General features: G+C 71.8%; 56 protein-coding genes and 1 pseudogene (1 of these 57 cut by a window edge). 38 read left to right on the forward strand and 19 right to left on the reverse strand.

The genetic code is table 11. From position 1 onward, the window contains the following. Together BGO15_RS01215 and allB are read right to left on the reverse strand one after the other, a co-directional pair. The coding region (locus tag BGO15_RS01215; RefSeq protein WP_286746720.1) for an acetamidase/formamidase family protein at nt 1-893 on the reverse strand (893 nt) is incomplete at its 3' end. After that, nucleotides 890-2,251, reverse strand: coding sequence for an allantoinase AllB (gene allB / locus BGO15_RS01220; protein WP_056206231.1), 1,362 nt, complete (start codon nt 2,249-2,251; stop codon nt 890-892). The genes allB and BGO15_RS01215, both read right to left, overlap by 4 nt. A gap of 149 nt (nt 2,252-2,400) precedes the next feature. Here allB and uraD point away from each other — a divergent pair, with 149 nt between their 5' ends. The 4 genes from uraD to BGO15_RS01240 all read left to right on the forward strand — a co-directional run bounded on the left by uraD (nt 2,401) and on the right by BGO15_RS01240 (nt 5,947). Continuing rightward, nucleotides 2,401-2,910 carry a 2-oxo-4-hydroxy-4-carboxy-5-ureidoimidazoline decarboxylase gene (gene uraD / locus BGO15_RS01225; RefSeq protein ID WP_056206230.1) on the forward strand — a complete coding sequence of 170 codons (510 nt, stop codon included), beginning with the start codon at nt 2,401-2,403 and terminating at the stop codon, nt 2,908-2,910. Beyond that, nucleotides 2,907-3,230: a hydroxyisourate hydrolase gene (gene uraH / locus BGO15_RS01230; RefSeq protein WP_056206228.1), complete on the forward strand. Its 324-nt coding sequence runs from the start codon at nt 2,907-2,909 to the stop codon at nt 3,228-3,230. Before uraD ends, uraH begins: the two co-directional genes overlap by 4 nt. Before the next feature lie 117 nt (nt 3,231-3,347). Beyond that, nucleotides 3,348-4,544, forward strand: coding sequence for an FAD-dependent urate hydroxylase HpxO (gene hpxO, locus BGO15_RS01235; RefSeq protein ID WP_056206308.1), 1,197 nt, complete (start codon nt 3,348-3,350; stop codon nt 4,542-4,544). Next, entirely contained in the window at nt 4,541-5,947 is a 1,407-nt protein-coding gene (locus tag BGO15_RS01240) for an amidohydrolase family protein (RefSeq protein ID WP_056519681.1), read from the forward strand. The genes hpxO and BGO15_RS01240 overlap by 4 nt, the downstream gene beginning before the upstream one ends. 2 nt (nt 5,948-5,949) lie before the next feature. Here the strand turns inward: BGO15_RS01240 and BGO15_RS01245 are convergent, their stop codons facing one another. The 3 genes from BGO15_RS01245 to BGO15_RS01255 all read right to left on the reverse strand — a co-directional run bounded on the left by BGO15_RS01245 (nt 5,950) and on the right by BGO15_RS01255 (nt 8,477). Next, a complete protein-coding gene (locus BGO15_RS01245; RefSeq protein WP_045248021.1) occupies nt 5,950-6,483 on the reverse strand; it encodes an adenine phosphoribosyltransferase in 534 nt (177 codons plus the stop codon). Between the two features lie 175 nt (nt 6,484-6,658). After that, nucleotides 6,659-7,552 carry a carbohydrate kinase family protein gene (locus tag BGO15_RS01250; RefSeq protein WP_056206226.1) on the reverse strand — a complete coding sequence of 298 codons (894 nt, stop codon included), beginning with the start codon at nt 7,550-7,552 and terminating at the stop codon, nt 6,659-6,661. Nucleotides 7,553-7,559: 7 nt separating this feature from the next. Continuing rightward, a complete protein-coding gene (locus BGO15_RS01255) occupies nt 7,560-8,477 on the reverse strand; it encodes a pseudouridine-5'-phosphate glycosidase (RefSeq protein ID WP_045247984.1) in 918 nt (305 codons plus the stop codon). Between the two features lie 71 nt (nt 8,478-8,548). On the opposite strand from BGO15_RS01255, the gene BGO15_RS01260 reads away from it, so the two are divergent. The 14 genes from BGO15_RS01260 (at nt 8,549) to BGO15_RS01325 (ending at nt 25,457) form a co-directional block, all read left to right on the forward strand. Then, the gene (locus BGO15_RS01260) at nt 8,549-10,219 is read left to right on the forward strand and encodes a glycoside hydrolase family 13 protein (RefSeq protein ID WP_056519677.1); all 1,671 of its coding nucleotides are present in this window, start codon (nt 8,549-8,551) and stop codon (nt 10,217-10,219) included. A 153-nt stretch (nt 10,220-10,372) separates the two neighbouring features. Beyond that, nucleotides 10,373-11,602, forward strand: a complete 1,230-nt coding sequence (locus tag BGO15_RS01265; RefSeq protein ID WP_056206224.1) for a saccharopine dehydrogenase family protein — start codon at nt 10,373-10,375, stop codon at nt 11,600-11,602. 34 nt (nt 11,603-11,636) lie between these two features. Then, a complete protein-coding gene (locus BGO15_RS01270) occupies nt 11,637-12,854 on the forward strand; it encodes an amidohydrolase (protein WP_056206222.1) in 1,218 nt (405 codons plus the stop codon). Nucleotides 12,855-12,983: 129 nt separating this feature from the next. After that, the gene (locus BGO15_RS01275) at nt 12,984-13,427 is read left to right on the forward strand and encodes a DUF1801 domain-containing protein (RefSeq protein WP_056206221.1); all 444 of its coding nucleotides are present in this window, start codon (nt 12,984-12,986) and stop codon (nt 13,425-13,427) included. Nucleotides 13,428-13,545: 118 nt separating this feature from the next. After that, complete coding sequence (locus tag BGO15_RS01280; RefSeq protein ID WP_056519675.1) at nt 13,546-15,657, forward strand: APC family permease; 2,112 nt, start codon at nt 13,546-13,548, stop codon at nt 15,655-15,657. Nucleotides 15,658-15,701: 44 nt separating this feature from the next. After that, the gene (locus BGO15_RS01285; protein WP_056519672.1) at nt 15,702-16,976 is read left to right on the forward strand and encodes a SufS family cysteine desulfurase; all 1,275 of its coding nucleotides are present in this window, start codon (nt 15,702-15,704) and stop codon (nt 16,974-16,976) included. Then, nucleotides 16,973-17,419 carry a Fe-S cluster assembly sulfur transfer protein SufU gene (gene sufU / locus BGO15_RS01290; protein ID WP_056206219.1) on the forward strand — a complete coding sequence of 149 codons (447 nt, stop codon included), beginning with the start codon at nt 16,973-16,975 and terminating at the stop codon, nt 17,417-17,419. The genes BGO15_RS01285 and sufU overlap by 4 nt, the downstream gene beginning before the upstream one ends. Nucleotides 17,420-17,524: 105 nt before the next feature. Further along, entirely contained in the window at nt 17,525-17,689 is a 165-nt protein-coding gene (locus BGO15_RS01295; protein WP_048808978.1) for a hypothetical protein, read from the forward strand. Further along, nucleotides 17,686-17,775 (forward strand): potassium-transporting ATPase subunit F, encoded by a 90-nt coding sequence (locus BGO15_RS01300; RefSeq protein WP_045247975.1) that lies wholly within the window; start codon nt 17,686-17,688, stop codon nt 17,773-17,775. Before BGO15_RS01295 ends, BGO15_RS01300 begins: the two co-directional genes overlap by 4 nt. Beyond that, entirely contained in the window at nt 17,775-19,457 is a 1,683-nt protein-coding gene (kdpA, locus tag BGO15_RS01305) for a potassium-transporting ATPase subunit KdpA (protein ID WP_056519668.1), read from the forward strand. The genes BGO15_RS01300 and kdpA overlap by 1 nt, the downstream gene beginning before the upstream one ends. Nucleotides 19,458-19,459: 2 nt before the next feature. Further along, nucleotides 19,460-21,586 carry a potassium-transporting ATPase subunit KdpB gene (gene kdpB, locus BGO15_RS01310; protein ID WP_056519664.1) on the forward strand — a complete coding sequence of 709 codons (2,127 nt, stop codon included), beginning with the start codon at nt 19,460-19,462 and terminating at the stop codon, nt 21,584-21,586. Nucleotides 21,587-21,605: 19 nt separating this feature from the next. Next, nucleotides 21,606-22,220, forward strand: a complete 615-nt coding sequence (kdpC, locus tag BGO15_RS01315) for a K(+)-transporting ATPase subunit C (RefSeq protein ID WP_056206218.1) — start codon at nt 21,606-21,608, stop codon at nt 22,218-22,220. Nucleotides 22,221-22,245: 25 nt separating this feature from the next. Next, nucleotides 22,246-24,783, forward strand: a complete 2,538-nt coding sequence (locus BGO15_RS01320) for an ATP-binding protein (RefSeq protein ID WP_045247971.1) — start codon at nt 22,246-22,248, stop codon at nt 24,781-24,783. Next, the gene (locus tag BGO15_RS01325) at nt 24,780-25,457 is read left to right on the forward strand and encodes a response regulator (RefSeq protein ID WP_056206216.1); all 678 of its coding nucleotides are present in this window, start codon (nt 24,780-24,782) and stop codon (nt 25,455-25,457) included. Before BGO15_RS01320 ends, BGO15_RS01325 begins: the two co-directional genes overlap by 4 nt. A 24-nt stretch (nt 25,458-25,481) precedes the next feature. Here the strand turns inward: BGO15_RS01325 and BGO15_RS01330 are convergent, their stop codons facing one another. The 5 genes and pseudogenes from BGO15_RS01330 to BGO15_RS14775 all read right to left on the reverse strand — a co-directional run. After that, the gene (locus BGO15_RS01330) at nt 25,482-26,459 is read right to left on the reverse strand and encodes an SRPBCC family protein (RefSeq protein WP_056206214.1); all 978 of its coding nucleotides are present in this window, start codon (nt 26,457-26,459) and stop codon (nt 25,482-25,484) included. Nucleotides 26,460-26,512: 53 nt separating this feature from the next. Continuing rightward, nucleotides 26,513-26,860, reverse strand: a complete 348-nt coding sequence (locus BGO15_RS01335; RefSeq protein ID WP_056206212.1) for an ArsR/SmtB family transcription factor — start codon at nt 26,858-26,860, stop codon at nt 26,513-26,515. Between the two features lie 44 nt (nt 26,861-26,904). Further along, entirely contained in the window at nt 26,905-27,489 is a 585-nt protein-coding gene (locus tag BGO15_RS01340) for a hypothetical protein (RefSeq protein WP_056206211.1), read from the reverse strand. Nucleotides 27,490-27,627: 138 nt separating this feature from the next. Continuing rightward, entirely contained in the window at nt 27,628-28,080 is a 453-nt protein-coding gene (locus BGO15_RS01345; protein ID WP_286746750.1) for a hypothetical protein, read from the reverse strand. 130 nt (nt 28,081-28,210) lie between these two features. Then, a pseudogene (locus tag BGO15_RS14775) lies at nt 28,211-28,711 on the reverse strand (RNA polymerase sigma factor); the annotation flags it as partial. Between the two features lie 179 nt (nt 28,712-28,890). Here BGO15_RS14775 and BGO15_RS01355 point away from each other — a divergent pair. Beyond that, entirely contained in the window at nt 28,891-29,427 is a 537-nt protein-coding gene (locus BGO15_RS01355) for a hypothetical protein (protein ID WP_162237863.1), read from the forward strand. A gap of 86 nt (nt 29,428-29,513) precedes the next feature. On the opposite strand, the gene BGO15_RS01360 is transcribed toward BGO15_RS01355, so the two are convergent. After that, complete coding sequence (locus BGO15_RS01360) at nt 29,514-29,975, reverse strand: hypothetical protein (protein ID WP_056206202.1); 462 nt, start codon at nt 29,973-29,975, stop codon at nt 29,514-29,516. A gap of 163 nt (nt 29,976-30,138) precedes the next feature. On the opposite strand from BGO15_RS01360, the gene purL reads away from it, so the two are divergent. From purL to BGO15_RS01395, 7 genes are all read left to right on the forward strand, one after another. Then, the gene (gene purL / locus BGO15_RS01365; protein WP_045247963.1) at nt 30,139-32,484 is read left to right on the forward strand and encodes a phosphoribosylformylglycinamidine synthase subunit PurL; all 2,346 of its coding nucleotides are present in this window, start codon (nt 30,139-30,141) and stop codon (nt 32,482-32,484) included. Beyond that, complete coding sequence (locus BGO15_RS01370; protein WP_048808975.1) at nt 32,481-32,612, forward strand: hypothetical protein; 132 nt, start codon at nt 32,481-32,483, stop codon at nt 32,610-32,612. Before purL ends, BGO15_RS01370 begins: the two co-directional genes overlap by 4 nt. A gap of 37 nt (nt 32,613-32,649) precedes the next feature. After that, complete coding sequence (locus tag BGO15_RS01375; RefSeq protein WP_056519659.1) at nt 32,650-33,408, forward strand: hypothetical protein; 759 nt, start codon at nt 32,650-32,652, stop codon at nt 33,406-33,408. 64 nt (nt 33,409-33,472) lie between these two features. Continuing rightward, nucleotides 33,473-34,231 carry a GNAT family N-acetyltransferase gene (locus BGO15_RS01380; RefSeq protein ID WP_082482958.1) on the forward strand — a complete coding sequence of 253 codons (759 nt, stop codon included), beginning with the start codon at nt 33,473-33,475 and terminating at the stop codon, nt 34,229-34,231. 138 nt (nt 34,232-34,369) lie between these two features. Beyond that, nucleotides 34,370-34,759, forward strand: coding sequence for an SHOCT domain-containing protein (locus tag BGO15_RS01385; protein ID WP_045247961.1), 390 nt, complete (start codon nt 34,370-34,372; stop codon nt 34,757-34,759). 3 nt (nt 34,760-34,762) lie between these two features. Then, nucleotides 34,763-35,791 carry a hypothetical protein gene (locus BGO15_RS01390; protein ID WP_056206198.1) on the forward strand — a complete coding sequence of 343 codons (1,029 nt, stop codon included), beginning with the start codon at nt 34,763-34,765 and terminating at the stop codon, nt 35,789-35,791. A 50-nt stretch (nt 35,792-35,841) separates the two neighbouring features. Continuing rightward, nucleotides 35,842-36,060 (forward strand): hypothetical protein, encoded by a 219-nt coding sequence (locus BGO15_RS01395; protein WP_045247960.1) that lies wholly within the window; start codon nt 35,842-35,844, stop codon nt 36,058-36,060. Nucleotides 36,061-36,079: 19 nt separating this feature from the next. On the opposite strand, the gene BGO15_RS01400 is transcribed toward BGO15_RS01395, so the two are convergent. Further along, complete coding sequence (locus BGO15_RS01400; RefSeq protein WP_056519656.1) at nt 36,080-37,450, reverse strand: coiled-coil domain-containing protein; 1,371 nt, start codon at nt 37,448-37,450, stop codon at nt 36,080-36,082. Between the two features lie 159 nt (nt 37,451-37,609). Next, nucleotides 37,610-37,909 (reverse strand): chorismate mutase, encoded by a 300-nt coding sequence (locus BGO15_RS01405; protein WP_045247959.1) that lies wholly within the window; start codon nt 37,907-37,909, stop codon nt 37,610-37,612. Nucleotides 37,910-37,991: 82 nt separating this feature from the next. Between BGO15_RS01405 and BGO15_RS01410 the strand changes: the two genes are divergently transcribed. After that, nucleotides 37,992-39,146, forward strand: coding sequence for an AI-2E family transporter (locus tag BGO15_RS01410; protein WP_056519653.1), 1,155 nt, complete (start codon nt 37,992-37,994; stop codon nt 39,144-39,146). A 42-nt stretch (nt 39,147-39,188) separates the two neighbouring features. Here the strand turns inward: BGO15_RS01410 and BGO15_RS01415 are convergent, their stop codons facing one another. Next, nucleotides 39,189-39,698 carry a MarR family winged helix-turn-helix transcriptional regulator gene (locus tag BGO15_RS01415; protein WP_045247957.1) on the reverse strand — a complete coding sequence of 170 codons (510 nt, stop codon included), beginning with the start codon at nt 39,696-39,698 and terminating at the stop codon, nt 39,189-39,191. A 106-nt stretch (nt 39,699-39,804) separates the two neighbouring features. Between BGO15_RS01415 and BGO15_RS01420 the strand changes: the two genes are divergently transcribed. Both BGO15_RS01420 and BGO15_RS01425 read left to right on the forward strand, forming a co-directional pair. After that, entirely contained in the window at nt 39,805-40,383 is a 579-nt protein-coding gene (locus BGO15_RS01420; protein ID WP_056206192.1) for an NADPH-dependent F420 reductase, read from the forward strand. 64 nt (nt 40,384-40,447) lie between these two features. Beyond that, on the forward strand, nt 40,448-41,086 hold the full coding sequence (locus BGO15_RS01425; RefSeq protein WP_056519652.1) for an alpha/beta hydrolase: 639 nt from the start codon (nt 40,448-40,450) through the stop codon (nt 41,084-41,086). 48 nt (nt 41,087-41,134) lie between these two features. Here BGO15_RS01425 and BGO15_RS01430 read toward each other — a convergent pair whose 3' ends face one another. After that, a complete protein-coding gene (locus tag BGO15_RS01430) occupies nt 41,135-42,349 on the reverse strand; it encodes a lactonase family protein (protein WP_056519648.1) in 1,215 nt (404 codons plus the stop codon). A gap of 8 nt (nt 42,350-42,357) precedes the next feature. Beyond that, nucleotides 42,358-43,644, reverse strand: coding sequence for an adenylosuccinate synthase (locus tag BGO15_RS01435; protein WP_045247953.1), 1,287 nt, complete (start codon nt 43,642-43,644; stop codon nt 42,358-42,360). A 108-nt stretch (nt 43,645-43,752) separates the two neighbouring features. Between BGO15_RS01435 and BGO15_RS01440 the strand changes: the two genes are divergently transcribed. The 5 genes from BGO15_RS01440 to BGO15_RS01460 are packed head-to-tail and all read left to right on the forward strand — an operon-like array spanning nt 43,753 to nt 49,286. Further along, on the forward strand, nt 43,753-44,457 hold the full coding sequence (locus BGO15_RS01440; RefSeq protein WP_056519645.1) for a Pr6Pr family membrane protein: 705 nt from the start codon (nt 43,753-43,755) through the stop codon (nt 44,455-44,457). 50 nt (nt 44,458-44,507) lie between these two features. Continuing rightward, nucleotides 44,508-45,950 (forward strand): argininosuccinate synthase, encoded by a 1,443-nt coding sequence (argG, locus tag BGO15_RS01445; protein WP_056206179.1) that lies wholly within the window; start codon nt 44,508-44,510, stop codon nt 45,948-45,950. 59 nt (nt 45,951-46,009) lie between these two features. After that, the gene (locus BGO15_RS01450; RefSeq protein WP_056519642.1) at nt 46,010-46,648 is read left to right on the forward strand and encodes a TetR/AcrR family transcriptional regulator; all 639 of its coding nucleotides are present in this window, start codon (nt 46,010-46,012) and stop codon (nt 46,646-46,648) included. Continuing rightward, the gene (locus tag BGO15_RS01455) at nt 46,648-47,430 is read left to right on the forward strand and encodes a hypothetical protein (RefSeq protein ID WP_200934408.1); all 783 of its coding nucleotides are present in this window, start codon (nt 46,648-46,650) and stop codon (nt 47,428-47,430) included. The genes BGO15_RS01450 and BGO15_RS01455 overlap by 1 nt, the downstream gene beginning before the upstream one ends. Continuing rightward, nucleotides 47,427-49,286 carry a YhgE/Pip family protein gene (locus tag BGO15_RS01460; protein WP_056206176.1) on the forward strand — a complete coding sequence of 620 codons (1,860 nt, stop codon included), beginning with the start codon at nt 47,427-47,429 and terminating at the stop codon, nt 49,284-49,286. The genes BGO15_RS01455 and BGO15_RS01460 overlap by 4 nt, the downstream gene beginning before the upstream one ends. Nucleotides 49,287-49,437: 151 nt before the next feature. Here BGO15_RS01460 and BGO15_RS01465 read toward each other — a convergent pair whose 3' ends face one another. Continuing rightward, the gene (locus tag BGO15_RS01465) at nt 49,438-50,328 is read right to left on the reverse strand and encodes an NAD-dependent epimerase/dehydratase family protein (protein ID WP_045247948.1); all 891 of its coding nucleotides are present in this window, start codon (nt 50,326-50,328) and stop codon (nt 49,438-49,440) included. A gap of 80 nt (nt 50,329-50,408) precedes the next feature. On the opposite strand from BGO15_RS01465, the gene BGO15_RS01470 reads away from it, so the two are divergent. Beyond that, on the forward strand, nt 50,409-50,963 hold the full coding sequence (locus BGO15_RS01470; RefSeq protein WP_056206173.1) for a TetR/AcrR family transcriptional regulator: 555 nt from the start codon (nt 50,409-50,411) through the stop codon (nt 50,961-50,963). Between the two features lie 69 nt (nt 50,964-51,032). Here BGO15_RS01470 and BGO15_RS01475 read toward each other — a convergent pair whose 3' ends face one another. Beyond that, nucleotides 51,033-51,878, reverse strand: a complete 846-nt coding sequence (locus BGO15_RS01475) for an NAD(P)H-binding protein (RefSeq protein ID WP_056206172.1) — start codon at nt 51,876-51,878, stop codon at nt 51,033-51,035. A 94-nt stretch (nt 51,879-51,972) separates the two neighbouring features. Between BGO15_RS01475 and BGO15_RS01480 the strand changes: the two genes are divergently transcribed. From BGO15_RS01480 to BGO15_RS01490, 3 genes are all read left to right on the forward strand, one after another. Beyond that, nucleotides 51,973-52,353, forward strand: coding sequence for a winged helix-turn-helix transcriptional regulator (locus BGO15_RS01480; protein WP_045247945.1), 381 nt, complete (start codon nt 51,973-51,975; stop codon nt 52,351-52,353). A 300-nt stretch (nt 52,354-52,653) separates the two neighbouring features. Continuing rightward, on the forward strand, nt 52,654-53,472 hold the full coding sequence (locus BGO15_RS01485; protein ID WP_045247944.1) for an aggregation-promoting factor C-terminal-like domain-containing protein: 819 nt from the start codon (nt 52,654-52,656) through the stop codon (nt 53,470-53,472). A 166-nt stretch (nt 53,473-53,638) separates the two neighbouring features. Beyond that, nucleotides 53,639-55,180 (forward strand): MFS transporter, encoded by a 1,542-nt coding sequence (locus BGO15_RS01490; protein WP_235557457.1) that lies wholly within the window; start codon nt 53,639-53,641, stop codon nt 55,178-55,180. Here BGO15_RS01490 and mnhG read toward each other — a convergent pair. Further along, nucleotides 55,177-55,477, reverse strand: the 3' portion of a protein-coding gene (mnhG, locus tag BGO15_RS01495; RefSeq protein ID WP_045247943.1) for a monovalent cation/H(+) antiporter subunit G. It continues 110 nt past the right edge of the window; only the last 301 of its 411 coding nucleotides appear in the window; the start codon falls outside the window, past its right edge — the gene reads right to left on this strand; it ends in the stop codon at nt 55,177-55,179. The two genes, BGO15_RS01490 and mnhG, sit on opposite strands and share 4 nt — an antisense overlap.

The raw sequence follows: 55,477 nt of genomic DNA on the forward strand, positions 1-55,477 counted from the left end.
CGGTCGAGGCCTGTCGGCACGAGGTAGTCGGCGGTCTCGACGAGCGGGCCGAGCACGTCGCCGAAGGCGGCGAGCGCCTCGGCGCGCGGCACGACGTCGAAGCGCAGCGTCGCCCGCAGCGACGCCTCGAGCGCGGTGAGCGCGACCTCGCCGTCGCCCTGAGCGAAGTGCGGGTCTCCGACGTAGGCGAGGGCGCCGTCGACCTGCACGGGCAGGTAGAGCACCGAGCCCTCGGTGAGCAGCTTGATGTCGATGTTGCCGCCGAAGTTCGAGGGCGGCACCGAGTGGGGGCGCTCGTCGCTGTCGGGCGCGACGCCCATGGTGCCGAGGAACGGCGCGAGCGGGAACTCCACCACGCGCGGACCGCCGTCGGTGAGCGGGAGGGTGCCGACGAGGCATCCGTCGCGGTCCTCCACCGGGGTGAAGACGCTCATCGTGCCCTCGCCGCGCGGCAGCTCGCCGGGAAGCGCGCCCTTGCCGTGCCGGTTCGAGATGACCCCGTACGGCACCCGCGGCTGCAGGGCGACGACGGTGATCTTCAGCAGGTCGCCGCGGCGGGCGCCGTCGATGCGCACGGGCCCGGTGACGACGTGGGGTCCGTCGACGGCGGGGTCGCGCGAGAGCGCCGCGGCGATCGCGACGGCGTCGTCGAGCACGGATGCCGCGACCACCCCGTGACCGGTGAAGTAGCCGAGCGGGTCCTTGCCCTGGTCCTCGAGGATGCCCTCGTGGCTGACCGTGTCGATCGTCACCGTGGTGCCCGCGGGAACGGTGAGCACGGGCGCGTCGGCGCGCGAGGGCAGGCGCCCCCACGTGACCGTCTCGGGGCTCGCCGGCAGGTAGACGTCGGCCGGGATGGGTCCGGTGTGGGGCTGGAGGATCTCGAACGTCATCGTTCCGCTCCCGTGGGTCGCAGGGTGTGCAGGATCTCGGCGCCGGCTCGCACGCCGACCCCCTCGCCGAGGCGGAAGACCTCGTGCCCGGCGAGATAGGTGCGCTCGACGCGGCCCGTCAGGGTCTGGCCGTGCCACGGCGAGAGCTTGTTGCGGTACTCAAGCTCGGCCGCGTCGACCGTCCAGGCGCGATCGGGCGCGAAGACGGCGAGGTGCGCGGGGGCGCCGACGGCGATCTCGCCGAGGCCGGGCTGGCCGGCGATGCGCGCGGGGCCCTCGGTCATGAGCGGGAGCACGCGCTCGAGGGGGATGCCGCGTCCCGCCGCCGCGGTCCAGATCGCCGCGAGCCCGGTCTGCAGCCCCGCGATCCCGCCCCAGGCGAGGCCGAAGTCGCCGCCGCCCTGCTCCTTGAGCTCGCGGGTCGAGGGCGAGTGGTCGCTGACGATCGCGTCGATCGTGCCGTCGAGCACGCCCACCCACAGGAGGTCCTGGTTGGCGCGGTCGCGGATCGGCGGGCAGCACTTGAAGGCGCCCGCACCGTCTGGCACATCCTCGGCGGCGAGGGTCAGGTAGTGGGGGCAGGTCTCGACGGTGAGGCGCACACCGTCCGCCTTCGCGGCGCGCACCGCGTCGAGGGCGCCGCCGTCGGAGACGTGCACGATGTGGGCGCGGCCACCCGTGCGGCGGGAGGCCTCGATGACCTGCTCGATGGCCGCCTGCTCGCTCATCGGCGGGCGGGTCGCGAGGAAGTCGGCGTAGTGCACGCCGAGCGCGCCGTCGCCGTGCAGGTGGGCGGGGTCTTCCGCGTGCACGATGAGCACGCCGTCGAACGTCGCGATCTCGGCGAGCGCCGCCTCGAGCTGGTCGGCGTCGAGGTGGCCGAACTCGTCGATGCCCGACGGCGACAGGAAGCACTTGAAGCCGACGACACCGGCGGCGGCGAGGTCGGCGAGGGAGCCGAGGTTCTCGGGCACGGCGCCGCCCCAGTAGCCGACGTCGACGGCGAGCTTGCCGGCGGCGGCGGCCCGCTTGGCGGCGAGCGCCTCGGGGGTGGTCGTGACCGGCACGCTGTTCAGCGGCATGTCGAAGAGGGTCGTGACGCCGCCGGCTGCGGCGGCGGCGGTGCCGGTGGCGAAGCCCTCCCACTCGGTGCGGCCCGGCTCGTCGAGGTGCACGTGCGAGTCGACGAGGCCCGGCAGCAGCACGGTGTCGTCGGGCAGGACGACGTCGGCGTCGGGGTCGAACGGCCTGATGGCGGCGATCACGCCGTCGACGATCGAGACGGATGCCTCGTCGAACCCTCCGGCGACGAGCACACGGCGGGCCGCGATCGTGAAGGCGGGGGTCGTGCGCGACATGGCCCCACCCTAGGGCCGGTGCGTTTCACAGATGTAACCAGGATGAACATTCTGTGACGCGTGCGGGCGACCTCTCTCGCCGATCCGGCGGCCGCCTCGGCCACCGGATCGGCGCGAGGCGACACCTGCCGCCCGGATAGGGTGACGCCATGCGCATCGCCGAGTTCGACGCCCTGCCCGCGCGCGACGCGGAGGCCGTCGTCTCGGTGTGGGCGGCGATCCCCGCCTGGGTGACGGATGTCGTCGCCCACCGCCCGTACGGCACGGTCGGGGCCCTCGCCGACCATGCCGCGCGGACGGCGGGTGCGTGGTCCCGCGCCGACCTCGACGCCGCCCTCGCCCACCACCCCCGCATCGGCGAGAAGCCGCACGGCGCGGGCGCGGAGGCCGCGGCATCCCGAACCGAGCAGGCCGCGATGGCGACCGCCGACGACGACGTCACCGCGGCGATCGCGCAGGGCAACCGCGACTACGAGCAGCGCTTCGGGCGCGTGTTCCTCATCCGCGCGGCGGGCCGCACACCCGCGGAGATCCTCGCCGCCCTCACCCGCCGCCTCGCCCACGACCCCGAGACCGAGGAGCGCGAGGCCGCCGCCCAGCTCGCCGAGATCGCCCTGCTGCGCCTGCGCACCGCCGTCACCGAAGGAGACCCCGCATGAGCCACCTCACCACCCACGTGCTCGACGCCGCCACGGGCGCTCCGGCGTCGGGTATCGGCGTCGTGCTCGCCCACGCCTCCGGCGCGGTCATCGCCCAGGGCGCCACCGACGGCGACGGCCGGCTCGCGCTCGGACCCGATGCGCTCACGGCCGGCGATTACACGCTGACGTTCCTCACCGGCCCGTACTTCGCGGCGGTCGGCGTCGAGACGTTCTACCCGCACGTCGCCGTCACGTTCCGCGTGCAGCCGGGCCGCGCGCACTACCACGTGCCCCTGCTGCTGAGCCCGTTCGCCTACTCCACCTACCGCGGCAGCTGACCCGCGCTGCCGGTCGATCGCCGCCCGCCCGCGTCGACGTGACGGGTGCGGGATGCCGCGGGCCGCGGCATCCGGCACGAAACGCGCCCGTGATGTGCGCACCCTAGGGTGCCGACCATGCGCGTGATCATCATCGGGGCCGGCATCGGCGGAACCAGTGCCGCCCTCGCCCTGCAGAAGCTCGGCCACGACGTGGTCGTCTACGACCAGATGCGGGAGAACAAGCCCGTCGGGGCGGCCCTGTCGCTGTGGTCCAACGGCGTGAAGGTGCTCAACTGGCTCGGCCTCGGCGACGAGGTCGCCGCCCTCGGCGGCCGCATGGACGACATGGCCTACTACGAGGGGTTCGGCGGCGCCGAGATGTGCCGCTTCTCACTCGAGACGGTGACGACCCAGACCGGGCAGCGCCCCTACCCGGTGGCGCGCGCCGACCTGCAGGCGCTGCTGATGGAGCGCGTCGGCACCGACCGCGTGCACCTCGGCCGCAAGCTCGTCGCGGTGTCGGAGGCCGACGGGATCGTCACCGCCACGTTCGCCGACGGCACGACCGACACCGCCGACCTGCTGATCGGGGCCGACGGCGCCCGTTCTCTCGTGCGCGACTACGTGACCCGCGCCGACGAGGGCGGCACGCGCATCGAGCGCACCTACTCGGGCTACACGAACTTCAACGGCCTGGTGCCCGTCGACGAGCGCATCGGGTCGGCGACCCAGTGGACGACCTACGTCGCCGACGGCAAGCGCTGCGCGGTCATGCCGGTGGCGGGCGACCGGTTCTACTTCTTCGTCGACATCCCGCAGCCCTCGGGTCTGCCCTACGACAAGCAGGCCGACGGCAAGCGTCCGCTCGAGGAGGCGTTCGCCGGCTGGGCTCCGGGCGCCGAGGCGCTCATCGCGGCGATCGACCCCGAGACATCCCTCAACCGGGTGGAGATCTGGGACATCGACCCCTTCCACACGTGGGTGCGCGGCAGCGTGGCGATCCTCGGCGACGCGGCCCACAACACGTCGCCCGACATCGGGCAGGGCGCGTGCTCGGCGCTCGAGGACTCCTTCGCGCTCGGCATCGTGTTCGCGACCAACACCCTCGGCGTCCCCGACGCGCTGCGGCGCTACGAGAAGATCCGCGCCGAGCGTGCCGGCGACCTCGTGCTGCGCGCCCGCAAGCGCGCCTGGGAGACCCACGCGTTCGACCCGGCCGCGACCGACGCCTGGTACGAGAGCCTGCGGGGCGCCGACGGCGTCGGCATCATCCGCGGCATCGTCGGCAACGTCGAGGACAGCCCGGTCAACCTCGGCGGCGGGCTGCTGTGACCGCTGCGGTCTACCGCGGCCACCTCGTGCACATCGCGGGCGCGCCCGCGGCGGGCGACGTCGATGCCGCGCTCGTCTCCGAGCCCGACGGGGTGCTGGTCGTGGACGCGACCGGACGCGTCGCGTTCTCGGGCGCCTGGCGCGACCTTCCCGCCGAGTGGGCCGAGGCCCCGGTCACCGAGACCGGCGGCGTGCTGCTGCCGGGCTTCGTCGACACCCACCTGCACTTCCCGCAGACCTTCACCACCGACGCGTTCGGGGGCGGCGAGCTGCTCGAATGGCTCGAGCACTGCGTGTTCCCCGCCGAGTCCCGTCTCGCCGACGCGGCCTTCGCCGACGCGATCGCACGGGCGTTCGTCGCCCGCCGGGTTGCTGTCGGCACGACGGCGGCGATGGTGTTCGGCTCGGCGTTCCCGGTCGCGCAGGAGGCCCTGTTCTCCCGCACGCTGCAGGCGGGCCTGCGGGTGGTGAGCGGCCGCGGCATCCAGACCGTCGGCCCCGCCTCGGCCACCGCCCTTCTCACCAGCGAGGCCGACGCGCTCGCGCTGACCCGCGACGAGATCGACGCCTGGCACGGGCAGGATGCCGCCGGCCCCGCGGCCGACGCGACGCGCGCGCTCGCGCAGGTCGCGGTCGTGCCGCGCTTCAGCCTGTCGGTGACGCCGACGACGCTGAGAGGGCTCGGCGAACTGTACGGCGAGGCGCGCGAGCGGGGCGTCTACTTCCACTCGCACCTCAACGAGAACAACCGTCCGGGCGACGGCGAGATCGCCGCGGTGCGCGAGGTCTACGGCACGCGAACCTACCTCGACACCTACGACGGGCACTTCATGCCCGGATCGGCATACGGTGGCGAGAGCCTGCTGGGACGGCGCAGCATCCTGGCCCACGCGGTGCACTGCGAGGACGCCGAGCTCGCCCGGCTCGCCGAGACCGGCTCATCGATCGCGCACTGCCCGACATCGCAGCTGTTCCTCGGCAGCGGCACCATGCCCTGGCGTCGCACGCTCGCACACGGCGTCACCGTGGCCCTCGGCACCGATGTCGGGGCGGGCGACGAGTGGCTCATCCCGCGTGTGCTCTCCGACGCATACAAGGTGCACATGACCGAGCCCGGCGACGATGCGATCGCGCTGCACCCGGCCGAGCTGCTCTTCCTCGGCACCCTCGCCGGTGCCCGCGCGCTCGACCAGGAGCACGTGTTCGGCAACCTCGACGCCGGCAAGGAGGCCGACTTCGTCGTGGTGCGACCGCAGGACCAGCCCGGCCTCGCCGACGTACTCGCGCACAGCGGGGAACCCGGGACATCCGCCCATCTGTTCACGCTGCTGCTGGGCATGCGCGAGCAGGCGGTCGCAGAGGTCTATGTGCGGGGGAGGCGCGTCGTGGCGCCGGCCGCCTGACCTCAGACCGTGAACAGAGCGTGCACGTCGCCCGTGAGCGCCCGGCCGCCGAGCGCGGTGAGCTCGAGCAGCACGGCGGTGCCCGCGACCGTGCCGCCCAGACGCTCGACGAGGCCCTGCGCCGCGGCGATCGTGCCGCCGGTCGCGAGCACGTCATCGATCAGCAGCACCCGGGTGCCGGGAGCGATGTCGTCGTGCATCTCGATCGTGGCGGTCGCATACTCGAGGGCGTAGTCGACGGATGCCGCGGGTCGCGGCAGCTTGCCCGCCTTGCGGATCGGCACGAGACCGGCATGACCGGCGACCGCCGCGGCGGCCGCCAGCAGGAATCCGCGCGCCTCGATCCCGGCGACGACGTCGTAGGTGCCCTCGAACGGGGCGAGGAGGCCGTCGATCACCGCACGGAACGCGTCGGCGTCGGCGAGCAGCGGCGTGATGTCGCGGAAGTTGATGCCCGGCGTCGGGAAGTCGGGAACGATCGCGATGAGACTCTCGGCGCGGGCGAGGTCGGCGGCAGACGGGGCTTCGATGGGCACGCGGTCACGATACCCGGCGCGTGTTTCCGGCGTGGGGCGGGCGTCCCTTCGCTCCCCCGGCCGCGCCACCCCTCCCGCGGCGGCGAGTCGCCGAGCTGCCGCGTTCCCGCAGCCCGCGCCCGACGCCGCCCCCAGGCGATAGGGGCACCGCCCTCAGGCGATGGGGATTCCGCCCTCAGGCGATGGGGCGGCCGCCCGCGCGCCCGAGCGCGCCCGCGGCGACGACGATCGCGCGGCGGGCGGCGACGGTCACGTCAGCACCCTCGTGCCGGGCCGCCAGGAACCCGGCGGCGAACGCGTCGCCCGCACCCGTCGGGTCGACCACCCGCACGCGCGGCGCCGGCAGGTGCACGCCGCGCTCACCCCGCTCCGCGACGAACACGCCGTCCCCACCGAGGGTGATGACGACGGCGGGCACGATCTCGAGCAGCGCCTCGGCAGCGAGCCGCGGGTCGTCTTCGCCGGTGAGCGCCTCGGCCTCCGCGCGGTTCGGAAGCAGCACGTCGGTGCCGGCGATCGTGTCGAGGAAGGTCTGCGCGCCGATGTCCCGCAGGAACCCGGCCGACGACGGGTCGACGGTGACATCCAGCCCCGCCGCCTTCGCCCTCGGGATCAGGGCGGCCGTGTCGACCCGCCGCCACGCGTCGAGCATCGAGTGCCCGGTGAGGTGCAGAGCGGATGCCGCGCCCAGCTGCTCGTCGTCGAGCACGGCCGGCGAGAGCGAGCGGGCCGCGCCGCCGTCGGTGAGGAAGCTGCGCCGGTCGCCGTCGACGATCACGATGATGCGCCCGGTGGCGAGCACCGGGTCCTCGTCGATGAGCGCCTCGACGCCGAACGCCTCCAGGGAGGCCCGGTGCCGGGGGCCGTCACCCGCGCCCACGCGACCGACGAACCGCACCGCGGCACCGAGCGATCCGAGCCACGCGGCGACGTTCGCGGCCGACCCGCCCTGGGTCGACACGATCGTCGACAGCGTGTCGGTCTCGGGCCGGATCGGCCCCGCGGGCACGACGATGATGTCGTCGATCACGTCGCCGATCACGAGGATCGGCCGCGCGCCCCCGGTCACAGCAGGCTCAGGCCCCGGCCGCGAACGCCGTCGCGATGCGGGCCGCGAGGCGCACGTTGTTGCGGGCGATGTCGAGGTTCACCTCGAGGCTCTTGCCCCCCGACAGCTCGACGATGCGCAGCAGCAGGAAGGGCGTCACTGCCTTGCCGCGCACCCCCTGCGCGTCGGCCTCGGCGAACGCCTCCGCGAGCACCCGGTCGTGCTCGACCAGGTCCCACTCGAGCTCGGGCGGGAGGGGGTTGGCGACGACGAGGCCGGCCCCGGTGCCGAGGAGGTCCTGTGCGCGCAGGATCGCCGCGACATCCGCCGGGTCATCGACCCGCCAGTCGAGCGTCAGGTCGGACTCCCGCAGCCAGAACCGGGGGAACACGTCGGTGCCGAAGCCCACGACCGGCACGCTCAGCGTCTCGAGGCGCTCCAGGGTCGCAGGCAGGTCGAGCACGCTCTTCGCACCCGCCGAGACGACGGCGACCGGGCTGTGCGCGAGCACCGACAGGTCGGCCGACTCGTCGAAGGTGTCCTGGGCGCCGCGGTGCACACCGCCGAGGCCGCCGGTCGCGAACACGCGCACCCCGGCGAGGCCGGCGAGGTAGGCGGTCGCGGCGACGGTGGTGGCACCGCTGCGGCCGAGCGCGGCGAGGATCGCGAGGTCGCGCACGCTCGCCTTGGCGAGGTCCTCCTCGGCGATGCGCCGCACCTCGTCGGGCTCGAGGCCCACCCGCGGCACGCCGTCGAGCACCGCGATGGTCGCCGGCGTCACGCCCTGCGACCGCAGGATCTCCTCGAACTCGCGCGCCGCCTCGAGGTTGCGCGGCCGCGGCAGGCCGTGGCTGATGATCGTGGACTCGAGGGCGACGACGGGACGGCCGTCGGCGAGCGCCGCGGCGACCTCGGTCGACAGGCGCAGAGCGGGGTGGATGGTCACCCGACCAGCGTAGGGGCGGTGGACCGAGGCATCCGTCGAATCGATACGATTTCTGCCGTACCCTGGTGCCCATGACCTCGACGACGGATGTCTCTCCCCTGCCGAGCACCCCCGGGCACGAGTGGTGGCGCACCGCCGTGATCTACCAGATCTACCCGCGCTCGTTCGCGGACTCCAACGGCGACGGCATCGGCGACCTGCCCGGCATCACGTCGCGCCTGGACGCCCTCGCCGACCTCGGCGTCGACGCGATCTGGCTGAGCCCGTTCATGGTCTCCCCCCAGCGTGACGCCGGCTACGACGTCGCCGACTACTGCGACGTCGACCCCCTGTTCGGCACGCTCGCCGACTTCGACGAGATGCTGGCGCAGGCGCACAGCCGCGGCATCCGGGTGATCGTCGACCTCGTGCCCAACCACTCGTCCGATCAGCACGTGTGGTTCCAGCAGGCGCTGAAGGCCGCGCCCGGCAGCCCGGAGCGCGCCCGCTACATCTTCCGCGACGGCAAGGGCGAGAACGGCGAGCTGCCCCCGAACAACTGGGAGTCGGTGTTCGGCGGCGGCATGTGGGAGCGCGTGACCGAGGCCGACGGCACCCTCGGCCAGTGGTACCTGCACATCTTCGACGTCACCCAGGCCGACTTCGACTGGGACAACCCCGAGGTGCGCGAGTACTTCCGGGGCGTGCTGCGGTTCTGGCTCGACCGCGGTGTCGACGGATTCCGGGTCGATGTCGCGCACGGCATGATCAAGAAGGCGGGCCTTCCCGACTACGTCCCGCCGGTCGACGGCGGCTCGATGGGTGGCGAGGACGACGACGTGCCCTACTGGGGCCAGCCGGGCGTGCATGAGATCTACCGCGACTGGCACGAGGTGCTCGCCGAGTACGACGGCGACCGGGCCCTGTGCGCCGAGGCATGGCTGCCCACGCCCGAGAAGACCGCCCTGTGGGTGCGGCCCGACGAGATGCACCAGGCGTTCAACTTCCCCTACCTCACCACCGAGTGGGAGGCGGAGCCGCTGCGCCAGGTGATCGTCGACTCGCTGCGCGCCTTCCCCGCCGTCGGCGCGCCCGCCACCTGGGTGCTCTCCAACCACGACGTGATCCGGCATGCCTCCCGGCTCGCCCTCACGGCGCCGAGCCCGCAGGGCGAGGGAATCGGCCCGCTGTCGGCGGCCCAGCCGATCCCGGCGCTCGGTCTGCGTCGCGCGCGGGCGGCGACATCCCTCATGCTCGCCCTGCCCGGCTCCGCCTACGTCTACCAGGGCGAGGAGCTCGGGCTGCCCGAGGCCATCGACATCCCCGACGACAAGCGCCAGGACCCGACGTGGTTCCGCACGAACCACGAGAAGTACGGCCGTGACGGATGCCGCGTGCCCCTGCCCTGGACGTCGACCGGCCCCTCGTTCGGCTTCAACTCGACGGGCGCGTCGTGGCTGCCCCAGCCGGCGGAATGGGCGGAGCACGCCCGCGACGCCGAGACCGGCGACCCCGACTCCACCCTGTCGCTCTACCGCGACCTGCTCGCGACACGTCGCGCCCACGGTCTGGGCGCCGGTGCCGTCGAGTGGCTCGACGGGTTCGGCGACGACGTCATCGCGTTCCGCAACGGCGACGTGACGGTCGTCGCGAACGTCGGGGCATCCCCGGTGGCGCTGCCCGCCGGCGACGTTCTCGTCGCGAGCGAACCGGGCATCGAGAAGACCCTGCCCGCCGACACCACGGTCTGGCTGCGCGCCTGACTCGCCGTGTCCGCGCGTAGCGCAGCGGCATGACGCGCGGACGCACTCGCCGCGGCGGCGGCTCGAGCACAGGCATGTTCGCCGCGACGGCGATCTGCCCGGAGGCGCCGGCGACCTAACCTCGCCGAAAGCCATCCACGAGCGGGAGTTCTCATGCGCATCCTCATCATCGGCGCGGGCGGGGTCGGATCGGCGGCGGTGCGTATCGCCGTACGTCGCGACTTCTTCGAGGCATTGGTCGTCGCCGACTACGACCCGGCGCGTCCGCAGGCCCTCGTCGACGCCGTCGGCGACCCTCGAGTGATCGCCGCACAGGTCGACGCCTCGAACGCGGACTCGGTCGCCGACCTCATCCGCGCGCACGACATCACCCACGTGCTCAACGCCGTCGACCCGCGGTTCGTGATGCCGATCTTCGACGGGGCGTTCGCGGCCGGCGCCACCTACCTCGACATGGCGATGAGCCTGTCGCACCCGCATCCCGACCAGCCGCACGCTCTGCCCGGTGTCAAGCTCGGCGACGAGCAGTTCGCGAAGGCCGCCGAGTGGGAGGCCGCCGGGCGCCTGGCGCTCGTCGGCATCGGCGTCGAGCCGGGCCTGTCGGACGTCTTCGCCCGCTACGCCGAAGACGAGCTGTTCGACGAGATCGACGAGCTCGGCGTACGCGACGGCGCGAACCTCGTCGTCGCCGGGTACGACTTCGCCCCGTCCTTCTCCATCTGGACGACCATCGAGGAGTGCCTGAACCCGCCGGTCATCTACGAAGAGGGCACCGGCTGGTTCACGACGCCGCCGTTCTCCGAGCCCGAGGTGTTCGATTTCCCCGACGGCATCGGCCCGGTCGAGTGCGTGAACGTCGAGCACGAGGAGGTGCTGCTCATGCCCCGCTGGACGAAGGCGAAGCGCGTCACCTTCAAGTACGGTCTCGGCGACGAGTTCATCGGCGTGCTCAAGACCCTGCACAAGCTCGGGCTCGACAAGACCGACAAGGTGACCGTGAAGGGCGTGGATGTCTCGCCCCGCGACGTCGTGGCCGCATGCCTGCCCGACCCGGCCACCCTCGGCGACAAGATGAGCGGCAAGACCTGCGCCGGCGTCTGGGTGCGCGGCACCGGCAAGGACGGCAAGCCCCGGTCGACGTACCTCTATCACGTGGCCGACAACGAGGAGACGATGCGCGAGTACGGCTCGCAGGCCGTCGTCTGGCAGACGGCCATCAACCCCGTCGTCGCCCTTGAACTGCTCGCCACTGGTGTGTGGTCGGGCGCGGGCGTACTCGGCCCCGAGGCGTTCTCGGCGACCCCGTTCCTCGACCTGCTCGCCGCCCCCGCCCCGGCCGGCTACGGATCGCCGTGGGGCATCGAGGAGAAGCCGATCGACTGAGCCGCACCGGGCGACGTTCGCGTAGGGTCGGGGCATGCCTCTCGACCTCGACGCGATCTATGTCGACCTGCACCGCCACCCCGAGCTCTCCTTCCAGGAGCACCGCACGGCCGGGGTGATCTCCGAGCACCTGACCGCGCTCGGCATCCCGCACGAGACGGGCGTCGGTCGCACAGGCGTCGTCGCGACGCTCGAGAACGGTGACGGCCCGGTCATCTGGCTGCGCGCCGACACTGACGGGCTCCCGGTGCCCGAGCAGACCGGCCTCGACTACGCGAGCACCGCGCGCGGCGTCGACCCGGCGGGCGTCGATGTGCCCGTCATGCACGCGTGCGGGCACGACATGCACATCACCGCGCTGCTCGGCGCGCTCGAGCGCCTGTGGACCGAGCGGGGCGGCTGGGCGGGCACGATCGTGGCGCTGTTCCAGCCGGCGGAGGAGTTCGGCGCGGGCGCTCGGGCGATGCTCGACGACGGCCTGCTCGACCGGTTCCCGCGGCCCGAGGTGGTGCTCGGCCAGCACGTGACGAGCACCCTCCCCGCGGGCCGTCTGGGTGCCCGGCCGGGCACGCAGATGGCTGCCGCCGAGGGCCTCACCGTCACGCTCCATGGGCGCGGCGGCCATGGCTCGCGCCCGCACGAGACGATCGACCCGGTCGTGCTCGCGGCGGCGACGGTGATGCGGCTGCAGACGATCGTCGCCCGTGAGACGAGTGCGCAGGACATCGCGGTCGTGACCGTCGGCTCCATCCACGCCGGCCTGAAGCACAACATCATCCCCGCCGAGGCGACCCTCGAGCTGAGCCTGCGCTACACGACCGACGACCAGCGCGAGCGACTGCTCAGCCAGGTGCACCGCATCGTGAACGCCGAGGCCGCGGCATCCGGTGTCGAGGTTCCGCCCACGTTCGACGGCGTCTTCACCCTGCCGCCGACCATCAACGACGAGGCGGCGACCGAGCGTGTCATGGGCGCGTTCCGCGCGGCGTTCGGCGAGCACGACGTCGTCGACCCCGGGCTGTTCACCGGCAGCGAGGATGTCTCGTGGTTCGCGCGCGACGCGGGGGTTCCCCTCGTCTACTGGTTCTGGGGCGGCGTCGACCCCGAGGCGTACGCCGCCGCGGCCGCGGCCGGCACGCTCGGTCGCGACATCCCGGCGAACCACTCGCCGTTCTACGCGCCGGTCATGCACCCGACGATCGAGCGGGGCGTCGACGCGCTCGTCGTCGCCGCCCGCGCCTGGCTCGGCTGAGCGCGCGAGACCGTGCGCGCGGCTGACCGTTCGGCGCCCCGTCGAGCACGATCGGAGAAGCACGCACAGAATCGCGCGGGGTACCGTGTGCTCGATGCCGCCGCGTGCGGCCCGAGTGGAGGAGACGCCATGACCCCGAGCGACGAGACGTTCAGCGCCGACGAGCGCGCCGCCATGAAGGAGGCGGCAGCCGAGAAGCGCACCGCCGCCAAGCGCGCCAAGGACGCGGACAAGGCCGCCGCCGAGCTGCAGGACGTCATCGACAAGATCGCGACCTTCTCCGACTTCGATCGGCCGCTCGCCGAGAAGGTGCACGAGATCGTGACGACCGTCGCCCCGCAGCTCGCGCCGAAGCTCTGGTACGGCATGCCGTCGTACGCGAACGCCGAGGGCAAGTCGGTGCTGTTCTTCAAGGACGCCGCGAAGTTCAAGGACCACTACGCGACCCTCGGATTCCAGGCGACGGCCCACCTCGACGAGGGCACGTTCTGGGCGAAGGAGTTCGCGATCACGGCCATCGACGACGCCGTCGCCGCCCAGATCGCCGAGCTCGTGCGCCGCGCGGTGAGCTGAGGCATCCGCTCTCGATATCGCGTCGGGGATGCCGCATCCGCACCTGCGGACGGCATCCCTCACAACGATCGGGTGAACCCTCAGGAATCCGCGTTGCGGCGCCGTCGGCAAGCGCGTAATGTCGCGCGTCGTGACAAACGACGGTTCCGAACACGGCACGGACGCCACGGCGGCTGACCCGGCCCCGGACACACCCATCGCCAAGCGCATCCTCATCGGTGATCCGCTGGCCTCCACCGACGCCGAGGACCACCTGCTGCGCAAGCGCATGGCCCTTCCGATCTTCGCGTCGGACGCGCTGTCGTCGGTCGCGTACGCCCCGCAGGAACTGCTCATGATCCTGCTGATCGGCGGTACCGCGTTCCTCGCGTTCAGCCCCTGGATCGCGACCGCCGTGGTCGTGCTGCTGATCGTCGTGGTGCTGTCGTACCGGCAGCTCATCAAGGCCTACCCGTCGGGCGGCGGCGACTACGAGGTCGCCCGCGTGAACCTCGGTGAGAAGTCGGGCGTCGTGGTCGCCTCGGCCCTGCTCGTCGACTACATCCTGACGGTCGCGGTGTCAGTCGCCTCCGGCGTCGACAACATCATCTCCGCGCTGCCGGTGCTCAACACGTGGCGCGTCGAGCTCTCGATCGGCTTCGTCGTGTTGCTCGTGCTCGTCAACCTCCGCGGCGTGCGCGAGGCATCCCGCGCCTTCGCTCTGCCGACCTACATCTTCATCGGCTCGATCGCGCTGATGATCGTGGTGGGTCTTGCGCGCTGGGCCGTCGGCGACACCCCCATCGCCTCGAGCGCCGGCTTCGCGGTCAAGGCCGAGGACATCACGCAGGCGGGCATCATCCTGCTCATCCTGCGCGCGTTCTCCAGCGGCTGCTCGGCGCTCACCGGCGTCGAGGCGGTGTCGAACGGCGTGCCCGCCTTCCGCCGCCCGAAGGTGAAGAACGCGCAGCGCACGCTGACCGCGATGGGCCTCATCGCGATCATCCTGTTCGCCGGCCTCACGATGCTCGCCCTGGTCGCGGGAGTGCGCTATTCGGAGGACCCGTGTGCACTCGTGGGCTTCGACTGCGTCAACCAGCCCCAGCCGAGCCTCATGGCACAGGTCGCCGCGGCCACCTTCGGCAACAACTCGATCCTGTTCTTCGTCGTGCAGGCGGCGACCGCGGCGGTGCTGCTGCTCGCGGCGAACACCGCCTTCAACGGCTTTCCGCTGCTGGGTGCGACCCTCGCCCGCGACGGCTACGCACCCAAGGCCCTCAACACCCGCGGCGACCGTCTCGTCTTCTCGAACGGCATGGTCGCGCTGGGCCTGGCCGCGATCATCGTGCTCGCGGTCACCCAGGCGAACCTCACGACACTGATCCAGCTGTACATCATCGGCGTCTTCGTGTCCTTCTCGCTCGGACAGGCCGGCATGGTCGTGCACTGGCGGCGCGAGCTGAAGAAGCTGAAGTCCCTCACGCCCGAAGCACGGGCGCAGAAGTCCGCGAGCTTCACGCACCGCGAGATCTGGAACGGCCTGGTCATCAACGCGATGGGCGCCGGCTTCACGGCGGTCGTGTTCATCGTCGTGACGATCACCAAGTTCGTGCACGGCGCCTGGCTCGTCTTCCTCGCCATCCCGATCCTGTCGCTGCTGATGATCGGCGTGAACCGGTACTACCGCGATGTCGAGCACGAGATCCGCTTCGACGACCATGTGCACTTCGGCTCCGCGGGTGACGTGGCGATCGTGCTGGTCGGCAAGCTCCAGAAGCCGGTCGCGAAGGCTCTCGACTACGCGCTCGCCGCACGCCACGACAAGACGATCGCGCTGCACGTCGCGCTCACCAAGGAGAGCGGCGACGACATCCAGAAGGAATGGGTCGACCACCGGATGCCGGTGCCCCTGGTCATCCTCGACTCGCCCTATCGCGCCTACGTCGCACCGATCGTCGGCTACATCGAGAAGTACCGTGAGAAGTACGGCCCCGCCGTCGTCACCGTCTATCTGCCGCAGTACATCGTCGGTCACTGGTGGGAGAACTTCCTGCACAACCGGCGCTCGCGCCGCATCGCGCAGCAGCTCATGCTCGTGCACGGCGTCTCGATCACTCTCGTGCCGTGGATGCTCGACTCGTCGGAGCTCATCTACGGTCGTCGCTCCCGCCCGCTCCCGGGTCAGCAGCGCGCGGGTCGCGGCACCGAGCCGACGGTCGGGTCGCTGCCCGGCGCCCGCGGTCGCGACTGAGACGCCGCCGCGCCCGCCGTCCTCACGCGGCGTAGCCTGGAGGGATGACGTCGCTCGTGCCCGACCTGGCAGCCCTGCGCGCCGACTTCCCCCTGCTCGACCGTGAGATCGACGGTCACCCGCTCGTGTACCTCGACTCGGGGGCGACCAGCCAGAAGCCGCGCATCGTGCTCGACGCGGAGCGCGAGTTCCTCGAGCGCGAGAACGCGGCCGTGCACCGTGGCGCCCACACTCTCGCCGCCGAGGCGACCATCCGCTTCGAAGACGCCCGCGAGGCGGTCGCCGGCTTCGTCGGCGCCCCCGCCGAGCAGCTGGTGTGGACGAGCGGCGCGACGGCAGGCCTCAACCTGCTCGCGTACGGCATCGGCAACGCCACGGCCGGGCGCGGAGGTGCGGCATCCGCTCACCTGGCCCTGCGTGCGGGCGACGAGATCGTCGTGACCGAGGCGGAGCACCACGCGAACCTCATCCCGTGGCAGGAGCTCGCGGCCCGCACCGGCGCCGTCGTGCGGGCGATCCCGGTGCACGACGACGGCACGCTCGACCTCGATGCCGCCCGTGCCCTCGTCGGCCCGCGCACCCGCGTGGTCGCCTTCACACACGTCTCGAACGTGCTCGGCATCGTCAACCCGGTGGCCGAGCTCGTCGCGCTCGCGCACGGCGTCGGCGCCCTCGCCGTGCTCGACGCCTGCCAGTCGGCCCCCCACCTGCCGCTCGACCTGCCCGCGCTCGGGGTGGATGCCGCGGTCTTCTCGGGTCACAAGATGCTCGGCCCCTACGGGGTGGGCGCCCTCTACGGCACCGCCGAGCTGCTCGAGGCGCTGCCGCCGTTCCTCACGGGCGGCTCGATGATCACGACCGTCACCCTCGAGGGCGCGGAGTACCTGCCGCCGCCGCAGCGATTCGAGGCGGGCACCCAGCCCGTGTCGCAGGCGGTCGCCCTGGCCGCCGCCGCACGCTACCTCGACGGCATCGGCATGGCCCGCGTGCGCGACCACGAGCACGAGCTCGAGCGACGCCTGCGCGACGGACTGCGGGAGATCCCGGGGGTGCGGCTGCTCGGCGACGCCGATGTCGAACGGGTCGGGCTCGCCTCGTTCGACGTGGCGGGCGTGCACGCGCACGACGTCGGCCAGTACCTCGACGCCCGCGGCATCGCGGTGCGCGTCGGACACCATTGCGCCCAGCCGCTGCACCGCCGGTTCGGCGTGACGGCGACGGTGCGCGCCTCGACGCACGTGTACAACACGAGCGCCGACGTCGACGCGCTCGTCGAGGGCGTCGCGGGCGTGCGTGCGTTCTTCGGAGCCGACGCGTGAACGGCCTCGAGCAGCTCTACCAGCAGCTGATCCTCGACCACTCGAAGCACCCGCACGGCTTCGGGCTCGACACCGCAGCCGAGGGCTCGCCGCGCTCGCACCAGCGCAACCCGATCTGCGGCGACGAGATCACGCTGACCGCCACGGTCGAGAACGGCGAGGTGAGCCACATCGTGTGGGAGGGCGCCGGCTGCTCGATCTCGCAGGCGTCCGCATCGATGCTGTCCGCGCTCGTCGACGAGGAGGACGGGATGCCGCGGGCCGAGGCATCCGCTCTGATCGCCTCGTTCCGCGAGGCGTTGCGCTCGCGCGGGCAGATCGCCCTCGACGAGGAGGAGTTCGGCGACGCCGCCGCGCTCTCGGGCGTTTCGAAGTACACCGCCCGCGTGAAGTGCGCGATGCTCGCGTGGGTCGCCCTCGAGGACGTGCTCGCCCGCTCCTGAGATCCGGGCGTCGGGCCCGCCGCAGCGGACGCGGGGCCGCGTGCGCACGGATTCCGTGAGCGCCCGTGCGGGCGCCGTATGGATTCCGTAAGGACGCCGTCCGGGGTGCTCCGGGCAGTGTTCGATCGGGTGTCGTGCCCCCACCGGGCACCCGCGTCCTCGCGGATCCGCACCTCTGGAGTCCTCGTGCTCGATCTCATCTGCATCCTCGGCATCGTCGCGCTCTTCGCGATCGTCGCCCTCGTCGCCAAGGGGGTGGAGAAGCTGTGATCGTCTTCTCGATCGTCGCGGCCGTGCTCGCCCTCGCCGCGATCGCCTACCTCGTCGTCGCCCTCGTCGCCCCCGAGAAGTTCTGATGGATGCCGCGACCATCTGGGCCGGCATCGCACAGGCCGCGACGCTCATCCTCGTCCTCGTCGTGCTGTACCGCCCCCTCGGCGACTACATGGCGTGGATCTTCACCGCCCGCAAGAACCTCGTCGTGGAACGCGGCATCTACCGCGTCATCGGGGTGGATGCGGCATCCGAGCAGACCTGGCAGGCCTACCTGCGCGGGGTGCTGCTGTTCTCGTTCGTCGGCGTGATCTTCGTCTACGCCCTGGAGCGCCTGCAGCAGTGGCTGCCGTACTCGCTGGGGCTTCCCGCGGTTCCCGAGGGTCTCGCCTTCAACACCGCGATCTCGTTTGTCACCAACACCAACTGGCAGTCGTACTCGCCCGAGCAGACGATGGGCTACACGGTGCAGTTCGCCGGCCTCGCGGTGCAGAACTTCGTGTCGGCCGCGGTCGGCATCGCGATCGCCGTGGCCCTGGTGCGCGGGTTCGCGCGCCGCCGGGCCACCACGATCGGCAACTTCTGGGTCGACATCGTGCGCGTCATCTGGCGGCTGCTGCTGCCGGTCTCGATCATCGCCGCGGTCGCGCTGATCGTCGCGGGCGTCGTCCAGAACGTGTCGTCGTGGACCGATGTCACCACCGTCACCGGGCAGACGCAGTCGATCCCGGGCGGCACCGTTGCCTCGCAGGAGGCCATCAAGGAGCTCGGCACGAACGGCGGCGGGTTCTTCAACGCGAACTCCGCCCACCCGTTCGAGAACCCCACGCCGTGGACCAACCTCCTCGAGATGGTGCTGATGCTCGCGATCCCGTTCGCGCTGCCGCGCACGTTCGGTCGCATGGTCGGCGACAACCGCCAGGGCTACGCGATCGTCTCGGTCATGGGCACACTGTTCCTCGCGTCGATCGTCGCGGTGAGCTGGCTGGAGGCGTCGGGCCTCGGCGCGGCGGCACAGGCCGCGGGCGGGGCGATGGAGGGCAAGGAGCAGCGGTTCGGCATCCTCGGATCGGCCCTGTTCTCCTCGACCACCACCCTCACCTCGACGGGCGCGGTCAACTCGATGCACGACTCGTTCACGCCGCTCGGCGGCATGATCCCGATGATCGACATGATGCTCGGCGAGGTCGCCCCCGGCGGCACCGGCTCGGGTCTCTACGGCATGCTCATCCTCGCGATCATCGCCGTCTTCGTGGGCGGTCTGCTCATCGGGCGCACACCCGAGTACCTCGGCAAGAAGATCGGCCCCCGCGAGATCAAGCTCGCGAGCCTCTACCTGCTCGCCACCCCGACCCTCGTGCTGCTGGGCGTGGGCGCGAGCTTCGCGATCCCGCCGATCCGCGACGAGATCGAGAACGTGTCGATGCTGAACCCCGGCGTGCACGGCTTCAGCGAGGTGCTCTACGCGTTCACCTCGGCCGCGAACAACAACGGCTCCGCGTTCGCCGGACTGACAGCGAACACCGGATGGCTGAACGCTGCCCTCGCGGTCGCGATGCTGCTCGGCCGGTTCGTGCCGATCGTGCTCGTGCTCGCCCTCGCCGGATCCCTCGCCGCCCAGGGCACGCTCCCGACGACGGCCGGCACGCTGCCGACGCACCGCCCCCAGTTCGTGGGCCTGCTGATCGGCGTGTCGATCATCTTCACCGCTCTTACCTACTTCCCCGTGCTCGCGCTCGGGCCCCTGGCAGAAGGACTGTCCTGATCATGACCACCACCGCTCCGGTCGCCGAGAAGGCGACTCCCCGTTCGCGCGCGTTCAGCCGTGAACAGGTGCTGCAGGCACTTCCCGGCGCCCTGCGCAAACTCAACCCCGCCACCCAGTGGCACAGCCCCGTCATGCTGCTGGTCTGGGTGGGTGCCGCCCTCACGACGCTCATCGCGATCGCCGAGCCGTTCCTGCACCAGGACGGACCGGCCGTTCCCGCGGGATTCACCTGGGGCATCGCGATCTGGCTGTGGCTGACGGTCGTGTTCGCGAACCTGGCCGAGTCGGTCGCCGAGGGTCGCGGCAAGGCGCAGGCCGCGTCGCTGCGCAAGACCCGCACGACGACGTTGGCCCGCAAGGTGGTCGCCTACGATCCGGCGACGGATGCCGCGGCCACCGCGGCCGAGACCGTCGAGATCGCGTCGGCCGAGCTGCGGCTCGGCGACGTGGTCGTCGTGACCGCGGGTGAGCTCATCCCGGGTGACGGCGACATCGTCGACGGCATCGCGACGGTCGACGAGTCGGCGATCACGGGCGAGTCCGCACCGGTCGTGCGCGAGTCGGGCGGCGACCGCAGTGCGGTCACCGGCGGCACCCGCGTGCTCAGCGACCGCATCGTGGTGCGCATCACCGCGAAGCCGGGCGAGACCTTCGTCGACCGCATGATCGCGCTCGTCGAGGGCGCGGCTCGTCAGCGCACGCCCAACGAGATCGCGCTGTCGATCCTGCTGGCGAGCCTGTCGATCGTGTTCGTGATCGTGGTGCTGACGCTGCAGCCGATCGCGGCCGCCGTGGGCGCCCCGGTGGGCATCCCGGTGCTCGTCGCCCTGCTCGTGTGCCTCATCCCGACGACGATCGGCGCGCTGCTGAGCGCCATCGGCATCGCCGGCATGGATCGTCTCGTGCAGCGCAACGTGCTGGCGATGTCGGGCCGTGCGGTCGAGGCTGCCGGTGACGTGTCGACGCTGCTGCTCGACAAGACCGGCACCATCACGTACGGCAACCGTCGCGCGACCGAGTTCGTGCGCATGCCCGGCGTCGGCGACGAGGTGCTCGCGCAGACCGCGGCGCTCTCGTCGCTCGCCGATCCCACCCCCGAGGGCACCTCGGTCGTCGAGCTGGCGACGAGCCGCGGCATCCGTGCGGAGCTGCCGGCCGGCGCCGTGTTCGTGCCGTTCACCGCGCAGACGCGCATGTCGGGCGTCGATCTCCACGACGGCACCGCGGTGCGCAAGGGCGCCGGCTCCGCCGTCACGGCGTGGCTGACCGGCGCGGGCGTGGAGATCTCCGACCACACCCGCCAGACCCTCACTCGCATCACCGACCAGATCGCCGGATCGGGCGGCACCCCGCTCGTCGTCGCGACCCTGGATGCCGCGGGCACCGGCGCGATCCTCGGGGTCATCCAGCTGAAGGACGTGGTGAAGGACGGCCTGAAGGAGCGGTTCGCCGAGCTGCGGGCGATGGGCATCCGCACCGTCATGATCACGGGCGACAACCCGCTGACGGCGAAGGCGATCGCCGCGGAGGCGGGGGTCGACGACTTCCTCGCCGAGGCGACCCCGGAGGACAAGCTCGCGCTGATCAAGAAGGAGCAGGAGGGCGGGCGGCTCGTCGCGATGACCGGCGACGGCACGAACGACGCCCCCGCACTCGCGCAGGCCGATGTCGGCGTGGCGATGAACACGGGCACGTCGGCGGCGAAGGAGGCCGGCAACATGGTCGACCTCGACTCCGACCCGACGAAGCTGATCGATATCGTGCGCATCGGCAAGCAGCTGCTCATCACGCGCGGCGCACTGACCACCTTCTCGCTCGCGAACGACGTCGCCAAGTACTTCGCCATCATCCCGGCGATGTTCATGACGGTGTTCCCGGGCCTGGCGGCGCTGAACATCATGGGGCTGCACTCACCCGCCTCGGCGGTCACCAGCGCCATCATCTTCAACGCGCTGGTCATCATCGCCCTCGTGCCCCTCGCCCTGCGCGGGGTGGCGTACAAGCCGGCGAGCGCCGCGCGCATCCTCAACCGCAACCTGCTCGTCTACGGCATCGGCGGTGTCATCGCCCCGTTCATCGGCATCAAGCTGATCGACCTGGTCGTCGGCCTCATCCCCGGCTTCTGACCGAAGAAAAGAGACAGACATGTCCACGCTCTCGCGCACCTCGCTGCGCACCTTCGGCGTCGCCGTCCGTGCGATGCTCGTCTTCACGCTGATCCTCGGCATCGGCTACACCGCCGTGGTGACCGCGGTCGGCCAGCTGGTGTTCCCGTGGCAGGCGAACGGGTCGCTCGTCACCGACTCGTCGGGACAGACGGTCGGAAGCGCCCTGATCGGCCAGCAGTTCCTCGACACCGAGGGGAACCCCTCGCCGCGGTACTTCCAGCCGCGGCCGTCCGCGGCGGGCGCGGGCTACGACCCGACGGCCTCGGGCGGCTCCAACCTCGGCCCCACCAACCAGAAGCTCGTCGACGCGATCACCGGGCGCCGGGCGGCCGTCGCCGCGTTCGAGGGCGTCGACCCGTCGCTCGTTCCCGCCGACGCGATCACCGCGTCGGGCTCGGGTCTCGACTCCGACATCTCGGTGGCCTACGCCGACCTGCAGGTGACCCGGATCGCCCGCGAACGGGGGCTCAGCGAACAGGTCGTGCAGCAGCTGGTCGCGTCTAAGATCGAGCCGCGAGACCTCGGGTACCTCGGCGAGTCCCGGGTGAACGTGCTCGAGCTCAACCTGGCGCTCGACGCGCTCTCGCACTGAGACCTCGGGCGAAGGACGGACGACGATGCGACGGGGGCGACTGCGGGTCCTGCTCGGGGCCGCCCCCGGCGTGGGCAAGACCTACGCGATGCTCGAGGAGGGCCACCGGCTCTCCGCCGAGGGCGCCGATGTCGTCGTCGGCGTCGTCGAGACGCACGGGCGCGCGGCCACGGCCGCGCTGACCCGGGGTCTCGAGGTCGTTCCGCTGCGACGCGACCGGCACCGCGGGGTGAGCCTCGACGAGCTCGACGTCGAGGCGGTGATCACGCGGCATCCGTCGGTCGCCCTCATCGACGAGCTCGCCCACACGAACGCGCCCGGGTCGGCGCATGCGAAACGGTGGGAGGACGTCGAGCAGCTGCGGGACGCGGGCATCGACGTGATCACGACCGTCAACGTGCAGCACATCGCCTCGCTCAGCGACGTGATCGAGCAGATCACCGGCACCGTGCAGCGTGAGACGGTGCCCGATGCAGTGGTGCGGGGCGCCGACCAGATCGAGGTCGTCGACCTCGCCCCGCAGTCGTTGCGCGACCGGCTCTCCGCCGGTCTCGTCTACCCGGCGGAGCGGGTGGATGCCGCGCTGTCGAACTACTTCCGGCTGGGAAACCTGACGGCGCTGCGCGAGCTCGCGCTGCTGTGGCTCGCCGACGAGGTCGACTCCGCGCTCAAGCAGTACCGCGCCGAGCACGACATCGACGGCACCTGGACGACGCGTGAGCGCGTCGTGGTCGCGCTCACGGGCGGGCCGGAGGGCGAGACGCTCATCCGTCGCGGCGCCCGCATCGCGGCCCGTTCGGCGGGCGGTGAGCTGCTGGCGGTGCACGTGCTCAGCCAGGACGGCCTGCGGGGGGCGACGCCGGGGGCGCTCGCCACCCAGCGCGCACTCGTCGAGCAGCTCGGCGGCACCTATCACCAGCTCGTCGGCGACGACGTCGCGCACACCCTGGTGGAGTTCGCGCGCAGCGTGAACGCGAGCCAGCTCGTCATCGGCGTCAGCCGCCGCAGCCGCATGAGCGCGGCACTCACCGGGTCGGGCATCGGCGCGACGGTCATCCGCGATTCGGGCGACATCGACGTGCACATCGTCACCCACTCGGCGGCGGGCGGGAAGCTGCGCCTCCCCCGCGTGCGGGGCGGGGCGCTCAGCCGCGGGCGGCGCCTGCTCGGGTTCGCCGTCGCGCTCGTCGGCGGGCCGCTGCTGTCGTGGCTGCTGTTCTCGTTCCGCAGCGACGACTCGATCACCTCCGACGTGCTCGCCTACCAGCTGCTCGTCGTGATCGTCGCGCTCGTCGGCGGTATCTGGCCGGCACTGTTCGCCGCGGTGCTGTCGGGATTCACGCTCGACTACCTGTTCGTGCAGCCGCTGTTCACGATCACGATCGCCCATCCGCTGCACGCGCTCGCCCTCGGCCTCTACGTCGTCATCGCGATCCTGGTGAGCTACATCGTCGACCAGGCGGCCCGGCGTGCCCGGGTCGCCGAGCGCGCGACGGCGGAGGCGCGTCTGCTCGCCACCATCGCGGGCAGCGTGCTGCGCGGCGACAGTGCCGTCGAGGCGCTCGTCAGCCGCGCCCGTGAGGCGTTCGGGCTGCACGCGGTGCGGCTGGTCGGCGAGGGCGGCACAGTGCTGGCCGAGGATGTCGCCGACGGGCCGGCGCCCGCGAACGCCGCGTGCACGCGGCTCCCGGTCGGGGCGCGGGTGGGCGGCGCGCCGCGGGCCACGCTGGAGCTGACGGGCGACGAGCCGGATGGGGCATCCCGTCGGCTGCTCGATGTGATCGTCGCGCAGCTCGCCGCCGCGATCGACCATCTCGAACTGACCGCGGCCGCACGCGAGGCGGACGCCCTCGCCGAGACCGACCAGGTGCGCTCGGCGCTGCTGTCGGCCGTGAGCCACGACCTGCGCCGGCCTCTCGCGGCGGCGGTCGCGGCCGTCGGCGGGCTGCGGGCGGCCGATGTGCGGCTGAGCCCGACCGACCGCGCCGAGCTGCTCGAGACCGCGGACGAGAGCCTGCGCACCCTGTCGATGCTCGTGACCGACCTGCTCGATGTGAGCCGTGTGCAGGCGGGGGTGCTGGCGGTGTCGCTCGCGCCGGTCGATGCCGCCGGCGCCCTGCTGGCGGCGCTCGACGAGCTCGGCTACGGCCCCGACGAGGTCGAGGTGGCGCTCGACCCCGACCTGCCGCCTCTCGTCGCCGACCCGGTGCTGCTGCAGCGGGTGCTCGTGAACCTCCTCGCCAACGCGCGCCGCTTCGCGGCACCCGGAACCCATGTGGTGGTCACGACGAGCCGGCTGGGCGAGCTCGCGCAGATCCGGGTGATCGACCGCGGCCCCGGGGTGCCGGCCGACCGCCGCGACGACATCTTCGCGCCGTTCCAGCGGCAGGGCGACACCGACAACACGACCGGCCTCGGTCTCGGGCTCGCGATCTCCCGCGGGTTCACCGAGGGCATGGGCGGCACGCTCACCCCCGAGGACACCCCGGGCGGCGGGCTCACGATGGTCGTGGAGCTGCCGGTGCAGCCGGCCGCCGAGACGACGACGCAGGGGGCGCGATGAAGGTTCTGGTGGCCGATGACGACCCGCAGCTCGTGCGGGCGCTGCGCATCACGCTGTCGGCGCACGGCTACGAGGTGATCGCCGCGCCCGACGGGGCGGCGGCGGTGACGCTCGCCGCGCAGGCGCATCCCGACATCGTGCTGCTCGATCTCGGGATGCCGCGGCTCGACGGCGTGCAGGTGATCGAGGCGCTGCGCGGCTGGACGACCGCGCCGATCATCGTGGTCTCGGGACGCACGGGCTCGGCCGACAAGGTGGAGGCGCTCGACGCCGGCGCCGACGACTACGTCACGAAGCCGTTCCAGGTCGACGAGCTGCTGGCGCGGCTGCGCGCATTGGCGCGTCGGCGACCGGATGCCGCGGGCGAGCCGGTGGTGCGCTTCGCCGACGTGACGATCGACCTCGCCGCCAAGTCGGTGACGCGGGCGGGCGCGCGCGTGCATCTGACGCCGACCGAGTGGCGGATGCTGGAGTTCCTCGCCCGCAACCCCGACGCGCTGGTCACCCGGCAGACGCTCTTGAAGGAGATCTGGGCGAGCGAGCAGATCGCCGACACCGGGTATCTGCGCCTCTACATGTCGCAGCTGCGCAAGAAGCTCGAGGCCGACCCCGCCCACCCGGTGCACCTTCTCACCGAGCAGGGCATGGGCTACCGCCTGGTGCCGGGCGACTAGCGCCCGGCACCACGCGGCGCGCCGTCAGACGGCGGCGAGCGCGTCGAGCCGCTGGTAGCTGCGCTCCATGCCCTCGGTCATGCCGGTGCCGAGGATCATGTCGCGGGTCGCGGCATCCGGGTATTCGATAAGCAGCGTGAGAAGGGTGACGCCGTCCTCTTCGTAGAGAGTCAGGTCGTTGAGGGTCGACGGCCCGGGCATGCCGGTCATGCGCTCGGTGGTCACGACGCGGCGCGGGGCGTCGACGACGAGCGTGTCGCCCTCGAACCCGAACGCCTGGCCCTCGCCGCCCTCGACGGGCGCCCACGCGTAGCGGTAGGTGTCGCCCGCGGCGAGCCCGGGTTCGGCGATCGTCATCTCCCACCCGTCGGGGCCGAGCAGCCAGGTCTTGAGCAGCTCTGGCTCGTGGTGCGCGCGCCACACCAGCTCACGGGGGCCTTCGATGAGTCGGGTGATGCGCACGTGGGTGTCGTCGAGAACCTCGACCTGGGTGCCGGCGCCGAGGGCGTAGTCTCGCAGGTCGCGCAGCACCGCGTCGAGCTGGCTGATCGCCATGGTGAAGCCTTCGCGCATGCCCATCGCGAGCATCTGCTCGAGCGCCTCGACCGAGACGAAGTGGGAGACGCTGACCAGGCGTGCGCCGGTCGGGGTGGGCTCGACGGCGAACGTCGCCCGCATACCGGGCATGTCGGGCACGCTGTCGCCGTTCTCGTCGGCGAAGGTGTCGAGCACCTCGAAGCGGTGCGGGGCGTCGATGACGAGGAACTCCCACCGGGCGTGCGCGAGCTCTCCGCGCGGGCCGGTCATGTGGTAGCTCGCGATGCCGCCGACCGTGAAGTCGAAGCGGGTGAACGAGGCCGGCCATCCGGGCGGGCCCCAGAAGCGCTCGAGCTGGGCGGGTTCGGTGAACGCGCGCCAGAGCCGCTCGGGGGTGGCGGCGACGTCGGCGATGAGGGTGAGGGTGAGGGCCTCAGGGTCGACGGTGACGGAGGTGACGGGCATGGCGAGCTCCTCTTTTCGGGGCGGATGCCGCGGCGCGGCGTCCTTCGGGGGGATCAGGCGGGGGTGTCGTCTTCGGCGAGCAGAGCGTCGAGCCGGTCGATGCGCGAGCGCCAGACGCGCTCGTACTCGGCCAGCAGGCACCGTGCCCGCGCGATGGTGTCGGGATCGGCGCGCACGAGTCGCTCCCTCCCTTCCGCACGTTTGACGACGAGGTGGGCGGCCTCGAGCACGGCGACGTGCTTCTGCACGGCGGCGAAGCTCATGTCGTAGGCCGCGGCGAGCGCCGAGACGGTCTGCTCACCCGTGAGGGTGCGCTGCAGGATGTCGCGGCGCGTGGCGTCGGCGAGGGCCCGGAAGATGCGGTCCACGTCGGCGTCGGCGAGTTCAGTAAATACAACCATTTGGTTGTAGGTTACGACGCGCGCCGAACAGCGTCAAGCCCCGATCACGCCCGCGCGCGATCGGCGGCGCGCTCCACACCGAGGAAGATCGCCACGAAGCCGAGGAGCAGCGGCACGCCGAGCCACACGACTCCCGAGACGACGCCGACCACGGTCATCCACGCCTCGGTCAGCGGCGCGGGCATCACCCACACCACCGCCTGCATCACGGCGAACGCCACGGCGCCCCCGAGCGGAACCCAGCGCCACGGGCGCGGGACGACATCGACCCGGGCGATCTCGACCGCGGCGACGATCGCGGCACCCAGCATGAGCACCAGCAGCGCGAGACTGTAGAGCGCGATCTCCGCGCCGCCGGCCACGGTCAGTGCCTCGTTCGCCGGAGTCGGGTCGATGTACCCCTGCACGAGCACCAGCGCGCTGAGTGCGAGCAGGGCGACCGTGCCGAGCGGGCGCCGGCCGGTGACGCTCGCCGCCCGGGTGAAGCCCACCGCGAAGAGCGCGTACGCCGCCGCCGTGAGCGCGGGCGCGATCGGCGGGGTGCCACCACGCGGAATCGCCGTCTGCGAGGTCCAGAGCGCACCGATCACCAGCAGCGCCCCGGCAACGACCCACGATCGAGCGGTCATCGTCGACTCCCTCATAGCAACATCACAGCACGTGGTCCGATGGCGCACAACGGATGCCGCGGCATCCGTTCACGACGGCGGTAGCACCCGACGCGCCCCCAAGAACCATCGCGTCGGGTACTCCGCCCCACCCCCGGGCTACCGCCCGGGGGCTGTGAGTCCGAGCGCGACGCAGAACGACGCATCGTCCTTGCCGGCCGCGTTCGGAAGTACGGCGATCCGTCGGTCCGACAGCACGCAGGCCGTCGGGTTGGGCACGTACGGCCCCGCCGGCGCGTCCTCGCCCGTGCGCACGGCCGTATAGCTCGCCTCGCACACGGCGAGAGCGGTCGCGACACGGTCGGCCATCGACAGTTCGGTGTTCTTGTCACGGTCGGTCTCGACCGACGTGGACGTGCTGTGGTTCGACGTCAGATCGGTGCTCGTGTAGCAGTCGAACGTCACGTTGCGGTCGTCGACCGAGGCGAACAGGGCCGCGACGCCCGCCGTCGAGGCGGCGAGCACGAGGGCCGTCGCACCCGCGACCCACCAGAATCGGCGGCGGCGACGCGTGCGACGCACGGCGATGGTCGTGAGCACCTCGCGACGCATGCGCGCGATCTGCTCGTCGGTCGGGGGAAGCTGAAGAGCATGATGTCGACCCCTCCTCTTCGCCGGGCGTGAGCGCCGCCCGCAGGCGCGCACGGATACGGGACAGCCGATTGCGGATGACGCCGTGGGACACGTCGAAGGCCTCGGCGGCCTGCGCGTAGCTGAACCCGTATTCGATGCACAGGTCGAACAGGCACTGGTCGTCGAACGAGAGGGCCGAGATCGCGGAGGCGATGGCGTCGGAGAGCAGGCGCCGCTCGATCTCTTCGGCGGGTCCGAGGGCGCGGGTGGCCACGGTGTCGTCGAGATCGGTCGATCGCTGCTGGTCCCGCACGCGCTTGCGGATGTGCGAGCGGGAGACGTTGCGGCACGTGACGAGCAGCCACGGCAGCGTGGAGCCGCCGACCAGGTGGATCGCCTGGGCCTTCTCGAACGCGACCACGAAGACGTCCTGGGTGACGTCCTCCGCGGCGTGGGGGTCGAGGCCGAGGCTCGCGGCGAACCGGTAGACGGTGGCGACATGACGGTCGTACAGCGCGCCGAACGCGCGGGAGTCGCCCGTGGAGACGGCCGCGAGCAGCGCGCGGTCGTCGGAGACATCGGTCTCCGTCGCGCTCAGCTCAGCCGTCATACCTGGTAATGCCCGTCGCCTCGGATTCGTCTCAGATTCTTCTGGACTTTTTTTCGCGGCTCCCGCACGACGGCCTCCGCACCAGGATGCCCGCTGCGCGCGGGTTTGACCCGGCAGGCGCCCGTGCGCCACGATCGGCTCGGGGAGCCCTCGCAAGGGCCGATCATCAGGGGGAGATGATGGGGGAACGTTTCGCGCGGCGTCATGTCGCAGAGCTGGTGGGTGTGCTGATCGGTGCCGCGCTCGTAGTCAGTTCGGCGACGCCGGCCCGGGCGGATGCCGGGGGCGGCGAGAACTGCGGCGTCTTCCTCGAGACCGGGCTCACGATCTGCGCCCCCGCGGGCGATGACCTCCACGCCGCAGTGACCGCGCAGACCGGCTACACGATCGTCGACGGCGACGAGACCGACGCGGGTCGTGCGACGACGGTCAGCTACCTGCTCGCGCGGCTCTACGACAACGCCGACTACGGCGGCGCGTACTACGAGGTGTGGGGATCATCTGGCTGCTCGTCGGCGGTCGGCGTGCGCGGCGTCGCCGACATCGGCGTCGGCTGGTACGGCAGGGTGAGCTCGTTCCAGGGCTTCTCGAGCTGCCGGGTCAAGGTGTGGCAGAACACGTCGTTCACCGGGTCGAGCGTCGGTTTCGCGTCATCGAGCAGCTACGTCGGCGCGGTCATGAACGACCAGACGCGTTCGGTGCAGGTCGTCTACTGAGCGGATGCCGCGGCATCCCGTTCGTCTGTCAGCGCTCTGTCGCCGCTGCTCGCACCGCCGCGCCCGCAGCACCGTCATGAGCAGGCTCACCGCGGACGGATGTCGCCGAGCCCGACGGCGCCCGGGCACGGCAGCGCGACGACATCGCCGACACCGAGGTCGGCGGGCAGCACCACGGTGCAGGCACCCAGCCGCCACCGGCGCTCCGCGGCGTGCGAGATGCGCCCGAGCAGTCGGGCCTCGGCCCAGCACGGCGCGAGCTCGTCGAGACGGGCGTCGAGGCGCAGCATCCCGTCGTCGCAACCGGTGACCGCCGCCACGAGCACGCTCGTCGACGCTGTCGCCGAGGGGACGCCGCCCGACAGCGGCACGATCGCGGGCGCCGTCGTCACGCACGGGGTGCCGCACAGCTCCGCGTAGCGCAGCACCGAGACGCCGGCGATCACGACGTCGCGCGTGGTCGCGTGGGTGCGGGCGGGCCAGGCGTCGCCCGCGAGGGGCGCCGGCAGAGAGTCGCGCAGGGTGGGCAACAGGGAGGTGAGTGTCATGACTCCGGTCTAGGGGCGACGGGATGCCGCATCCCCCGCCCCTCACGGATCCCATGCGCCCGCGCGCCCGATCCTCACGCGCGTCCGGCACGGGTGCGCCGGCGCGCGCCCCGGCTAGACTTGCCGCATCCCCGGCAGCCCTCGATTCTTGGAGACCAGCCGCGTGAGCACCCCCGCCGCTCCCCTCGGCAAGATCGCCGACACCGTCGCCGACGCCGAAGCCACCCCCGAGAAGGAGCAGCCGTACGCGGCGCTCGGTCTCAAGCCCGACGAGTATGCGCAGATCCGCGAGATCCTCGGCCGCCGTCCCACCAGCGGCGAGCTGGCGATGTACTCGGTCATGTGGAGCGAGCACTGCTCCTACAAGTCGAGCAAGATCTACCTGCGCCAGTTCGGCCAGAAGGTCAGCGACGAGATGCGCGAGCGCCTCATGGTCGGCATGGGCCAGAACGCGGGCGTCGTCGACATCGGCGAGGGCTGGGCGGTGACCTTCAAGGTCGAGTCGCACAACCACCCGAGCTACATCGAGCCGTTCCAGGGCGCCGCGACCGGCGTCGGCGGCATCGTGCGCGACATCATCTCGATGGGCGCGCGCCCGGTGGCCGTCATGGACCAGCTGCGCTTCGGTGCGATCGATCACCCCGACACTGCCCGCGTCGTGCACGGCGTCGTCAGCGGCATCTCGTTCTACGGCAACTGCCTGGGCCTGCCGAACATCGGCGGTGAGACCGTGTTCGACGCGGTCTACCAGGGCAACCCGCTCGTCAACGCGCTCGCCGTGGGCGTGCTGCGCCACGACGACCTGAAGCTCGCGAACGCGGTCGGCCCCGGCAACAAGGTCGTGCTGTTCGGCGCCCGCACCGGCGGCGATGGCATCGGCGGGGCATCCATCCTCGCGTCCGACACGTTCGCCGACGGCGGCCCCACCAAGCGCCCGGCCGTGCAGGTCGGCGACCCGTTCGCCGAGAAGGTGCTCATCGAGTGCTGCCTCGAGCTCTACCGCGACGAGCTGGTCGAGGCGATCCAGGACCTCGGCGCCGCCGGCATCTCGTGCGCCACGAGCGAGCTCGCCGCGAACGGCGGCTCGGGCATGCGCGTCGACCTCGAGAAGGTGCTGCTGCGCGACCCCTCGCTCACGCCCGAGGAGATCCTCATGAGCGAGAGCCAGGAGCGCATGATGGCGATCGTGCGCCCCGAGAAGCTCGACGAGTTCCTGGCTGTGACCGGCAAGTGGGACGTCGAGACGAGCGTGCTGGGCGAGGTCACCGGCGACGGTCGTCTCGAGATCTTCTGGCACGGCGAGAAGATCGTCGACGTCGACCCCTCGACGGTCGCGGTCGACGGTCCGGTCTACGAGCGTCCGGTGGCCTACCCGACGTGGATCGACGCCCTGCAGGACGATTCCGCCGCCGCCCTCGAGCGCAGCGCCGACGCCGACACCCTGCGTGCGCAGTTCACCGCGCTGGTCTCGAGCCCGAACCTCGCGGATGCCTCGTGGGTCACGAACCAGTACGACTACTACGTGCTCGGCAACACGGCCCTCTCGTTCCCCGATGACGCGGGCATGGTTCGCGTCGACGAGCAGTCGGGTCTCGGGTTCGCGATCGCGACCGACTGCAACGGCCGCTTCTGCCAGCTCGACCCCTACGAGGGCGCGAAGCTCGCCCTCGCCGAGGCCTACCGCAACGTCGCCGTCACCGGCGCCGTGCCCACGGCTGTCACCGACTGCCTCAACTTCGGCAGCCCCGAGAACCCCGAGGTCATGTGGCAGTTCTCACGGGCCGTCGAGGGCCTGTCGGACGGCTGCCTCGAGCTCGGCATCCCCGTCACCGGCGGCAACGTGAGCTTCTACAACCAGACCGGCGACACCCCGATCCACCCGACCCCCGTCGTCGGCGTGCTCGGCATCATCGACGACGTCGCGGCGCGCATCCCGTCGGGCTGGCAGGACGCCGGCGAGAACATCTACCTGCTGGGGGTCACCTCCACCGAGCTCAGCGGCTCGCAGTGGGCGCAGACGGTGCACGGACACCTCGGCGGCCGCCCGCCGAAGGTGGACCTCGCGGCCGAGAAGCGCCTCGCCGAGCTTCTGCGCGCAGCGGGCGACCAGGGTCTCGTCTCCAGCGCCCACGACCTGTCCGAGGGCGGGCTCGCGCAGAGCCTCACCGACGGCGTGCTGCGCTTCGGCGTCGGCGCGCGGGTGTGGCTGACGGAGATCATCGAGCGCGACGGGGTGGATGCGGCATCCGCCCTGTTCTCGGAGTCGACCGGCCGCGTGCTCGTGACCGTGCCCCGCGAGGAGGACGTCAAGTTCCGCGGGCTCTGCGAGGGGCGCGGCTACCCGGTGCTGCGCATCGGCGTGACCGACGCCCCCGCCGACGGCTCGGCCAGCGCCCTCGAGGTGCAGGGCCTGTTCACCCTGCCGGTGCCCGAGCTGCGGGCACTGTCGACCGGCACGCTGCCGGCCGCGTTCGGCGCGATCGTGACGGAGCCGGAGGTCGTGCGATGAGCGATTCACCCGATGACCTGGGCGAGCGCCCCTACACGACCCGCACGCGCATCGTCGCGTGGGTCGTGATCATCGCGCTCGTGCTCGTCGGCGGCGGCGCGACCGTCGTTTCGCTGCTGATCCACTGACCCGCGGGCCGCGCGCGGGCGCGGTTACGATGAGGGCGTGGACCAGTTCTGGGGTTTCGCCGCGCACTACTGGTGGTTGGCGTTCCCGTTGTTCGGGGTGGTCGCGGCGGCCGGCCGCGGCTGGGAGCGCAATGCCCGGCGGCGCCACGAACGACGCCTCGAGGTGCTGCGCACGAAGGGCGAGATCCGGGCGGCGCAGATCGCCGCCCGGAAGGATCCGAAGGCCGTCGGCTCGGCGCGTCCCGCGCAGAAGGATGCCGCGCTCTCCCCGCTCGCCCAGCTGTTCGCCGATCACGACGATGTGCGCCGGCGGTGGCTCGACTACGAGCTGGATGTCTCGAAGGCGATCGCGTACCCCGCGATGAGCGACGGTCGTCAGCCGCTCACGGCCGCGTTCCTGCGCGCCGGGAAGAAGGCCGACCGGCTGCGGCCCGCCGAAGGTCGCAAGGTGTCCGCGGACGAGCTGCGCGAGTACCGCGAGGCCGTCACCGACTACGAGGTCGCGTTCGATCTCGCCGAGCGCGATGCACGACGCCTGCGCGACTCCGGGTTCACCGAGGCAGAGCGCAAGCGCCTGCACACGGCGCAGCAGCTGTTGACGGTCGCCGTCGACGAGGCCGCGACGCCCGCCGAGCGCCAGCTCGCCTACCAGCGGGTGCGCGAGGAGCTCGACGGGCTCATCTCGCTCTCCGACGAGGCGCTCGACGTGCTCGAGAAGAAGGTCGCCCTCGAGATCACCGCGCCGAAGGCGACTCCGACGGCGCACGAGGCGACCTCCGGTCCCGACCGCGCGTGAGGCACGTTGCGGCGGGTGACAGTGCGGGTTGTAGGCCCGGGCGGGAGCTTCCGAGAATGAGCGCGTGAGCTCCCTTCCCCCGACCTCCTCCCCCGCCGCGGCGGCTCCGACGCCGCGGCTGTCCGCGCGTGACGTGCAGGTGCTCGACAACCCGGCATGGTTCTCCCTGGCCGGCCCGCACGCGCGATTCGCCCTCGGCGACGATCTCGCGCGACGCTATCCCGGCGACGTCGCGCCATTCGTCGCGGTGCGCGACTGGAACGACCCCGGGGTGTGGGATCGACTGCACCGCCTGGTCGGGCCGTCGGCCGAGATCGGCCTCAACGGCGCCCCCGACGCACTGCCGGACGGCTGGGAGGTGCTCGGCGGAGGGTCGGGCGTGCAGCTGGTCGAGACCGACGTCCTCTCGCCCCGCCCGGAGCCCGAAGCGGTGCTGCTCGGTGCCGACGACGTGCCCGAGATGCTCGCGATCGTCGAACGCAACCAGCCGGGACCCTTCCTCCCCCGCACCCACGAGCTCGGACGCTACATCGGCATCCGCCGCGACGGACGCCTCATCGCCATGGCCGGTGAGCGGCTGCACCCGTCCGGCTGGACCGAGATCAGCGCGGTGTCGGTCGATGCCGACCATCGTCGCCAGGGGCTCGCGTCACGGCTCGTGCTCGACGTCGCGTTCCACATCCAGCAGCGCGGCGACCGCGCGCTGCTGCACGCGGCGGCGACCAACGTGGGCGCGATCGCCGCCTACGAGAGGCTCGGCTTCGTCCTGCGCCGGCACACCACGTTCGCCGCAGTGCGCACACCGGCGGTCGACCCGTCCTGATCGCTCGCTCGACGTCGCCGTAGCAGTCGGGGGCCGCAGATCGAACCCCACGCCGGCACCCGGTTTCCGCCATACTGAAACCGGGTGCCGGGGGGCACCTGTTGATGCCGGTGCCCGCCGGCGAAAGGGGTAAGAATCATGGACTTCCTGTCGAACTTCGGGAGCCTCCTGTGGTGGTTCCTGTCGATCTTCGTGTTCGTCGCCTACCTGATGGCGCTGTTCTCGATCATCGGTGACCTGTTCCGCGACCACACGCTCAACGGCTGGTGGAAGGCGCTGTGGATCCTCTTCCTGATCTTCGTGCCGTTCCTGACCGCCCTCGTCTACCTGATCGCGCGCGGTCAGGGCATGGCCGAGCGCAGCCGCGCCCAGGCCACGAAGGCGCAGGAGGCGGCCGACGACTACATCCGCTCCGTGTCGGGAACGAGCGCGGCCGATGAGATCGCGAAGGCGAAGGCGCTGCTCGACGCCGGAACGATCACGGCAGCCGAGTACGAGTCGCTCAAGGCGCGCGCGCTCGCGGGCTGACCGATGACCGACGAACGACCGTCCCCGTCGCGCGCCCGCGCCTGGGGGCGGTCGTTCGCGTCGGGGCTGGTGCTCACGATCGCGCTCGTGCTCGCGCCGCTGTCGATCATCACGGGCTGGGCCCGGGTGCAGCTCGTCGACACCGACGCGTTCGTCGCCGCCTACGCCCCGCTCGCGCACGACCCCGCCGTGCAGCAGAGCGTCACCGACGCGACGATGACGGTCATCGCCCAGCACGTGGACTACACGGCGATCGCCGGCCAGGTCATCGACGGCATCACCTCGCTCGGCACCGGCCCTCTCGCAACCCAGGCGCTCGACGCCCTCAAGGGACCCGCCGCGCAGGGCCTCGAGTCGGTCGTGCGCACGAACGTCGCGGGATTCGTGGCATCCGACGCGTTCGCGACCGTCTTCTCGACCGCGTTGCGCACCACCCACGCCCAGCTGGTGAAGACGATGCAGGGCGACCCGAACGCGCTCGTCTCGGTCGCCTCCGACGGCACCATCGGGCTCGAGCTCGGCCCCGTCGTCGCCGCGGTCCGCCAGCACCTCATCGACTCGCAGGTGCCGTTCGCCGCGCAGATCCCGGCGGTGCAGCGCACCATCCCGATCGCCCAGGCCGATGCACTGCCGACCGCGCAGACCGGCTACGCGGTCGCGGTCGCCGTCGGCGCGTGGCTGCCGTTCGCCGCCGCGGTGCTCCTGGTCGCGGGCATCCTGCTGGCCCGCCGCCGCCACCGGGCGGCCGTCGTCGCCGGCCTCGCCCTCGCGCTCGGCACGCTGATCCTCATCATCGGGCGCGCGGTCGCGGCATCCATCGTCAGCGCCGCACTGGCTCCGCAGGGCATTTCGGATGCCGCCTCCGCGGCCCTGTTCTCGGTCGTCACCGACGGCATGGTCTCGGTCGCGGCATGGACGTGCGCGGGCGGCGTGCTCGGTGCGGTGGCGGTGTGGATCGCAGGCCCCTGGCGCCCGGCACGCGCGATCCGGGCGAAGGTGCGCACCTGGACCACGAGGACGTCCACGGCGTGAGCTGTGGATTCTCCCGGCACCGTCTCGGCGTCGCCGATTAGCGTCGAGAGGTGATCCTCCCCGACGGCGCCCGCCGCACGCTCATCGTCCTGTCGATCGCGACCTGTGCCGTCGGCGTCATGGTGATGATCGCCGCCGGCAGACTCGACCTGCTCGCCGACGACAGCGCGAGAGTGCACCGTATCGGGATGTGGATCGCGATCTCCGGCGTGGCGATCGGCCTGGTGGCCGCGGCATCCGATCTGGTGCGACGCCGACGTCGCGACTGACAGGGGCGTTGGCGCGCCGTCAGGACTCGATGTGCTCGCCCTCGACGGCTTCCTCCGTCGTCGAGGCCTCCTCGGTCGCCGACTCCGTCTCGGCCGCGAACTCCGGCTCCTCGGAGATCACACCGGTCTCGGGGCGGATGAGCTCGCGCACCTCGGCCATGAAGCTGGTGAGCTGCTGCTGCTGCCAGCGCAGCTGCCGCGTGCGGTCCTCGGCGTCGCGCAGCACCGTCGTGGTGTGTCCGATCACGCTGTCGACGATCTTCTGCGCCTTGAGCTTCGCCTTGTCGACGGTCTCGCGGGCGCGGAGCTGGCTGTCCGCCTCGATCTGCGACGCCTGGGCGCGCATGAGCTTCTCGTAGTCATCGGCCTTCGCCGAGATGCGCTGCGCGTGGTCGAGCGACGCGGCGACCTGCTCGTTGGCGTCGGAGGTGATGCGCTCAGCGTGGGCGACCGCCTGGTTGTGCAGCACGAGGAACTCCTGCTGGGCGTCGTCCTGACGGCGGGTGAGCGCCTCCTCGAACTCGAGCACGCGGGCGTTCATCTCGCGCACGTCGCGCTCGGCGTCGGCGCGCTGCTCGGTGGTCTCGCGGGTGACCATCGAGCGCAGCGCCGCAGCGCCCTTCTCGGCCTCGGTGCGGATGGCCGCGGCCTCCTGCTCGGCCTGCGTCACCTTCTCCGCGGCGTGCGCGGCCTCGCGCTCGATGCGGGCCTCGTGCGCGGTGTACTCGGTGTCGATCTTCAGGCGCACCTGGTCGGCGTCGTGCTGCGCCTGGGCGAGGATGCGGGCGGTGTCGGAGTCGAGCGTCGCACGACGCTCGGTGATCTCCTCACGGGCGGCGGCGAGCAGGCGCTCGGCCTGCTGCGCGGCGTTCTGGATGAGCAGGTTCGCCTGCTCCTCCGCGACGTGCAGCACCGCCTCGAACTGCTGCCGGCTCTGCGGCTCGTCGCCGTCGCGCTCGAGACCGCCCTCGGCGAACTCGGTGGTCAGCGCGGTCACCCGCGCCTCGGCATCGGCGGCGCGCGCCTCCGCAGCGGCGAGGTCGGCCTTGAGCTTCGCGGTGGCCTTCTCACGGTCGGCGTCGGCCTTGGCGCTCGCACCCTTCGCCTTCTCGGCCTCCGCCTTCACCTTGTCGGCGTCCGCCTTCGCCTTGTCGGCCTCTACGCGCTCCTCCGCGCGTGCCGCCTCGACGTCGGCGTCACGGCGCTCAGCGGCGGCGGCGAGATCAGCCGTCGCGCGCTGCAGCTTGCCCTGCAGGTCGGCGAGCGCGGTGTCGACCTCTTGTCGGTCGTATCCGCGGAACCCGACGGTGAAATAGGTGTGTTCGCCGCCGCTCTGGATGAGCTGGTCGAAGGATCCGTTGCTGCCCTGCTGCGCGGGGGTGTCGCTCATGATGCGGCGCCTTACTCGTCGAGGTCGGTCATGCGCTCCGCCGGCGAAGCGCTCCTGAGCGCGCGCGTGCGGAGCGCGACGTGCAGGATTCGCGTCCATCGTAGGGGGCGAGCCCGGGGGGATTCATCCCCCAGGCGATGGATCTTCCGAGAGGAACGCTCAGCGCGCGTCGGCGGCGGCGGTGTGGTGGCGGATGACCTCGGCCACCACGAAGTTGAACCACTTCTCGGCGAAGGCGGGGTCGAGGTCGGCGTCGGCGGCGAGCGCGCGCAGTCGGGCGATCTGCTGCTCCTCGCGTGCCGGGTCGGAGGCAGGCATGCCGTGCTCGGCCTTGAGATGGCCGACCTGAGTGGTGCTGCGGAACCGCTCGGCGAGCAGATAGATGAGGGCGGCGTCGATGTTGTCGATGCTGGCGCGCAGGCGGCTGAGCGCGACGCGCGGGTCGGTGGTGTCGGACAAGATGGCCTCCTCGCGCTCGACCCTAGCGCCTCCGCCTCGGCGCGATCCGCGCGGGGTGCGCCGCAGCCCTAGAGTGTGAGCCATGAGCGACGCTCCCGCAGAGGTGTCCGCCGAGGCATCCTCGTCCGCCACGACCGCATCGACGGATGCCGCGGCCTCCCGAAGGCCGAAGACGACCGCCGGGCGCGCCATGGCCGCGATCGGCAATCCGTTCGCGTTCGGCTTCTTCCTCACCCTCGGCGGTCTGGTCGCACTCGTCCTCGGGCTCGCGATCTCGAACCTGTCGACGGTGCTCATCTACATCGTGTTCGCCCTGTTCGCCGCCCTCGGGCTCGACCCGGTGGTGCGCGCGCTCGAGCGTCGGGGACTGGCCCGGGTGTGGGGCATCGTCATCGTCTTCGCCGGCTTCGCCGTCGTGCTCGCCGGCGTGCTGCTGCTGATCATCCCGACCGTGGTGACGCAGATCGCCGGCTTCGTCGCCAACGTGCCGAGCCTCATCCGCGACTTCCAGGCGTCGGACCTCTACGCCTGGCTGCAGGGGAACTTCGGCAGCAATGTCGGCGAGATCGTCAGCCAGGTGCAGGGGTTCCTGACGAACCCGGCGAACCTCACCGCGATCGGCGGCGGCGTGCTGCAGGTGACGGTGTCCGTCATCTCGACCATCTCGGGCATCATCATCGTGCTCGTGCTGACGCTCTACTTCATCGCCAGCCTGGATGTCATCAAGCAGGCCTTCTACCGCCTCGTTCCCGCCCACGGCCGGGAGAGCGTCGCCGACCTGACCGATCAGATCACGCAGTCGATCGGCGGGTACCTCATGGGGATGGTCATCCTCGCGTTCTTCAACTCGCTGTTCGCGGGGCTGCTCTACTTGTTCCTCGGACTCCCCTTCCCGCTGCTGATGGCGGTGATCGCGTTCTGCATCACCCTCATCCCGTTGGTCGGAACGGTGGCGTTCTGGGTGATCGGCTCGTCGCTCGCGCTGTTCGCGAGCCCGGTGGGCGCGCTCGTGTTCGCGGCCCTCTACCTCATCTACATGCAGGTCGAGGCGTACGTGCTGACGCCGCGCATCATGAACCGCGCGATCTCGATCCCCGGATCGCTCGTCGTCATCGGCGCCCTCGTCGGCGGCACATTGCTGGGTCTTCTCGGCGCGCTGGTGGCGATCCCGGTGACCGCATCGATCCTGCTGATCATCAAGAAGGTCATCATCCCGAGACAGGACGCGAAGGTCTGACCGGGCACGGGGATCCCCCGGCGCCCACGAGCGCGGTCGGACTCAGCGTGCCGGGTCGGCCGCGCAGGCGGGATCGCCCGCGGCGGTGACGGCCATCCGACGGTCGGGATCGACCCGGCCGAGAATCGCGAGTACGAGGCGCGAGAGGTCGTCGACGTCCGCGTCGTCCAGGTCGGCGAGGACGAACGAGCGCACCGCCTCCTCGTAGCGCGGTCGCGCATCCGCGAAGCGCTGCTCGCCCGCGCTCGTGAGCACCGCGTTGGTCGCCCGGCCGTCCTCGGCGCAGGGCGCCCGATCGACGAGGCCCTTGCGTTCGAGACCGGTCACGACGCGGGACAGTCGCGGCAGGGTGGCGTTCGTGCGCGACGCGAGCGCGGTCAGTCGTAACCGGCGGGCGGGCGCCTCGTGGAGGGCCTCGAGCAGCGTGTACTCGAACGAGGTGAGATCGCTCGCGGCCATCTGCTGGTCGAGCGTGCGCGGCAGCAGCTCGAGCAGTGCGTGCAGGCGCGCCACCGAGACGCGCTCCTCATATCGCAGTCCCTCGGCCGGCATGCGGCCATTCTAGCAGTTGGTTGCAATTACAAGTAAGTGGGCGTACGGTGACACTTGTATCTACAAGCAATGCCCCGTCGTCGCGGGGCACGAGGGAAGGAACCCCATGGCCCACGTCACGATCTTCGGCACCGGCAACATGGCGAACGCGATCGGCGGAGTCTTCGCCGAGGGCGGCAGCAGCGTAACCTACATCTCCGCCGAGGAGTCGGGCACCGCCCCGATCGTCGGCGACATCGTCGTGCTCGCCGTGCCTTACCCGGCCGTCGCGGGCATCCTCTCGGCGTACGGCGAGCAGCTCGCGGGCAAGACCGTCGTCGACATCACCAACCCGCTCAACTTCGAGACCTTCGACTCGCTCGTCGTGCCGGCCGGGTCCTCCGCTGCCGCTGAGATCCAGGCCGCGCTTCCGCAGAGCTCGGTGGTGAAGGCGTTCAACACCACCTTCGCCGCAACGCTCGTCGCGAAGACGGTCGGTGGAGCGCCCACCACCGTGCAGGTCGCCGGCGACTCCGCCGAGGCCAAGAGCGCGCTCATCGCGGCCATCGCCGCCGGGGGCGTGCAGGCGATCGACGCCGGCGCACTCTCCCGTGCACACGAGCTGGAGGCCCTCGGCTTCCTCCAGTTGACCCTCGCCGTCCGCGAGGTCATCTCGTGGACCGGCGGCTTCGCGGTCGTCCGCTGACCCGTCCGGGCGGGGGCCACGGCCCCCGCCCGCTCGACCTCGCTCCGCTCGAAAGGCTCCCCCCATGCTGATCCGTGAGACCGCGGCATCCGACCCTCTCGCCACCAGCGCTCCCGTCGTCGCCCTGCTGCTGCACGGCTACGGAGCGAGCGAGCGCGACCTCGCCGGCATCGGCGACCGCCTCACCGCGGGACTCCCGTGGGTGTCCCTGCGCGCCCCGCTGGCCCTACCCCAGGGCGGAGCCGCGTGGTTCCCTGTCACGGTGCCCGGCTCCCCCGACCCGCAGCCCGTCGTCGAGGCGACCGAGGCGATCTGGACCTGGGTCCAGGAGAACCTGCTGCCCGATGCCCGGATCGTGCCGATCGGCTTCTCGCAGGGCGGACTCATGGCGAGCCAGCTGCTGCGCACCCGCCCCGAACGGGTCGCCGCCACCGCGGTGCTGGGGGGTTTCGTGCTCGGCGCCGCACAGCCGGCGGACCCGCTGCTTCGCCGCATGAAGCCGGAGGCGTTCTGGGCGCGGGGTGACGCCGACCGCGTCATCGCGACCCCGGCCGTCGAACGCACCGAGGCCTGGCTCCCCTCGCACACGACCCTCACCGCTCGGGTCTATCCCGGGCTCGGCCACGCGATCGATCAGCGGGTGCTCGATGATCTCGCCGTGTTCCTCGCGGCCGCCGTGCCGCTCGGAGCGTCGACGATCTGACACCGCTCATGCGCACGCTGCCCCGCCGGTGGGCGCCTGCCGTGGCGCTCAGCGCGCGACGAGGATGCGTGTGGGGTTCGGCGCCTCGGTGCGGTGCCGCACGCGTCCCGGTATGCCCGTGCGCAGGTCGAGTGCGAGCGACGCGATGCTGCCGCTGCGCTCGCCTGCGACAAGCAGGGTGTCGCGCTGCACGGTGTGGTCGCGCGGCCAGCTCACCCCCGACTCCACGAGGGCGAGCGGGGTGAGATCGGTGCCGGTGCCGGCCACGCGCACGGTGGCGATCGTGTCGCTGCCCCGCAACCCCAGGTAGACCCGCTCGGCATCACGAGAGAGCACGATGCCCGCCGCGAGGTCGCCGGCGGGCGCACCCAGCGACAGACCCGCCACGATGCGCCACGCACCCGACGCATCCGGCGCGAGCGCGAAGAGCTCGGCGCTCAGCTCGGTGACGACGTACAGGTGACCGCTCGGGTGCCAGACCGCGTGCCGCGGCCCGCTGCCCCGCGGGAGCACGACCTCTCCGACCGGACGCAGCCGCGACCCCGACGGTCGCCAGAACCGCACCAGGTCGAAGCCCATGTCGGTGGTGGCGACGAGTCCGCGCGGCAGGAAGGTCGCATGGTGGGCGCGCGAGACGCGCACTTCGGGGTCGACCTCGACGACGACGGCGGGTTCGACGGATGCCTCGGGCTCGGCGTAGTCGGGAACGAGATGCGCGAACTCCGCCCCCGCCGCCTCACGCAGGGCGCGCGCCGCAGCGGCGAGATCGATCGCGTCCACCGCGGGGCGCGCGGGTGCCTGGCCCACCGAATCCCCCGCGACCGCGAACGGGTCGCCGGACGAGAACGGATCCCCGGCTGACGCCCCGATCTCCGGCGTATGCGGGCGGCCCGCGGCATCCAGCCCCATCGCCACGACACGACCGTCCCCCCAGCAGCTCGCGATGAGCCGCGTGCCGTCGGGGTCGACGGCGACGTGGCAGACCAGGTCGCCGGCGGGAACCGGATCGCCGAGGCGGGCGAAGCCGCGCTCGCTCGTGCGACGGAAGGCCTGCACGGCCCCCTGTCCCTCGAGTGCCGCGTAGACGACGTCGAGCCTCGGGTGGGCGCTGAGCCACGACGGCGAGGATGCCGCCGCCGCCGTGCCGGCGAAGGCCAACGGCCCGCCCGCGAGGTGGTCGATCACCTCACCGGCGCGCAGCTCGCCGATGCCGGCGGCCTCGCCGCCCATGTCGGCACCGTACCCGCCGAGCCAGAACCGCATGGCGCGGGTCAGTCGACGAGATCGTGGCGCACGATGACGGCGTCGCGCGCGGGGCCGACACCGATCACCGAGATGCGGGTGCCGCTCATCTGCTCGAGCGCGAGCACGTAGTCCTGCGCCTCGAGGGGAAGCTCGTCGAAGGTGCGGGCACCCGAGATGTCCTCGCTCCAGCCCGGGAAGTACTCCAGGATCGGGGTCGCGTGGTGGAAGTCGCTCTGGTTCACCGGCACCTCGTCGAACCTCTCACCGTCGACGTCGTAGGCCACGCACACCGGGATCTCGTCGAGGCCGGTGAGGATGTCGAGCTTGGTGAGCACGAGGTCGGTGATGCCGTTGATGCGCGTCGCGTATCGGGTGATGGGCGCGTCGTACCAGCCCACCCGACGCGGACGGCCGGTGGTCGTGCCGAACTCGAAGCCGCGCGATCGCAGCCATTCGCCCTGTTCGTCGAACAGCTCGGTCGGGAAGGGACCGGAGCCGACCCGCGTCGTGTAGGCCTTCACGATGCCGACGATGCGGTCGAGGCGGTTCGGGCCGACACCGGAGCCGGTCGCGGCGCCGCCGGCCGTCGCCGACGAGCTCGTGACGAACGGGTACGTGCCGTGGTCGACGTCGAGCATCGTGGCCTGTCCGCCCTCGAACACCACGACATCGCCCGCGTCGAGCGCCTCGCTGAGCAGCAGGGCGGTGTCGGCGACCATCGGGCGCAGGCGCTCGGCGTAGGAGAGCAGGTCGTCGACGATCTCGTCGACGGCGATCGCGCGACGGTTGAAGACCTTCACCAGCAGGTGGTTCTTCTGGTCGAGGGCGCCCTCGACCTTCTGACGCAGGATGTTCTCGTCGAAGAGGTCCTGCACGCGGATGCCGACACGATTGATCTTGTCGGCGTAGGCGGGGCCGATGCCGCGCCCGGTCGTGCCGATCTGGCGCTTGCCGAGGAAGCGCTCGGTCACCTTGTCGAGGGTGCGGTGGTACTGCGTGATGATGTGGGCGTTCGCGCTGATGCGCAGGCGCGACGTGTCGAGACCGCGGGCGGCGAGCGCCTCGAGCTCGTAGAACAGCACCTCGAGGTCGACGACGACGCCGTTGCCGATGACGGGGTTGACGCCGGGCGACAGGATGCCGGAGGGAAGGAGGTGCAGCGCGTACTTCTCGTCGCCGATCACGACGGTGTGGCCGGCGTTGTTGCCTCCGTTGAACTTGACGACCCAGTCGGTGCGGTCGCCGAGCAGGTCGGTGGCCTTGCCCTTCCCCTCGTCACCCCACTGCACGCCGACGATGACAATTCCGGGCATGGTGGCTCCTCACCTAGCAGAGGGGGTTACACCCCATCCTATCGAGAGGCCCGCTCGGGAGCGGGATGGCGCGGACGCCGGCGTGCGGCATCCCCCTACAGTGAGCAGATGACGACGCTGCAGACCCCCGGCTGGGCACGCACCTGGACGCTCGTGCGCGCCGCGGGAGCGCTCATCATCCTCACGGCGATCATCGGCCAGGCCGAGGTCACCTTCGGCGGCGCGATCGCGAACGGGCTCGACGTGGGCGTCGTGCTCGTGAACTTCTTCAGCTTCTTCACGATCCTCTCCAATGTCGGGTCGGTCGTGATCCTCGCCGCGGTGGCGGTGTGGTCCGTCACCGGCGGGCGGGGTGGCGTCTCGCCTCTCCCCCGGGGTCTCGCTGTGGCGCTCGCCTGCGTGAGCACCTACATGATCATCACGGGCATCGTCTACAACACCCTGCTGCGCGGCATCCCGCTGCCGCAGGGCACGACCGTCGAATGGGCGAACGAGATCCTGCACGTGGTCGGTCCGATCATCCTGTTGGCCGATGTGCTGGTGGGCGCGCGGGTGCGGTCGTTGGGATGGCGCGTGGTGCCGATCGTGCTCGCGTTCCCGATCGTGTGGGTCGTCTACACCCTCGTGCGCGGGCCGCTCGTGACCAACCCCAACACGGGGGCGCCGTACTGGTACCCCTACCCGTTCCTCGACCCGAACGCGCAGGCGTCGGGCTACGCCGGGGTGGCGCTCTGGGTCGCGATCATCTCCGCGGCGTTCATCGTGGTCGGCGTCCTCGTGGTCTGGGTGGGGCGTCTGCGCACCCGCTCCTGACCGCGCCCGAGCGCGGGGCACGCGGCATCCGGCTCGGTAGGCTGGTGCCCATGTCGAAAGTGCTGCAGTCCCTCCCCGTCGGCGAGCGCGTCGGCATCGCGTTCTCGGGGGGCCTTGACACCTCGGTCGCGGTGGCCTGGATGCGCGACAAGGGCGCCATACCCTGCACCTACACCGGTGACCTCGGCCAGCCCGATGAGACCGACATCGATGCGATCCCGGGGCGCGCGCTCGAGTACGGTGCCGAGGTCTCGCGCCTGGTCGACTGCAAGACGGCCCTCGTCGAGGAGGGCTTCGTCGCGCTGACCTGTGGCGCGTTCCACATCCGCTCGGGCGGACGCACCTACTTCAACACCACCCCCATCGGCCGCGCCGTCACCGGCACGCTGCTCGTGCGCGCGATGAAGGAGGACGGCGTCGACATCTGGGGTGACGGTTCGACCTACAAGGGCAACGACATCGAGCGGTTCTACCGCTACGGCCTGCTCGCCAACCCCGCGCTGCGCATCTACAAGCCGTGGCTCGACGCCGACTTCGTGACCGAGCTCGGCGGCCGGCAGGAGATGAGCGAGTGGCTCGTCGCCCACGGCTTCCCCTATCGCGACAGCGCCGAGAAGGCCTATTCGACCGACGCCAACATCTGGGGGGCGACGCACGAGGCGAAGACCCTCGAGCACCTGGATGTCTCACTCGAGACCGTCGAGCCCATCATGGGCGTTCGCTTCTGGGACCCGTCCGTCGAGATCGCCGCGGAGGACGTCACCGTGACGTTCGAGGCCGGGCGTCCGGTGGCGCTGAACGGCGTCGAGTTCCGCGACCCGGTGGCGCTCGTGTTCGAGGCGAACCGCATCGGCGGCCGCCACGGCCTGGGCATGAGCGACCAGATCGAGAACCGCATCATCGAGGCGAAGTCCCGCGGCATCTACGAGGCGCCGGGTATGGCGCTGCTGTTCATCGCGTACGAGCGACTCGTGAACAGCATCCTCAACGAGGACACCCTCGCGACCTACCACGAACAGGGTCGCCGTCTCGGCCGCCTCATGTACGAGGGTCGCTGGCTCGAGCCCCAGTCGCTCATGCTGCGCGAGTCGATCCAGAAGTGGGTCGGGTCGACGATCACCGGCTCGGTGACGCTGCGCCTGCGTCGCGGCGAGGACTACACGATCCTCGACACGACGGCCGTCGGCATGTCGTACGCACCCGAGAAGCTCTCGATGGAGCGTGTCGGCGACGCCGCATTCGGCCCGGTCGACCGCATCGGCCAGCTCACGATGCGAAACCTCGACATCGCCGACTCCCGCGCGCGCCTCGAGCAGTACGCGGCGCAGGGTCTCATCGGCGGTCCGACGGGCGCTCTCGTCGGACGTCTCGAGTCGGGCGCCGCGGACGAGATCGTCGAGCACGCCGAGCCGTTCTCCGACGCGCGCGAGGCCCTCGCCGACGCGACAGACGCGGCGAACGAGTCGTCGGCCTTCGACGCCGGAACCGACTGAAAGCCATCGCCTCGAATTAACTTGCACAGCCCTGTGCAAGTTAGCGTAGACTGACGGGCATGCCCCCCGGTGTGCCCCCTGCCGCGCCCGCACGCGCGCGACGAGCGGATGCCGCGACCAATCGGGTCGCGCTCGTGCGGGCCGCGCAGACCGTGCTCGCCCGCGACCCCCACGCCTCGATCGACACGATCGCCCGCGAGGCCGGCCTCAGCCGTCGCGCCGTCTACGGTCACTTCCCCGACCGCGACAGCCTGGTGCGCGCGGTCATCGCGGTCGCCGCCGAGCGGTTCAACGCGATCGCGACGAGCACGCTCGACATCGACCCCGCGATCGCCCTCGCGACGCTCGCCGCACGGCTGTGGGCGGAGGCCGCACAGGTGCAGGCCTCCGCGAGCCTCGCCGTCGACGACGACCACGTCGACGAGACCGCCCGCTCCCTCGGGCCGTTGCGTGAGCGGCTGCGCGGGATCGTCGACCGCGGCGTCGCCGGCGGCGCATTCCGCGGCGACCTCCCGCCCGCCCTCCTCGCCCGCGTCATCGAGGAGGCCGCGCGCACAGCGCTCCGCGAGCTGACAGACATCGACGACGTCGACGCCCGCGATGTCGCCGTGCGCCTCGTGCTGAGCGTCGCGGGACTGTCATGGCACGAGGCATCCGACCTGCTGAGCACCCACCCCGCCGTTCTCGAGGAGGACTGATGCGCATCGAGCTGACCGACGTGTCGAAGGGCCGCGGCGGCGAGGCGCTGCCGTCGACCACGATCGCCTACGAGTCGGGGGTCGCCCGTCTCGCGACCGCCGAGACCGAGCAGCGGCCGACAGTGCTGGGCCTGCTGGCCACCGGACGCATGAGCAGCGGCACCGGCGAGGTGCGCATCGACGGACGAGCGGATGCCGCGGCCCTGCGTCGACGCATCGCCCTGGTCGACGCGCCCGACGTGTGCGATCCGGCCGCCGATGTCACGGTCGCCGGCGTCGCCGCCGAGGAGCTGATGTTCGCCGGCGCTCCGTCCCACCCCCGCGCGGTGCGCGCGTGGCTGCGTTCGCACGACCTCGACGCCCATTCCCGCACGCCGATCGCCGACCTCGAGCCGGCCGCGCGGGTGAGGATGCTGCTCGAGCTCGCCCTGCTGCGGCGCGGCGTCGACGGCGTCGTGCTGGTCTCCCCCGACCGCCACGGCGGCGACCCGGTCGCGTGGTGGTCGATCGCCGAGGAGATCGCCGCCCGCCACGTGGCCGTGCTGGTGATCGCCGGTGAGGCGTCGGCGACCGTGCTGGCCGGCGCCGCGGTGCGGGCGACCGACCCGCTCCCGCCCCTGCCCGAAGAGCCCGAGCCGGCGTGTGATCCCGACGCCGAGCCCCAGCCCGACGGCGACAGCGACGCCGAGAGCGACCTGCCGCACGCCGGCGACGCGATCGACCCGACGAGCGAGCCCCTCGACTCCCCCCACACTCCCGACCCCACCGAGGACCCCCGATGAAGATCCCCGCCATGATCGCGGCGGAACTGCGCCGCCTCACCGCCACCCGCATGGCCGTCATCGCGCTCATCGCGCTCATGTGCGTGCCGATCCTCTACGGCGGCCTGTACCTGTGGGCCAACCAGGACCCGTACGGCAAGCTGGCCGACGTTCCCGTCGGCCTCGTCGTCGAGGACATCGGCGTCGCGGCGTCCGGCGACCAGCCCGCGTCGAACTACGGCGAGCAGGTCGCCGACCAGCTGATGTCGAGCGGAACGTTCGCGTGGCAGCGCCTGACTCCTGCCGAGGCGCGGGCCTCGCTCGCGCAGGGCGGCGTCGACTTCACGGTGACGATCCCGGCCGACTTCTCGGCCGCTCTCACCTCCGCTGCCGGCACCGATCCGCACGCGGCGACGATCTCGCTGCAGACCAACGACGCGAACAACTACCTGGCGTCCACGATCGGCTCGCAGGCGGTCGCGAAGATCCAGGCCTCGGTCACGCAGCTCGTCGGCAAACAGGCGGCCCTGCGGCTGCTCACCGGCATCAGCGACATCCGCTCGAACCTGGTGACGGCGGCGGACGGCGCGACGAGCCTCGCGAGCGGGGCGGATGCCGCGGCATCCGGTGCGAACACGGCCGCCGCAGGAGCGGCGCAGCTCTCCGACGGCACGTCCCAGCTCGCCGCCGGGGCGGGCACGCTCAGCGCGGGCGCCGACCGGGTGGCGAGCGGCGCCGCCCAGGTCGCCTCGGGCACGGCGCAACTCGCGCAGACGGCCGATCAGGTGGGTGCGGTCGCGAACCAGGCCGCCGGTGCGCTGCCGCAGGTGCGGTCGGCCATTGCGCAGCAGCTCGCGGACCAGGGGCTCACCCAGGCCCAGATCAACCAGGTGCTCGCGCAGCTCGATCCGCTCGGCACCCAGCTGACGGCGGCGAACACGCAGCTGCAGGCCGCTGTCGGCAAGATCGACCAGCTCAACGCGGGCGCGCAGCAGGTCTCGAGCGGGGCGAGCCAGGTCGCCGATGGCGCGTCGAGCCTGGCAAGCGGGGCGGATGCCGCGGCATCCGGTGCCTCTCAGCTGAAGGACGGCACGGCCCAGCTGGCGAGCGGGCTGACGACGCTCGATCAGGGCGCCGCGAAGCTGCGTGACGGACTCGAGAGCGGGCTGTCGCAGATCCCGGACTCGTCGGCCGACCTTCGCGAGAAGCAGGCCGAGACGATCTCGGACCCGGTGACGGTCACGTCGGGCAAGCTCGCCTCCGCCGAGGACTACGGCGCGGGCCTCGCCCCCTTCTTCGTGGCCCTCGCCGGCTGGATCGGCATCTACGCCCTGTTCCTGATCGTGAAGCCGATCTCCCGGCGAGCCGTGACCGCGCTGCACTCGCCCCTGCGGGTGACGGTCGCCGGTTGGCTGACCCCGGGGCTGCTCGGCGGCGTGCAGATGCTGGGACTGTTCGGCGTGCTGGCGGTCGCGCTCGGGTTCACCTTCGCGAACCCCGTCGCCACGCTCGGCATCATGCTGGTCGCCTCGCTGACCTACGCCGCGATCGTGCTGGCGCTGAACGTGTGGCTCGGGTCGGTCGGGCAGTTTCTCGGGTTGGTGCTCATGGTGCTGCAGCTGGTCACCGCGGGCGGCACCTTCCCGTGGCAGACGCTCCCCGGGCCGCTCGCCGCACTGCATCATGTACTGCCGATGGGATATGTCGTCGACGCCATGCGCCAGCTCATGTACGGCGGCGACCTGTCGCGCGTGCCCGGCGATCTCGCGGTGCTGTTCACCTGGATGATCGGCGCGCTGCTCCTCGCCGCGATCGGCGTGACGCGGATGACCCACCGCCGCACCCTGCGCGATCTGCAGCCGAGCCTCATCGGGTGAGGTGAGGGGGGCGGATGCCGCGGCATCCGCCCCCCTCACCCTGCGTGGCCGCGAGCGTCGCACCACAGGCGGGGCCCCGCCCGCACAGGAACTCCCGCGGGAACAGGGCGATCACGCCCGAATCGTCCTGTTCTCGCGCATTCTCCTGCACTCAGCCGCTGTAGGCGCCCGCGGCGATGTCCTCGGCGAGGGTCGGCCCGGTCGGCTCCCAGGCGAAGCGCTCACGGGTGAGCGTGGCGGAAGCGGCGATGTCGGCGGCGAAGAACCGCCCGATCCACCCGAAGTGCGCATCGGCGTCGGCGGGGGCGACAGAACGCACCGGCACGCCGAGTGCGGCACCGAGCCACGCCGCGATGTCGCGAGCCGGAATTCCGTCCTCAGCGACAGCGTGCACGATCGTCCCGGGCTCGCCGCCCTCGATCGCGAGGCGCACGAGACGGGCAGCGTCGGTGCGGTGTACCGCGGGCCAGCGGTTCATGCCGTCGCCGACATATCCGGCGAACCCCTGCGTGCGGGCGATGCGGGCGAGCTCCGCGGTGAAGCCGTGGTCGCCCATGCCGTGCACCGTCGGGGCGAAGCGGGCCGCCATGGCCCGCACACCCTGCGCCGCCCAGCCGAGCGCGAGGTTCTCGCTGCCGCCGCGCATCGATTCGATGCCGTGCTGCGTGGACGGCGTCGCCTCGGTGAGGGTCTGCCCGGGGTAGCCCGCCATGCCGGAGGCGACGATGAGCGCACCGCCACGAGGCGCGAGCGTCTCGGCGAGCGCGGCGACGGCATGGTGCTCGATCACCCCTGACTCGGCGAACCGTGCGAAGTCGTGCACGAAGGCGAGGTGGGCCACGGCGTCGGCGCCGGCGGCGCCGGCGCGCAGCGAGTCGAGGTCGGTCAGCTCGCCGCGCAGCACCTCGATGCCGCGGGCGGCGAGGGTGTCGGCGGCGGCCGCGGTGCGAGCGAGGCCGACGACCTCATGTCCTGCCGAGAGCAGTTCGGCCGACACGGCGGTTCCGATCCAGCCGGTGGCTCCGGTGACGAAGATGCGCATGATGCGCTCCCTTCCTGATGTCAGTGTGTGACATCAGGCTAGCACCCAACGTCAGTCACTGTCATCACTATGATCGACGTATGGGTCGATGGGAACCGGGAGCACGCGAGCGACTCGCGCGCGCCGCGCTCGACCTCTATGTCGAGCGCGGGTTCGACGAGACATCCGTCGGCGACATCGCCGCGCGCGCAGGAGTCACTGAGCGCACCTTCTTCCGACACTTCGCCGACAAGCGCGAGGTGCTCTTCCAGGGATCGGCCGTGCTCCAGCAGCGGGTCGTCGCCGCGATCGCCGCCGCCGACCACCGACTCACGCCGTTGCAGATCATGATCACGGTGATGCGGGAGACGCAGGAGTACTTCCCCGACCACGATTTCGTGGCCGCCCGTCAGGCCGCGATCGACCGCAACACGAGCCTGCGGGAGCGCGAGCTGCTCAAGCTCGCCACCATGCGCGCCGCCGCCGCCGACGCGCTGCGCGCGCGAGGCGTCGACGACCTGTCGGCCGACCTCGCCGCCGACGCCGGCGTCTCGCTGTTCCACCAGGGGTTCCAGCGCTGGGTGGCCGGCGCCGCCCCCGACCTCGTCTCGGGCATCGACGACGCGGCATCCGCTCTCCGCGGCCTCACCGCCTGACGCGACGCTCCGCGCTCGACATGACGGAACGCCGCACCCCGAGCGGTGCGGCGTTCCGTGGGGCGGCGCTCAGAGAGCGGCGCGCAGTCCCTCGACGAGAGGCGTCGTGGGGCGTCCGATGAGCGCGGCGAGAGAGCCGTCTCCGCCGTCGAGCTGGCCCTCGGCCGTGCTCGCGTCCATCGCGGCGACGAATCCGGCCGTGCCGGCGTCGAGCCCGGCGGCCTCGAGCGCGGCGGCGCGCTCGGCGACCGTCTGGCGCACGTAGGCCACCTCACGGTCGAAGATCGCGGCCGCGGCCGCGGCGAGGTCGTCGTAGTTCCAGGCGACGTCACCGGCGAGCTCATAGACCCGACCGGCCTGGTCGTCGGCCAGCAGCACCGCGGCGGCAGCGTCCGCGTAGTCCACGCGGCTGGCGCTCGCGATGCGACCGTCGCCCGCGGCGGCCGCGAGCACACCCGACGTGCCCGCGTACTGCACGTCGGCGAGCTGGTTCTCGGTGTACCAGTTGTTGCGCAGCAGCACGGCCGGAACGCCCGACGCGGCGATCGCGGCTTCGGTCTCGACATGCTCGGGAGCGAGGATGTGGGTGCTCTCGCCCGCACGGTAGATGCTCGTGTAGGCCAGCAGCTCGACGCCCGCTGCGACGGCGGCGTCGATGACGACCTGATGCTGGGCGGCACGCTGTCCGACCTCGGAGCTCGAGATCAGCAGCACGCGGTCGACGCCCTCGAGGGCTGCCGCGACGGTCTCGGGCTTCGTGTAGTCGAGCTCGACGACGCGCACGCCGAGGTCGGCGGCCTTCGCGGGAGTGCGAGCGCCGGCGACGATGTCGGATGCAGCGGCACCACGCGCGAGCAGACGCTCGACGACGAGACGGCCGAGGTGCCCGGAGGCACCGGTGACGAGGATGGTCATGGGGTTCCCTTCGACGTGTGAACGGAGGATGCAGCGGCATCGGGCATCGGCACATTCCCACCGATGGGTACCCACTTTCGGGTATGGTACTGGCATGGCGGTGAGTTTTGCGGAAATCCGGGAGGACCGCCCCGGAACTTTCACCCATTCATGCCCGACCCGGGTCGTGCTCGACCACGTGATGAGCCGGTGGGGAGTGCTCGTGATCGCCGCTCTCAGCGACGGCACGCAGCGCTGGGGCGAGCTGCGCCGGGGCGTCGACGGCATCAGCGAGAAGATGCTCGGCTCGACGCTGCGCACCCTCGTCGCCGACGGTCTCGTGGCCCGGCGATCGCTTCCCGCGGTGCCCCCGCACGTCGAGTACAGCCTCACTCCGCTCGGGCTCGAACTGGTCGAGCGCATGCTCCCGTTGCTCTCCTGGGTGGCCGACAACGCCGACGAGATCGTGGGTCAGAAGGCGATCGCCCGCACCTGACGCCCCCGGGAGAGCCGTGGCATCCATACAGGACTCGTCCAGAAATGCCCCCTAACGTGGCCGGGTCCGCCGCGGTCCCACCCGAGGGAGCGGGGCGGATGCCTCGGACTCACCCGTCCAGACGGGTGTGATGCGTCAGCGTCAGGGCACCGGAACCGCCTCGTGCGACCGTCGCCCGCCGCATCGTCCGAGGCGGCCAGCCTGCTCGGCCGCCGCCCGCTGACACGCGCGCGGCCGCCCGACGTCGTCCGCCTGGCGGGCACGCGAGGAGCCGCAGGGAAGCTCGAGAATTGGAGTTCCGTGCGCCTTCGCGTCACTCTCCCCCGTCGTAAGAGAACCCTCATCCCCCTCGCCGCACTCGCGACCACTCTCGCGGTCGGCATCCCCGTCGGCCTGGTCTCCACGGCCGCGGCCCAGACCCCCGCTCCCCCCTCCCTCGCAGGCCCCGCCGCGCGCGACGTCGATCGAGACGCCAGCCTGTACGCGGCCGTCGCCCGAGTCACGGTGACGGGAGCCTCCGGCAAGGTCGACGCCTCCGCCCTCGGTGCGCAGATCGACCAGCTCACCAACTCGGAGGAGCTTCCCGCCGAGACGGTGGCCGCCCTCACCGCGAATCTGCGCGGCACGACGTCCACCGTCGCCGATCAGATCGCCGCCCACGACGCCGAGCAGGCGCGCATCGCCGCCGAGCAGGCCGCGCAGGCCGCAGCGCAGGAGGCTGCCGCGAAGGCCGCCGCCGAGAAGGCCGCGGCAGCCAAGCGCGCCGCCGCCTCGCAGGCGTCGGCGGCCGCCGCGAACGCGGCAGCCGCCGACCCCGCCAGCGCGCAGGCCATCGCCAAGCAGATGGCGGCCGCCAACTACGGCTGGGGTGACGACCAGTTCGCCTGCCTGTACTCCCTCTGGAAGAAGGAGTCGGGCTGGAACTACCGCGCCTACAACGCCTCGAGCGGTGCCTACGGCATCCCCCAGGCCCTGCCGGGCTCGAAGATGGGCGCGAACGGCGCCGACTGGCAGACGAACCCCGCGACACAGATCGCGTGGGGTCTCGGCTACATCAGCCGCGCCTACGGCACGCCGTGCGGCGCCTGGGGTCACTCCCAGTCGACCGGCTGGTACTGATCCGCCACGCTGACGCGCTGGTGGTGCGGCCCCTAGGCTGACCACCAGCGCGTTGCCGCGCCCGCCGTCCGCGGGCCGCTCGGTCGACGCCGATGCCGACGCGAGAGGGGACGCCACGTTGGATGCCGCCTCCCCCCGCCCTGCGACACCGGTCCGGGCGGGGATCGTGCTCACGGCATTGGTGCTCGCCGCCGTCGTCTGCAACATCAATGTCGCCGCGGCGACGGTGGCGCTGCCGTCGATCGGCGACGCGTTCGGGGCGTCCCAGACGGCCCTGAACCTCGTCGGCATCGGCAACGGGCTGGGGTTGGCGATGTCGGTGCTCTACCTCGGCGCCGTCGCCGACCGCTACGGCCGCAAGCGGCTCCTGCTCATCGGTCTCTCGCTCACCGTGGTCGCGAGCGTCGCGTCCGCTGCGGCATCTTCTGTCGAGGCGCTCGTGCTCGCGCGGGTGTTCACGGGGCTCGCGGCCGGCGCCGCCTACCCGACGACCCTGTCGCTGATCACCGCCCTCTGGGCCGACGGACCGGCGCGCACCCGCGCGATCGCCCTGTGGTCGAGCGTGAGCGCGATGGCGAGCGTCGGCGGCTCGGTGCTCGCCGGTATCGTGCTGACGGATGCCGGCTGGCGCCCGTCGTTCCTCATGGCGATCCCCCTCGCGCTCGTCGCCGCGGTGCTGGTCGCGTGGGCCGTGCCCTCCCGCGTCGCGGAGTCCGAGGAGCCCGTCGATCACATCGGCGGCGTGTTGTCCGTGGTCGGCGTCGGTGCGCTCGTGCTCGGCATCGGGATCGTCTTCGATCCGGGCGAGCAGGTGCCGGGCATCGTGCTGGTGCTCGTCGCCGTCGTCGCGATCGGCGGGTTCGGGTGGCGGCAGCGTCGTACCCGCTTCCCCCTGTTCGACCTGCACATCGCCCGGCGACGCCTGTTCTGGGCGCCTGCCGTCGCCGGCACCATCGCGTTCGGTGCGCTGCTAGGTGCGATCTTCGTCGGTGAACAGTTCCTGCAGAACGTGCTCGGCTACGACCCTCTGAAGGCCGGCGCCGCCGTCATCCCCGCCGCCGTCGGCCTGCTGATCGCGGTGCCGTTCGCCGCTCGGCTGGTCGGTACGCGCGGCACCCGGTGGGCGATGCTTCTCGGCTACGCGATCATCCTCGCCGCGTTCCTGACGATGCTCGGCTGGCGCGAGAGCACGCCCTACGCGCTCGTCGGCGTCGGCTTCCTCTTCGTCGGCGCGGGAGCCGCGTTCGTGATGACCGCGTCGTCGCGCTCACTGACCGGATCGACGCCCGTTCGACGCGTCGGCATGGCCTCCGCGGCATCCGATCTGCAGGGCGACCTCGGCGGGTCGATCATGCAGGCGCTTCTCGGTGCGATCCTCGCTGCGGGGTTCGCGGGCGCCGTCTCCCGCCACATCGCCGACTCGGGGCGCGCGGGGGAGATCGGCGCCGAGGTGACGGCGGCGCTGCAGGCGTCGTTCGCCTCCGCGGCCCATGTCGCCCAGGCCTATCCGGCGGATGCGGGCCAGATCCTCGCGGCCGCGCGCGAGTCGCTGGCGGCCGGGGCGTGGGCCGCCTACCTCGTCGGCGCGATCGTGCTCGTCGCCGGCGCACTCGTCGTACGCTTCGGCATTCCCGACCGCCGGGGCGAGGCGCGCCTGCACGAGCGCTACCGCGCCGACGACGAGCGGATGCCGCAGCCCGGCGCCTAACGCGACGGGCCGGGCTCCTGGGGGCCGGCGCCGCCGGCGGCCTCGCGGTCGATCGTCGAGGCTTCGTCGACGTCGCGTCCGGCGAGCTCATCGACCACGAGGGTGTCGGCGTCGAACGAGCCGTTGCGGTAGGCCTGACGACCGACCATGTGGGCCGACAGCGGGGCGGTCGCGAGCTGGAACATCACGACGGGCACGAGGAACGCCACCACCGGCCACGACCGCAGCGACAGCGCGATCGCCAGGCAGATGAGCACGAGTCCGAGCACCTGCGGCTTCGTCGCCGCGTGCAGGCGC

Source organism: Microbacterium sp. 71-23 (genome assembly GCF_001897265.1).
GTDB classification, from domain to species: domain Bacteria; phylum Actinomycetota; class Actinomycetes; order Actinomycetales; family Microbacteriaceae; genus Microbacterium; species Microbacterium ginsengisoli.

Bases quoted from the DNA above. Each gene is read 5' to 3' on its own strand.
- allB (WP_056206231.1), bottom strand. From the start codon at position 2,251: ATGTCGCGCACGACCCCCGCCTTCACGATCGCGGCCCGCCGTGTGCTC.
- uraD (WP_056206230.1), top strand. From the start codon at position 2,401: ATGCGCATCGCCGAGTTCGACGCCCTGCCCGCGCGCGACGCGGAGGCC.
- uraH (WP_056206228.1), top strand. From the start codon at position 2,907: ATGAGCCACCTCACCACCCACGTGCTCGACGCCGCCACGGGCGCTCCG.
- hpxO (WP_056206308.1), top strand. From the start codon at position 3,348: ATGCGCGTGATCATCATCGGGGCCGGCATCGGCGGAACCAGTGCCGCC.
- BGO15_RS01260 (WP_056519677.1), top strand. From the start codon at position 8,549: ATGACCTCGACGACGGATGTCTCTCCCCTGCCGAGCACCCCCGGGCAC.
- BGO15_RS01265 (WP_056206224.1), top strand. From the start codon at position 10,373: ATGCGCATCCTCATCATCGGCGCGGGCGGGGTCGGATCGGCGGCGGTG.
- BGO15_RS01270 (WP_056206222.1), top strand. From the start codon at position 11,637: ATGCCTCTCGACCTCGACGCGATCTATGTCGACCTGCACCGCCACCCC.
- BGO15_RS01275 (WP_056206221.1), top strand. From the start codon at position 12,984: ATGACCCCGAGCGACGAGACGTTCAGCGCCGACGAGCGCGCCGCCATG.
- BGO15_RS01280 (WP_056519675.1), top strand. From the start codon at position 13,546: ATGTCGCGCGTCGTGACAAACGACGGTTCCGAACACGGCACGGACGCC.
- BGO15_RS01285 (WP_056519672.1), top strand. From the start codon at position 15,702: ATGACGTCGCTCGTGCCCGACCTGGCAGCCCTGCGCGCCGACTTCCCC.
- kdpA (WP_056519668.1), top strand. From the start codon at position 17,775: ATGGATGCCGCGACCATCTGGGCCGGCATCGCACAGGCCGCGACGCTC.
- kdpB (WP_056519664.1), top strand. From the start codon at position 19,460: ATGACCACCACCGCTCCGGTCGCCGAGAAGGCGACTCCCCGTTCGCGC.
- kdpC (WP_056206218.1), top strand. From the start codon at position 21,606: ATGTCCACGCTCTCGCGCACCTCGCTGCGCACCTTCGGCGTCGCCGTC.
- BGO15_RS01320 (WP_045247971.1), top strand. From the start codon at position 22,246: ATGCGACGGGGGCGACTGCGGGTCCTGCTCGGGGCCGCCCCCGGCGTG.
- BGO15_RS01325 (WP_056206216.1), top strand. From the start codon at position 24,780: ATGAAGGTTCTGGTGGCCGATGACGACCCGCAGCTCGTGCGGGCGCTG.
- BGO15_RS01330 (WP_056206214.1), bottom strand. From the start codon at position 26,459: ATGCCCGTCACCTCCGTCACCGTCGACCCTGAGGCCCTCACCCTCACC.
- BGO15_RS01335 (WP_056206212.1), bottom strand. From the start codon at position 26,860: ATGGTTGTATTTACTGAACTCGCCGACGCCGACGTGGACCGCATCTTC.
- BGO15_RS01340 (WP_056206211.1), bottom strand. From the start codon at position 27,489: ATGACCGCTCGATCGTGGGTCGTTGCCGGGGCGCTGCTGGTGATCGGT.
- BGO15_RS01345 (WP_286746750.1), bottom strand. From the start codon at position 28,080: ATGCGTCGCGAGGTGCTCACGACCATCGCCGTGCGTCGCACGCGTCGC.
- BGO15_RS01355 (WP_162237863.1), top strand. From the start codon at position 28,891: ATGGGGGAACGTTTCGCGCGGCGTCATGTCGCAGAGCTGGTGGGTGTG.
- BGO15_RS01360 (WP_056206202.1), bottom strand. From the start codon at position 29,975: ATGACACTCACCTCCCTGTTGCCCACCCTGCGCGACTCTCTGCCGGCG.
- BGO15_RS01370 (WP_048808975.1), top strand. From the start codon at position 32,481: ATGAGCGATTCACCCGATGACCTGGGCGAGCGCCCCTACACGACCCGC.
- BGO15_RS01385 (WP_045247961.1), top strand. From the start codon at position 34,370: ATGGACTTCCTGTCGAACTTCGGGAGCCTCCTGTGGTGGTTCCTGTCG.
- BGO15_RS01390 (WP_056206198.1), top strand. From the start codon at position 34,763: ATGACCGACGAACGACCGTCCCCGTCGCGCGCCCGCGCCTGGGGGCGG.
- BGO15_RS01400 (WP_056519656.1), bottom strand. From the start codon at position 37,450: ATGAGCGACACCCCCGCGCAGCAGGGCAGCAACGGATCCTTCGACCAG.
- BGO15_RS01410 (WP_056519653.1), top strand. From the start codon at position 37,992: ATGAGCGACGCTCCCGCAGAGGTGTCCGCCGAGGCATCCTCGTCCGCC.
- BGO15_RS01415 (WP_045247957.1), bottom strand. From the start codon at position 39,698: ATGCCGGCCGAGGGACTGCGATATGAGGAGCGCGTCTCGGTGGCGCGC.
- BGO15_RS01420 (WP_056206192.1), top strand. From the start codon at position 39,805: ATGGCCCACGTCACGATCTTCGGCACCGGCAACATGGCGAACGCGATC.
- BGO15_RS01425 (WP_056519652.1), top strand. From the start codon at position 40,448: ATGCTGATCCGTGAGACCGCGGCATCCGACCCTCTCGCCACCAGCGCT.
- BGO15_RS01430 (WP_056519648.1), bottom strand. From the start codon at position 42,349: ATGCGGTTCTGGCTCGGCGGGTACGGTGCCGACATGGGCGGCGAGGCC.
- BGO15_RS01435 (WP_045247953.1), bottom strand. From the start codon at position 43,644: ATGCCCGGAATTGTCATCGTCGGCGTGCAGTGGGGTGACGAGGGGAAG.
- BGO15_RS01440 (WP_056519645.1), top strand. From the start codon at position 43,753: ATGACGACGCTGCAGACCCCCGGCTGGGCACGCACCTGGACGCTCGTG.
- argG (WP_056206179.1), top strand. From the start codon at position 44,508: ATGTCGAAAGTGCTGCAGTCCCTCCCCGTCGGCGAGCGCGTCGGCATC.
- BGO15_RS01450 (WP_056519642.1), top strand. From the start codon at position 46,010: ATGCCCCCCGGTGTGCCCCCTGCCGCGCCCGCACGCGCGCGACGAGCG.
- BGO15_RS01455 (WP_200934408.1), top strand. From the start codon at position 46,648: ATGCGCATCGAGCTGACCGACGTGTCGAAGGGCCGCGGCGGCGAGGCG.
- BGO15_RS01460 (WP_056206176.1), top strand. From the start codon at position 47,427: ATGAAGATCCCCGCCATGATCGCGGCGGAACTGCGCCGCCTCACCGCC.
- BGO15_RS01465 (WP_045247948.1), bottom strand. From the start codon at position 50,328: ATGCGCATCTTCGTCACCGGAGCCACCGGCTGGATCGGAACCGCCGTG.
- BGO15_RS01470 (WP_056206173.1), top strand. From the start codon at position 50,409: ATGGGTCGATGGGAACCGGGAGCACGCGAGCGACTCGCGCGCGCCGCG.
- BGO15_RS01475 (WP_056206172.1), bottom strand. From the start codon at position 51,878: ATGACCATCCTCGTCACCGGTGCCTCCGGGCACCTCGGCCGTCTCGTC.
- BGO15_RS01480 (WP_045247945.1), top strand. From the start codon at position 51,973: ATGGCGGTGAGTTTTGCGGAAATCCGGGAGGACCGCCCCGGAACTTTC.